This window comes from Leucobacter sp. BZR 635 (assembly GCF_048061935.2).
Classification (GTDB): domain Bacteria; phylum Actinomycetota; class Actinomycetes; order Actinomycetales; family Microbacteriaceae; genus Leucobacter.
On record NZ_JBLUNZ020000068.1, the window covers coordinates 1 to 51,114 of the forward strand.

Sequence of the window (51,114 nt, forward strand, 5' to 3'; positions counted from 1 at the left end):
GCTTCAGCCTGGCATCAGTGCTGGCACCGCTCGGCCACGATGCGACGGCGATCGTGGTCGGAGTGCTGTTCATCGGACTGTTTCTGCTCGCCGAGGCGCGGGGGCGGCACACCGTGCTGCCGCGCATGACGTTCGAGCGCGGAAACCCACTCAAGTGGGTCTACCTCCTGCTCGCAACGCTGTGCGCCGGCGTCATGATCGAGACCTACGTCCCCCTGTTCGGGCAACAGCTTGGTGGCCTCTCCCCGGTGTGGGCCGGGTTTCTCGGGGCAGCGCTGTCGCTCGGCTGGACCGCGTCGCAGATCGTCAGCGTGAGATTTGGTCCGAAGACGTCGCGGGCGGTGATGGTGGTGTCGCCGATCCTCCTTGCCGCGGCGCTGGCCGCGTATGGGATCCTGCAGCACGAGGACGCAGGCGCGGGGCGCATCGTGCTGTGGATCGTGGCGCTGGCGCTTGCCGGCACGGCGATTGGTGCCGCCTTCCCGCACCTGAGCGTGCGCGCGATGGGCGCGACCGAGGAACAAGCCGAGGGGGAGAAGGCGGCCGCGGCGCTGAGCACGACGCAGCTTATCGCCTACGCGCTGGTGTCGGCGCTCCTCGGGGTCTTCAGTACGAGTGGGAGCGGAGACCCCGCGGGAATGGCCCAGGGTGTCGCCTTCGGGATCGCCGCAATCACCGGCGTGGGCCTGCTTCCGGGCCTCATGCTGCTCGTCTCGTCTCGCCGTAGTGCGGCCGTGAGCGCGAGTTCCACCTTGCCTGAGAGTTGAAGCCACCGGCGCGTCGCCGCCTACCCACGCGGTAGGGTGGACAAGGCGGGCATTCCGGGATAGGATTGCTCGTTGGTGCTTTGTGCCTGCTTTTGCGTTCGCGAAAACAGGGGGGAAGCATTCGCAAGACCGGTGAATCAACACGAGCGACAGTGAGGCTATGGCGAAGAAAGACGGCGTCATCGAGATCGAGGGCCAAGTAGCTGAAGCACTCCCGAACGCACAGTTCAGGGTAGAGCTTACGAACGGCCACAAGGTGCTCGCGCATATCTCGGGGAAAATGCGTCAGCACTACATCCGCATCCTTCCAGGGGACCGCGTGATCGTGGAACTGACCCCGTACGATCTGACCCGCGGTCGCATCGTCTACCGTTACAAGTAGACCTGCGTTCACGTCCACCGGAAAGTAACGGCTCACGGCATCCCGTGGGTACGAGGACAGCGAACCCGCTAAAGGAAAAACAATGAAGGTCAACCCCAGCGTTAAGCCCATCTGCGATCACTGCAAGGTGATCCGCCGCCACGGCCGCGTCATGGTGATCTGCAAGAGCAACCCGCGTCACAAGCAGCGCCAGGGCTAAACACCCTGACCTGCAGCTCGCAGATCAACGTTTTACAACTGAAATCGCGCATCGAAGAACCTTCCGCATCACGCTGGAAGGGGACACCTTGGGTCGGAGGCCTAATCCCACGATGCGCACCACACCTCCACTAATCCGCAAGGAGAGCCAGACATGGCACGTATTGCAGGCGTAGACATCCCGCGCGAAAAGCGCGTAGAGATCGCGCTCACCTACATCTATGGCGTTGGACGCACGAGCGCGCTGAAGACGCTCGAAGCGACCGGCATCGACGGGAACACCCGTGTTCGCGACCTGAGCGACGAGCAGCTCGTTCAGCTCCGTGACCACGTTGAGGGCAACTTCAAGGTAGAGGGTGACCTCCGCCGCGAGGTCCAGGCCGACATCCGCCGCAAGGTTGAGATCGGTAGCTACCAGGGAATTCGCCACCGCCGGGGCATGCCTGTGCATGGTCAGCGCACCAAGACGAACGCTCGTACCCGCAAGGGCCCGAAGCGCACCGTCGCCGGTAAGAAGAAGTAACACCGGTTCACACCGACCATTCACACATAGCTTTCAGGAGAATACTCAATGGCTGCACCCAAGTCGGCAGCGCGCAAGCCGCGTCGCAAAGACAAGAAGAACATCGCAGTGGGCCACGCCCACATCAAGTCGACCTTCAATAACACGATCATCTCTATCACCGACACCACCGGTGCTGTGCTCACCTGGGCATCGTCGGGTGGCGTTGGCTTCAAGGGCTCGCGTAAGTCGACCCCGTTCGCCGCGCAGCTCGCTGCCGAGTCTGTTGCCCGCAAGGCACAGGAGCACGGCATGAAGAAGGTTGACGTCTTCGTGAAGGGCCCCGGCTCGGGCCGCGAGACCGCGATCCGTTCGCTTCAGGCCGCTGGCCTCGAGGTTGGCTCGATCAACGACGTTACCCCGCAGACCCACAACGGCTGCCGCCCGCCCAAGCGCCGCCGCGTCTAAGCGCCTCTGTCGCGCCGGCTTCGGTCGGCGCGACACCGGCTCGCCCGCTAGGCGAGCTGGGTACGTTCCCATCACCCTCTTTACCGCAGAGTCATATAGCGGACTCCAGCGAAAGGAACTCATACAGTGCTCATTGCACAGCGCCCCACTCTGACCGAAGATTCAATCTCCGAGTACCGCTCACGTTTCACGATCGAGCCCCTCGAGCCTGGCTTTGGTTACACGCTTGGTAACTCACTTCGTCGTACGCTGCTCTCCTCGATTCCCGGAGCCGCTGTCACCAGCGTCCGCTTCGAGGGCGTGGCTCACGAGTTCACGACGATCCCCGGTGTCACAGAAGACGTCACCGAGATCATCCTGAACATCAAGGGCCTCGTTGTATCGAGCGAGCACGACGAGCCGATCACCGCGTACCTTCGCAAGACCGGGGCAGGCGAAGTCACCGCCGCCGACATCTCAGCGCCTGCTGGCGTCGAGGTGCACAACCCCGAGCTGGTCATCGCGACCCTTGGCGACGACGCACAGTTCGAGCTTGAGCTCACCATTGAGCGCGGCCGTGGCTACGTTTCTGCAGCGCAGAACCGTAACGACGACGCAGAGGTTGGCCGTATCCCGGTCGACTCGATCTACTCACCCGTGCTCAAGGTGACCTACCGTGTCGAGGCAACTCGTGCCGGTGAGCGCACTGACTTCGACCGCCTCGTGGTCGACGTCGAGTCGAAGCCCGCAATCAGCCCCCGCGACGCAATCGCGTCGGCTGGCTCGACCCTGGTCGAGCTGTTCGGGCTGGCACGCGAGCTGAACACTGCCGCTGAGGGCGTCGAGATCGGCCCCGCGCCGGTTGAGGTTGTTGCCGAGGGCGAGCTTTCGATCCCGATCGAAGATCTCGACCTTTCGGTGCGCAGCTACAACTGCCTCAAGCGCGAGGGCATCAACTCCGTGAGCGAACTTGTTGCGCTCTCGGAGGCACAGCTCATGAACATTCGTAACTTCGGTCAGAAGTCCGTCTTCGAGGTGCGCGACAAGCTTGCCGAGATGGGCCTCTCGCTCAAGGACGCGGTTCCCGGTTTTGACGGGGCCAACTTCTACAGCTACGAAGACGACGTTAACTAACGATCCGGCTCTTTAGCTGATCGAACACACACAGGAGTACACACATGCCTAAGCCCACCAAGGGCGCCCGCCTCGGAGGCGGTCCCGCTCACGAGCGCCTGATGCTCAACCAGCTGGCTTCGCAGCTCTTCGAGCACAAGCGCATCCAGACCACAGAGACCAAGGCCAAGCGCCTGCAGCCGCTCGCAGAGCGCCTCGTCACCTTCGCGAAGCGCGGTGACCTGCACTCGCGTCGCCGCGTCATGCGTCGTGTCCTCGACAAGTCGGTTGTGCACGAGCTCTTCACCGAGATCGCACCCCTCGTCGAGAACCGCGATGGCGGCTACACCCGCATCGTGAAGACCGGCTACCGCAAGGGCGACCGCGCCCCGATGGCAGTCATCGAGCTCGTTCTCGAGCCCGTACAGCCCAAGGCAAAGAAGGCCGCTGAGAAGCCGGCTGAGCCCAAGGCTGAGGTCGTCGAAGAGACCGTGGCAGTCGAGGAGACCGCAGCAGTTGAGGAGACCGTAGAGGTCGCCGAGACCGAGGCTCCCGCGGAGGAGAAGGCCGAATAGGTTTTCCCCTCTTCCGAGAGTACGCACAGCGCCCCGTGGCTTCGGCCCGGGGCGCTTTTGCGTGCTCTTGGCGTTGCGCGTGTCCGCTTGGCGCTGCGCTTTTCCGCTCGGCGCTGCGCTCTGCCGTTCGGCGCTGCAGCCGTACTGTCGGCGCTGCAGCCGTGCTCGCGCGCGACTCCCCGATGCACCCCGCCGCATCCTGAAGTCCCCGATTAAACCATTCCGCCCCGTTTTCGCCCCTCGCAAGGGTCGGTCTGAATTAATGGGGGCGGGGAGGATGCCAGGGGCAGGGGCAGGGGCAGGGGCAGGTGCGCGCGAGAGAACGGGCGCACGCCGGTGGTGATGGTGGCGGGCCGAGGAGCCCGGCGGGCGCTTAGCGGCGGCCTACCGCCCAGCCAGTGGCCTCGCCGGGGGTGAGGAGCTCATCAAGCGCCTTCCGGACCGCACCCGCGTACACCATGCCGCCCTCGGGGCCGGGGTGGATGCCGTCCTCTGCAAGGTACTCAGGGGTGTCGCCGACAGCCTCATCCCACTTCGCAAGCGTGACGCTGCGATGCGTGCTCGCGAAGCCGGTGAGCGTCTCGTTGACCTCGGGGATCCAATCCCGCTCAGCGTGCGCATCGACGAGCACCAGCGCGCGCGCGCCAACGGCCTCCTGCAGCGCCGAGAGCGCCTCTGGCTCCACCGGGCCGTTGGTGCCAAGGCCAACGACGACGACCTCGCGCAGCGTGCCCTGTGCAGCCATGTCAGAGAGAATGTCGACGCCTGCCCACAGTCCGCGAGACACCGCAGCATCTACCTCGATGCCCGGAAACGCCTCGGTGAGTTCTGGGTAGCTCGCGAGCATGACCGAGTCGCCTACGGCAGTGATGTCGCGGCCCTCGATCTTCACCGGGGCAGGCGCGGGTTTCTTCCCGGTCGCGGTGCCCTTTCCGGCATCGGTTCCCTTCGCATCACTACCCTTGGCATCGCCGCCCTGAGCATCAGTGCCCTTCGAGTCGCCGCTCTTCCCGGCGTCAGCATCCTTGGCGTCGCCGCTCTTGGGCGCGGCGCCCTTTCCAGCATCGCTGGCCTTGTCGTCGTTGCCCTTGTCGTCGCTGCCCTTGTCGTCGTTGCCCTTGTCTACGCCGCTCGGAACGTCGGTGCTCTTTGGGTCGCTGCCCGATCCCAATCCCGATCCTGAATCTGCGCCGCCACCACCCTCGCCGTCAGCGGCAGGCTTCGCGCGGTCTGCCTCAAGCATCTTTTGCCCGCGCAAGATCGACTCTGCAGATGACGTCTGCTGCGGGGCAATCGCGACGGCGACGCCGGTGAGCGGGAACGTGACCGCAATCACCGCTGCGAGCCCGATCGAGATCTTCTTCCGGCGCGGAGTGTAGCTGCGCGGGCTAAACCAGCGAATGAGCGCGCCTCGCAGGCCAACCCTGCGCACGGGCTGCTCGACGAAGCGGTAGGAGAGCGCCGAGAAGAGGATCGTGAGGGTCAGAGTGATTACTGGAACGAGCCAGCTCTTCCCGAACCCGGCTGCGGTCGCGATGCTTGTGACGATGACGAGCAGCGGCCAGTGCCAGAGATAGATGCCGTAGGAGCGCTCACCGATCCAGCGCAGTGGCGTGACGTCGAGTGCCCGTCCCACGATCGCGCCCTCGCGCGTGATCGCCCAGACCACGGCGAGTGCCGCGATGGTGGCCAGCTGGAAACCTCCGATGAAGCTCTCCTGGCTGGCCTCCTTCAAGAAGATCGCCAGCGCGCCGAGCACGGCGAAACCGAGCAGCGCGACCACGAGCGACGCGGCTTGGCCAGCCTTGCCGAGTGCGCGCTGGCTTGCCCGCGAGAGCACGACGGCCATCGCTGCTCCGAGGAACAGCCCAAAGCTGTGCGAATCAGAGCCAAAGTAGATGCGGGTTGGATCTGCACCGGTGTGCGCCAGCTGCGCCATCAAGAATGCTGATCCAAGGCCGAGCGCCGCCAGCGGGATCGCCCAGGTCAACCGTGACCTGAGCCTGAAGACGAGAATCGCGATGATCGGCAAAACAATATAGAACTGCTCTTCAAGCGCGAGCGACCAGAAGTTTCTGAAGAGCTCGGGGGCGTCCCGCGCGAAGTAATCCGAGCCGTTCGCGATGAACACCCAGTTGCTGACGAAGAAGACAGCGCCCGCAATCTGCTGGGCGACTCCGACGAGCAGGTCGCGGCTGGCCGCAAGCGCAAGCGACGTGCTCACCAGCACCACGAGGGCGACGGCGGGCAGCAGCCTGCGTGCGCGGCGACGCCAGAACGCGAGCAGATCGATCCTGCCCGTCGACTCAAGTTCGCGCAGCAGCAGCGAGGTGATGAGGAATCCGCTCATCACAAAGAACACGTCGACGCCGAGGAATCCGCCGGGGAGTGCCTTCGGGAACAGGTGGTAGACGAGAACCATTCCGACCGCGATTGCCCGCAGCCCGTCGAGTCCACCGAACCGGCCGCCCCGCGAGTTCACGGGCTGGCCAGTTGGGCGAAACGGACGAACAGACACCCGAAGATGGTACCCCGGATCCGCTCCCGGGGTGGCCACGCCGAATGCCTGAGGCGCTGCGGCGCGCTCCGTTGGCTCCCATCCTTCTCTCTTCTCTATGACCCGCGCGCGTTGGCGCGGAGAGTTCTGGCACACTGGTGTGCGTGGAAACCACCCGGCTGCGACTCGACATCGCCTACGACGGCACAGACTTCTCAGGCTGGGCCGTGCAGCCAGGCCTGCGCACCGTGCAGGGCGAGATCGAGGCCGCCATTGCGGTGCTGCTGCGCACCGCGCCCAACGAGGTGCGGCTCACCGTCGGCGGGCGCACCGACGCCGGCGTGCACGCGCGCGGTCAGGTCGCGCACGTCGACCTCACTCCAGAGCAGTTCGCGAGGTGGAGCGCTTCGCAGCGGCGCGGCCCCGGCAAGACCAGTGCGCAGAACCACGCGCCAACCGACGCGCAGACCGTCGCGCAGACCGATGTAACATGCGACCACGACCACGACCACGACGGCGACCGGGACCTCGACGCGGCGCGGAACGACGAGGTTTCACGCATCATGACCCGCAGGCTGAACGGCGTACTGCAGCGATCCGCGGGCGACATCGCGATCCATCGCGTTGCGATCGCGCCGGCCGGCTTCGACGCCCGCTTCTCGGCGGTCAAGCGCCGCTACGAGTACCGCCTGCGGCCCGAGAATGCGCCGCGAGATCCGCTCACCGCGCGATTCACCGCCGATGTGCCGCGTATTTTGCACCTCGAAACCATGCAGCAGGTGTCGGCAGACCTGCTCGGGCTGCAGGACTTCACGACCTTCTGTAAAGCGCGCGAGGGGGCAACTGCGGTACGCGAGCTGCTCGCCTTCGAGTGGCGCGAGGCCGCCGACGGCGCATACGCGGCGCGGATCGAAGCCGACGCGTTCTGTCACTCGATGGTGCGAGCGCTCGTAGGATCGGTCGTTGCCGTCGGGCATGGCCGTCTGAGCGCGGGGGAGCTGCTCGAGCTGCGCGACGCCAGGGAACGCACCAGCCGCTTCACCGTGATGCCCGCGCATGGGCTCTCGCTCGAGGAAATTGGCTACCCGCCGGCCGAGGGTCTCGCCGCGCGCGCGGAGCAGACGCGGGCTCGCCGCGATCCGCTCGACGACTGAGCAGCCGCGCGGGAGAGCGCGGCGCTGTTCTGTGCTAAAGTTGATCGTTGGTGCGCAAGCACCCGAATTGTTGAGCCCTCCACCGCACAGGAACTCGCGCAGCGCAGCTGCCTGGGACCTCGCACGGAGTGGGATTCAAGAACTCCTCCATTTCGACAGAAAGCAGCACGACAGTGACTCGCACATATTCGCCGAAGGCAGCTGACCAGAAGCACGACTGGATCGTCATCGACGCAGCAGACGTGGTTCTCGGCCGCCTCGCATCGCACGCAGCAGCCCTGCTCCGTGGCAAGCACAAGACCACCTTCGCACCGCACATGGACATGGGCGACTACGTCGTCATTGTCAACGCGGACAAGGTTGTGCTGACCGGCAACAAGGCAGCTCAGAAGAAAGCTTACCGCCACTCAGGTTACCCGGGCGGCCTCCGTTCGGTCACCTACACCGAGCTCCTCACGAAGAACCCGGAGCGCGCTGTTGAGAAGGCGATCCGCGGCATGCTTCCGAAGAACTCGCTCGGTGCAGACCTGTTCCGCAAGCTCAAGGTGTACGCAGGCCCGGAGCACCCCCACGCTGCCCAGCAGCCGACCCCTTACACCTTTGGCCAGGTTGCGCAGTAACGCGCTAGAGACACCAGAAGAGAGACTTTAACGTGACTGAAGAGCAGACCGTGGCCACTGAGAGCTACACCACCGAGACCCCTGCATCGCAGGCAACCGCAGCGGCTCCGCGCCCCGCGCTCACCGTTCCCGGTGCAGCAGTGGGCCGTCGCAAGCAGGCTGTCGCCCGCGTGCGTCTCATCCCCGGCGAGGGCAAGATGACCGTTAACGGTCGTGAGTTCGCCGAGTACTTCCCGAACAAGCTGCACCAGCAGCTCATCACCGATCCGTTCACCGTTCTTGAGCTCGGTGGCGCATACGACCTCATCGCGACGATCGACGGCGGTGGCCCCTCGGGTCAGGCCGGCGCACTCCGCCTCGCTGTTGCTCGCGCGCTCAACGAGATCGACGCAGAGCACAACCGTGCAACGCTGAAGAAGGCTGGCTTCCTGAGCCGCGACGCTCGCATCAAGGAGCGCAAGAAGGCTGGACTCAAGAAGGCCCGTAAGGCGCCTCAGTACTCGAAGCGCTAAACAGGAGCGAATTCCCTATGGGACGCCTGTTTGGCACCGATGGGGTGCGAGGCTTGGCCGGCGTGGATATCACTGCCGACCTCGCCCTCGCCCTCGCGCACGCAGCGGCTCTCGTACTCGGGCGTAATGCCCGAGGCGAGAGCCGTCGCGCTACCGCGATCGTCGCACGCGATCCGCGAGTTTCTGGCGAGTTCATCTCGGCTGCTGTGTCAGCCGGGCTCGCCGCAGCCGGCGTCGACGTGCTCGACGCGGGCGTCATCCCGACCCCGGCAGCCGCGTATCTGGTCGCCGACACCGGAGCCGATTTCGGCGTCATGGTGTCCGCCTCCCACAACCCGGCCCCCGACAACGGGATCAAGTTCTTTGCAGAGGGCGGCCGCAAGCTTCCCGACGACGTCGAAGACGCTATTGCGGCGGCTATGAGCCTGCCGCCGATCGCGGTCACCGGCAAAGAGGTCGGTCGCATCCGACGCTTCGCTGATGCAGAGGATCGGTACCTCGTGCACCTGCTCGGCACGCTCGAGGGAACGAGCCTCGCGGGCCTCACCGTGGTGCTCGACTGCGCCCACGGCGCTGCTTCCGGCATCTCGCCTGACGCGTTTACCGCGGCCGGGGCAAAGATTGTCGTGATCGGTAATGACCCCGACGGCATGAATATCAACGACGGAGTGGGCTCGACCTACCTTGACCCGCTGAAGGCTGCCGTGCTTGAGCACGGGGCCGACCTCGGTATCGCCCACGACGGTGACGCTGACCGCTGCCTCGCGGTCGACAACGCTGGCGCCGAGATCGACGGCGACCAGATCATGGCGATCCTCGCGCTCTCCATGGAGAGCCGCGGCAAGCTTGATAAGAACACGCTCGTTGCGACGGTCATGTCGAACCTCGGTCTCATGCTCGCGATGTCAGACAACGGCATCGACGTCATTCAGACCGGCGTCGGCGACCGGTACGTGCTCGAGGAGATCAACGCGCACGGCTACTCGCTGGGCGGCGAGCAGTCCGGACACGTCATCATGAGCGAGTTCGCTACGACTGGCGACGGGATCCTCACGGGTCTCCACATTGCTGCCGAGGTTGTGCGCACTGGTAAGCCGCTGTCGGAGCTGTCGAAGTGTATGAAGGTGTACCCGCAGGTACTCGTGAACGTGCGCGGTGTGGATCGCACCCGCGCCAACAGCGACGAGGTCGTGCAGCAGGCCGTGCGCCAGGTCGAGGAACTCCTCGCAGGTGAGGGCCGTGTACTGCTTCGCCCGTCGGGCACCGAGCCCGTCGTGCGCGTCATGGTCGAGGCCGGCGAGGTCGAGCAGGCGCAACAGCTTGCCGATGATCTTGCAGCAGTAGTGAAGGAACGGCTGGCGGTCTAGTACTGCGTGCCTGCTGCGTTCCTGCACCAGCCCGGGTCCCACCTAGTGGGGCCCGGGTTTTTCGCTTTCCCCCGCGCCGCGCCCGCTCTGCCCACCCTCACCTCGCTGAGATCATGCCCTTGAGGGCTCGTCTGGCTGATGGGATGCACCCGAGCGATCAGCTCGGGCGCGCGTCAGCTTGCTGTTTCCGATGAGGTCTGGCTCGCTGAAGGCCTTGCAGTTCTCATCGATGTAGCTTTTGCAGCTTCGCGATTCGTAAGCCGCCGCAAGAGTTACTCCGGGTAGACGAAAGTGCTGCACCTCAGCCGCAGGAATCACCTTGTCATCAGTGTTTCAATGCTTCGGTGGAATGGCATTCGTTGCCTGCACGGTCTATAGCCGGCCTGACGCATGTGAGCGACATAGACGTGTATTGCTGAGAACGAGGCTCTTCGCTCGATCCCCGGCCATCGACCAATGCCGTGTATGGCTCCATAGTGCATGGGCGCTGTGTCGGTCGGCTACTCAAGAGGTTGCGGGAAAGCTTGTGAGCAGGTCAGCCTCGGTCGCCCAGCAGAGTGCGGCCGAGTTGTGAGCGCTCGCTGCTGGCAGCTAACTGCGGCACCGACCGAGTCTTGGACGTAACGCCTAGCAAACTCCGAACCGGATACTTCCTAAGGAAGCTATATCCGGCTTCCTGCTTTCCTTGAAAGTGCGAAGCGATCACCGGAGCTTCAGCGACCATCGCAGGTGGGAAGTTGGTTTGTTCTTGTGAATTGAGGTGACAATTCATTGCGGAGATTTCGTTGAAGTAAAGCGATTGCGCGCCAGTTAACTTCGTCAACCTGCAAATGTCTCTTGACTTGATCATAGATACTCTGCAAGATATACATCAAGGAATATCTCAAAGTCGACTTTCCTGCGATCTGATTGGAGATCAAGTGAACAGCTCAATGAGGAGCACAGCAGCACCGAAAATTGAACTCATCGACGTGGACGTCCGCTTCGAAGTTGGAGCAAGCGTCGTCACGGCCCTTGAGGGATACACACTAGACATCGCAGAAGGCGAGTTCGTCGCCGTTCTGGGGCCGAGCGGGTGTGGCAAGTCAACGTCGCTCAACCTGCTGGCGGGGTTCGATCGCGCGACGGGCGGGCGGGTGCTGCTCAACGGCAAGACCGTCGCAAAACCGGGGCCCGATCGCGGAGTTGTGTTCCAGAACGCCAACCTGCTGCCCTGGCTAAACGTGTGGGAGAACGTTGTGTTTGGCCCGAAAGTCAAAGGCGTTGCGGAGCGCGACTACAGCGAACGCGCGCGAGAGATGCTCTCGCTTGTGAAACTCGACGGGTTCGAGAAGCATCTTCCAGGCCAGCTTTCCGGTGGGATGCAGCAGCGAGCTTCCATTGCTCGCGCGCTCATCAACGACCCGGATGTTCTCCTGATGGACGAGCCGTTCGGTGCACTTGATGCCCAAACCAGGATCAGTATGCAGGAACTCCTGCTCCAGATTTGGGAGCAGGACAAGCGCACTGTCATGTTCATCACCCACGACATCGACGAGGCTCTTCTACTCGCTGACCGGGTAGTGATCATGACGGGCAGGCCAGGGAAGATTCGTGAACAGATCACCGTCGACTTTCCGCGGCCACGCAATTATCAGGTCACGGCGCTACCAGCGTTCCAAGAACTCAAGCAGCGGTTACTCACGCTACTCCAGCACTAATCCACCTCAACACACGAAGAAGTGTGCAACACAGGGAGAAAAATGAAAATTCGAAACGGCGCAACGATTGCGGCGGCAGCAATTGCAGTACTGGCATTCACATCCTGCAGCTCGGGTACCGAAGCTGAGAGCGGTGGGGGCTCGAGCGACAAAGTCGTGATCAAGGCCGCTTGGGTTCCAACCGTGCACTCTACACACTGGGCAGTCACGAACCAGTTCATCGAGGACGAGAACGTGCAGATCAAGCTCAGTCCGTTCAAGACCAACAACGAAATGATGGTTGCGATGCAGGGCAATTCCATTGACATGATGCCGATGGGATACAACAACACGATCTCCGCACTCGACCGTGGCGATGTGAACTATAAGTACGTGGCTGGGATATCTGAAGGAGGCACGAGGATCCTCGTGCGAAACGGTGTCGACATCGATTCCTGGGAAGATGTGAGGGGCAAAACTGTAGGAACGGCGCAGGGATCAACTCAGTACCAGCAGTTGGTCCTTGCAGCCCAGAGCCACGGAATTGACATCGAGCAGGATACTGACTTCGTAAATATCGGCAGTGCGCCGGACATGGTGCTCGCGCTCATGAACGGGGACGTAGACGTGGTGAGTATCTGGGAGCCGTCCGCGTCCGAAGCTATTGCCCGCGAATTTGGACACGAAGTCCCCGCAATTTCCGACACGTTCTATGATGACGCGTGGCGCGTCAACAGTGGGCTTGCGGTCTCAAACAAGTTCATTGAAGAGCACCCGAAAGCCGTTGAATCCGTCCTTGCGGCGTTTGAAAAGGCGAAAGACAAGGTGAACTCTGACAAGGAATTTTGGGTGGATGAGTTTATGAAGCTTTCGAGCTCAGACCCCGATATCCTCAAGCGCGCTATCGAAAACGTTAGCGCTGTCTCAGCAGTGGATCCCGGCGACGTCAAAGCGATCGCGAAGTCGCTGCACGGTATCGGAATTGTAAGCGAGGACTACTCTGACCGCCTCGATGACTACTTTGTCGGTGGGGGTAATCAGTAGCGATGGGGAGTGCAGTAACAACAGGTACACGAGCCAACGTCGTCGTCGGACCTGGCCAGACGCAGGATCCCAACGCCGCTACATCGCGGCCTAGGCCACGACTCACCCAGAGTGATTCACTTTACGTGCTCGGCCCTGTCATCTTCTTGAGTGTTTGGGAGATTGTCGGCCGGCTGCGCGTGCTCGGCAACGGAATGTTCCCATCTTTCACCGAGACCATCGCGGCGCTCATGAACTGGATGTTTGGTGTTGGTCAGATTTCCAACGTTTACGCGAACACATGGCTGCAGCACGTTGGAGTGAGTAGCTTCCGAATTCTCGTGGGGTTCACTATCGGAGCGTTTCTCGGTGTAGTCCTCGGGGCTCTCGTCGGACGCTTTATGCCGGTATCGAAGTTGCTTGACCCGCTGATCAACGCGCTGCGCCCGATATCGGTAACCGCCTGGGTGCCGATCGCACTCCTGCTTTTCGGCACGGGGGACCAGCCAGCATTCTTCCTGACTGCTCTGGCAACATTCTTCCCGGTGTACGTCAATACAGTAGACGGCGTTCACTACGCAGATGAGTCGTATATGCGTGCTGCACGGATGCTTGGAGCTTCGGAACGCCAGGTTCTCTTCAGAGTTGTCTTGCCAGCCGCGATGCCAAGCATCTTCACCGGGCTCAAGGTTGCCATGGCCATCTCATGGACAACCGTGGTAATCGTAGAAGCGCTTGGAGCCAAGTCCGGTGTCGGATATGTCCTTATGGACACCTACAACCAGTTCCTATTCTCCTACGTAATAGCCGCGATGATCACAATCGGCCTGCTCGGAGCGGGATGTAACTACCTCATTGGCCTGGCCGGCAAACCAGTGCTCAAATGGGTCAACTTGAAGGGGAAGAAGAAGTGACAACGCCGAATTCCGAACGCTACATCCAGAGGGGAAAACCCACGTACGGGGTTGACCTTGGGATCATGCTCCTCGACGCTGACTTTCCTCGGCCGGTCGGCGACATCGCCAATGGGAAAACCTTCTCGTTCCCCGTTCACTACGAGGTCACGCGAGGTGCCTCTGTTCCGCACGTTGTCGAGAAATCTGCGGAGGGGCTTCTGGCCAAGTTCGTCGAGTCGGGCAAGGCCCTCATCCACCGCGGAGTGCGGGGGCTGGCTACCTCCTGTGGGTTCCTTTCGATTTTCCAGCGTGAGCTCAGCGAAGAACTCCAGGTTCCCGTGCTGACATCAAGCCTTCTCCAGATTCCGCTGGCGCTTCGCGTGATCCCTCCGTCGAGTTCCCTGTGTGTTCTGACTGTGAACGGCAGTACTCTCACGGCCGCGCATCTCGAAGGGGCTGGCATCTCCGTGGCTGACCAGGAACGCATTGTCGTCGTTGGGCTCGAAAAGGGCCACCACTTCTATCCGGTCGTGGTTGGTGATGAGGGCCCGTTGGACCCTGAGCGTGCCGAGGAAGAGATCCTCGCAGCGTGTTTGGCGGCTCTCAGGGGCGAGCGCAAGATTGGGGGATTTGTATTCGAATGCACAAACCTTCCACCGTATTCCGAACGAGTCCGGCTTGAAACAAAGCTTCCTGTGTGGGATGCAATTACCGCAGCCAATTGGCTCCAGGGGGCACTGTCGCACCCGTTCCAAAAGTGGGTTTGAGTAGAAATGAACGAAAAGATGGGTACAGCATTGTCCGAAAAGATGCGCACAGGCGCCGAATTGATTGTTGAGACGCTTGCAGGGTTCGGGGTTGATACGATTTTTGGGCTTCCGGGTGACACTGGCGTCGGGCTCTACAACGCAATGTATGACAACCCAGATACCCTGAAACATATTCTGGTCCGGGACGAACGTCACGCCGTTGCGATGGCAGATAGCTATGCCCGGCTGACGGGCACAGTGGGGGTTGCAGAGGTATCGAGCGGCGGGGGAACGACGTACGCTGTCGGGGGCCTCGGAGAAGCGATGGCCTCGGGCATCCCCCTCCTGCTCATTACGTCGGACATCCACTCGAGCAGCCGGGGGACAGGCGCCCTGACGGAGATCGACCAGGTTGCTCTCTTCACTGCGGTGACAAAGTGGCGAGCTGTCGTGGAAAACGTGGACCAGATCCCGAACATGCTGCGCACTGCGATGCGCGAGGCCACGACAGGCAGGCCAGGGCCGGTTGCAATCATTGTTCCCGAGGGGATATTGGATGAGGTGTCGTCGCTGTCTTCTGTCGTGCCCGACCCAGAGATCATCCGCCTACCAGGGGAACGACCAGCCGCTCGTCAATCGCTTATTGAATCGGCAGCCGACCGGCTACAGGCCGCGCAGCAGCCAGTCCTGGTCCTTGGCTCAGGGGTATTTACCTCGCGGGCCGAAGCAGCAGTCGTTGAGCTGGCAGAGCAGCTTGGAGCCGGTATCGCGACGAGCATCCATGGCAGAGGTACGGTCGCCGATCACGACCCCCATCTCCTAGGTATCTCGGGAAACAACGGCGGGCAGCCAGGTACAAATAGGTACCTCGAGGAGGCTGATGTTGTGCTCTTCATTGGCACCCGGGCGAACGCCACGAACACGAATGGATTCACCTGCCCGCAGCGTGGACGGGTGTTCCCGATCCACATCGATATGGACAGCGCTATCGCAGGCGTGAACTATCCCGACGGGATCGCGCTGATCGGAGACGCGCTGACCGTCGTCAGACAGCTCATTGCGGCGCTCGACGAGGTCGCTCCGCAGGAGAAGCGCTCGCGGCTCGAACGCATAGCCGCGGCCCGCGCCGATGTTACGGACCCGCACGACACTCCTGGACAGGAGGAGAACGGGCCGGCGGCCGGACTGCTTCCCGCGGACTGCGTGAAACTCATTGCGTCGCTGGTTCCCGAGGCAGGTTCAGTGTTCGCGGATCCCGGTACTCCAACGCCGAACGTGGCGAACTACTGGCCAGTCTCTAAGCCCGGCCGCACCGTCATCATTCCGCGCGGCCATGGCCCAATGGGCTACGCGATTCCGGCAGCGGTTGGCGGCTATTTTGCAACGAAGGCACCCGTGGTGTCTTTCACAGCGGACGGTAGCTTTGGAATGGCGAGTGGAGAGCTTGAGACAGTCTCTCGGTTTAAGCTGCCGATTCTCTACGTGCAGTTCACGAACCACAGTTACGGCTGGATTAAGATGCTGCAGCACCTCTACTACGACAAGAAGTATTTTGGGGTTGACCCGGGAACAATCGACCCGCTCCCGGTTGCCATGGCATCGGGTTTCGCGAAGACTGCGCGGCCGACAACCCTCGCAGAACTCGAGACAGTAGTGCGCGAGTTTGCGCAGAACCCACAGCCTACTTATGTAGATATTGAAGTTCCCCATATGATCGCAGTTACGCCTCCGGTGCCGGCTTGGTACGCAGCATTGGGCGGCAACAGTGAACGTCCTGTGTACTAGATCGGGTGTGTGGTCAGCATGACAAAAAATGCAGAGGTGACTAAGGCCGCGGCGGCCGAACGCATCTCAGATGTCGTCTACTCGTTTGTGCGCACCAATATTGACGAGGGCCGAATCCGGCCAAACGAGATGCTGATCGAGTTTGAGATTGCCGACGAACTGGGGGTGTCTCGATCCCCAGTTCGGGAGGCGCTTCAGCGCCTCGTGGCTGACGGCCTCGTGGATCTCGTGCGGCGCCGGTGGATCGTCCACGAGTTTACTGAAGCCGAGGTCGTCGGCATCTACGAGGCACGATCTGTGTTGGAATCCGGTGCAGCCAAGATGGCTGCGACGGCCATTACGACCGAGCAGCGCCAGGAACTCGAGCGTTTCCGAGCGAGCTTTGAACTGCACATGCAGGGTGATCTCGAACAGCGGGTGTACCGAAACAACGAGTTTCACAGCTTCGTGGTGCAGTGTGCAAACAGCTCCCGCCTGGAGCGCTTCTGCACGATGAATAACACGTATCACTTCAATTTCGATCTTGCGCGGCTCTACAGCAGGGAGGATCTGATCGCCTCTGCAACGCAGCACATTGAACTCATTGATGCGGTACTTGGGGGCGACGGAGAGCGCGCCCGCCAGATTGCAGAGACTCACGTGCTGGAGTCACTCGCGATGATCCGGCAGAAGGTGTTTCGCGAGGATTTCCCGCGAAACAGGTAGCCAACCGCACCACCACAGACGATTCATCGTGGAATCAGCTAGAAAGGCCAGGGCAGGTGCCCTGCGGCGTGCAAAAAATGACGGCGAAACAGAGTGATGTTCTGGTGCTCGGAAACGGCATCATGGGCGCGATTATCGCCCGAAAACTCAGCGATGCGGGGCTCGACGTCTCGATCATCGAGGCAAGCGGACCGTGCGCAGGAAGCAGTGGCCGGTGCGACGGAGATGTTCTCTCGCAGACGAAGATGAGCAAATTCTCGATTGAGCTCACCGGTTGGTGTGTGGCTGCGTACAAAGAAATGGAGTCGGAACTCGAGACAGACCTAAAGTTCGATCAAAATGGCTCGTTGATGTTCGTTACTGACCCAGAACACGTCGCTCCGAATGCAGCACGCGTCACCGAACTCGCTACCGTTGGCATCCACGCTGAAGCGCTGGACGGCGATGAATGCCGTGAACTTGAACCAGCCCTCGGATCTGCGGTGCAGGGAGGAGTGTTCTGTCCAACGGATGGGGCGATCTACCCTCCAGCGGTCGTTTCTGCGAACACCAAGCGAGCTCGAAGCAACGGCGTGCGGTTCGTGTTCGGTGAGCAAGCAACCTCCGTCATCTTTGAGCGCGGCAGGGTCGCGGGAGTGCGCACTGATCGGGGAATCCACCGGGCACCCGTGGTGGTCAACGCACTTGGTGTCTGGGCACCCCAACTCGAAGTGGCTGGCTTCCCACACCTTCCGATTAGACCCCGGCAAGGAATCCTCGTTGTAACCGAGCGATTTTCCCCGGGCGTCTCTGTCAACTTGCTCGAAGCTGCCTACGTGACGAACAAGAAGAGTGATGACTTTACTGACGTGCCGAGCTTTGCCTTTTTAGCGGAGCCCACCATGGATGGCAACATGTTGCTCGGGAGCATGCGGAGATTCGCTGGATTCGATCTGCAGGTTGAGGTGAGCTGGGTCGCCGAGATCATTCGCAGGGCGAACATGATTCTCCCGGGAGTGCAAGACGTCAGTATCATCCGGAGCTTTGCCGGGCTTCGGCCGTGGACGCCAGACCATAAGCCTTTCGTCGGAGAAAGCCCAGAGCAAGCGGGCTACTATGTCGCCGCAGGGCACGAGGGAGATGGAATAGCACTCGCTCCGGCAACCGCGGAGATCATCACCTCGCAGATACTCGGTCGCTCAAGTGACACAGTAATTGCTCAGGCCGCACGTGAGTTTGGGCTGGAGAGACTGTTTACCCAGGAAGGAGAGGACCGTGAGTGAAGCCGAGAGCGCAAGGGTGCGCATCCAAGGTCAAGAACACGAGGTGCCGAGTGGGCAGTCAGTGCTCGCCGCGAGCCTCACACTGGGAACGGATTCCGCACCGGAAGCGCTGTGCGGCATGGGGAGTTGCTATGCCTGCGTTGTGACACGAAACGGTAGCGAGCAGGTGCGTGCGTGCGTCACGCAGGTCCGGGAGGGAGATAGCTATGACTGGTGAAGCTCTAGCTAGGAAGTCCGTTCTCGTGATCGGAGCTGGTCCGGCGGGGATAGCTGCTGCTCAGACGCTGTCGGAGCACGGGGTTCCCGTGGACCTCATTGATGAAAACGCGCGCCCTGGCGGGGCGATCACTCGACGTCCGTTCGACCGATCTGCCGCTGCCACAGCCACCGACCGCGCCGCTCTCGGACCGGGTGTTGAGTTCTTTCCAGGCTCTATCTGCCACGGCTTTGACGGTGGCCGCGCGGTAGTTTCTCGTGAGGGAGGGCTCCGCGGCTTTGCGCCCGAGGCAACGATTGTCTCCGTGGGGGCTCGCGAGCGGATCCGCCCGATTCCTGGCTATCTGCTCCGCGGGGTTCTCGCGTGTGGTGGTGCTCAAACTCTCCTCAAAGGGAGCGGGGCGTTTCCGCACCGCACGGTCGTCGTTGCGGGGAGTGGGCCTTTGCTACTCGCGACCGCGAGTCAGCTCATTGACGCCGGTGTTCGTGTCCGTGCCGTCGTGGAGGAAGCCGACCTGTTGCACGCTGGCGTACCAACGGTGTTGGGCGTTGCGCGTTCCATGCCGGTGAACATCATGCGCGACGGGGCGAAGTACCTGAGCAACATTCTCCGACACGGAACGCGGTTGCTGATTGGGCACAGGGTGACCGAGGTACACGGGGCCGGCCAGGTCGAAGGGGTCACCATTACCTCGAAGAGCGGCCGACGCAGGAAGTTCGGTGTCGACGGTGTTGTGCTCGGGCACGGATTTGTCTCTGCGAACGAACTTGTGCACCAGGCCGGAGCTCACTCAGTATTTGACGCTGCGACGAGGTTTTGGACCCCGACTCGAAAGGAAAACTTCGAGACGACGGTTCCCGGGCTATACGCGGTGGGCGATTGCGCGGGCGTGCACGGGCAAGAAGCAGCGGAGCTTGAGGGGAAGCTCGCTGCCTACGACATCCTTGGCAACGTGTTCGGGGTAGAGATTGATTCAGCGATTGAGCAAAAGTTGCGACGCAAGCACGAACGCATTCTTCGCTTCCAACAAGGAATGTCGCGGCTCTTCCCACAGGCTCCGCTCACAGATCCGGATCCTGCATCTGTCGTGTGCAGGTGTGAGGGCGTGACCCGGGCAGAAGTATCTGAAGCGATCGATCACGGCGCGACTGATTTTCGGACGGTCAAGCTCTGGACGCGCGCGGGTATGGGGATCTGCCAGGGGCGCACGTGCCAGCCGGTGCTCCGCGACTATCTCGCAGGTGAGCCTGGCACCGAGCCACCAACGGTACAGTTCCCTGTTCGGCCGTTGCCGTTTGTGGTCGCTGAGAAGCTATAGCCTACAGCTTCCGGAGCAGCACCTTCTCGACCCGGTGGTCCGCCTCCTTGCGGAGCACGAGCGTGGCGCGGGCACGCGTCGGCTTGATGTTCTCGATGAGGTTCGGCTCGTTGATGGTCTTCCAGATCGTGTGCGCATGCTCGCGCGTCTCGGCGTCGCTCAGCGTCGCGAAGGTGCGGAAGAACGAACTCGGGTCGGAGAACGCGCCGTCGCGCAGCCGGAAGAATCGCTGGGTGAACCATTCCTCGATGTGGTCGGTTCGCGCGTCGACATACACCGAGAAGTCAAAGAGGTCGGAGACCGCGAGCGGGTGCTCCGCAGTTGGTGGCTGCAGCACGTTGAGCCCCTCGAGGATGAGGATGTCGGGCTGGCGCACCGTCGTGAACTCGTCGGGCACGATGTCGTAGATGAGGTGGCTGTAGTGGGGGGCGCGTACCTCAGGCACGCCTGACTTCACCTGCGAGACGAAGCGGAGTAGCGCACGCCTGTCGTAGGACTCGGGAAACCCCTTGCGGTGTGCGATCCCGCGGCGCTCGAGCTCTGCGTTCGGGTAGAGGAAGCCGTCGGTGGTGACGAGGGTGACGTTCGGAGTCTCGGGCCAGCGGGCGAGTAGATCGCGCAGCACCCTGGCAACGGTGGACTTGCCGACAGCCACAGAGCCTGCAACGCCGATGACAAAGGTGCTCTGCTTTTCGCCCTCGCGTTTGAGGAAGCTGCGGGTGCGCTGGTGCATCTCGCGCGCGGCGATCGCGTACTGATTGATGAGGCGGCTGAGCGGCCGGTACACCTCGGAGACCTCTTCGACGTCGAGCGAGACCCCCAGTCCGCGGAAGGACTCAACCTCTGACTCGGTGAGCGGCATGGGCGTTTCGCCCGCGAGGCGTGCCCACTCAGCACGACCAATCTCTGTGAAGGGCGAGGTGGATTCGGGTCGCACGAGCGTCTGCGTTGAGGGGCCGAGCACTGGGTTCGCCGAGGCTTCCCGGGCTGCGTCGTTGCTGGGAACAAGCTCGGTGACTGCGGCTTCGCTGTATTTATTGCTCATCGCCCTCCATCGTGCCACTAAAATCGAGTGTATGTGTGGAATCGTAGGATATGCAGGACCAAATGACACGGTCGAAGCGCTGCTGAATGGCCTTCGCCGGCTCGAATACCGGGGCTATGACTCGGCGGGCGTCGCGGTGATCGATGACACCGGTGGCATCTCCGTACGGAAGAAGTCGGGCAAGCTTGTGAACCTCGAGAACCTCCTCGAGGCAAGCCCCCTTGCGGCGAAGGGCACTGGCATCGGCCACACCCGCTGGGCGACCCACGGCGGGCCCACCGACGTGAACGCGCACCCGCACCTGGGGGAGGACGGCAAGCTCGCTGTCATCCACAACGGCATCGTCGAGAACTTTGCCGAGCTGCGTGAAGAGGTCACTACCCGGGGTGCCGTGCTCGAGAGCGAAACCGACACCGAGGTGGTTGCGGCGTTGCTCGGGCTCGAAACCGGCGCGGGGAAGGATCTCGAGACCGCGTTCCGTGAGGTCGTGCAGCGCCTACACGGTACGTTCACGCTGCTCGCGATGCACGAGAGCGAGCCGGGCAAGATCGTGGCTGCGCGCCACCACTCGCCGCTCGTGGTCGGTCTGGGTGACGGCGAGAACTTCCTCGGCTCAGACGTGGCCGCGTTCGTGTCGTCCACGCGTCGCGCGGTCGTCGTGAACGAGGACAACATCGCGGTGATCACTCCCGAGAGCGTCCGCATCACCGATTTTTCGGGCACGGAGGTCGACTTCGAAGAGTACGAGGTCGAGTGGGACGCGGGCGCTGCCGATAAGGGCGGCTGGTCGTCGTTCATGGCAAAGGAGATCAACGAGCAGCCCGAGGCGATCGCGAACACGATTCGCGGACGCATCGTCGACGGCCACGTCGAGATCCCTGAGCTCACCGCGCTCGGCGAGGATCGTCTGAAGCAGATCGACCGGATCATCATCGTCGCCTGCGGCACCGCCTCGTATGCGGGCATGGTCGGTTCGTATGCGATCGAGCAGTGGGCGAGGATCCCAGTCGAGGTGCAGCTCAGCCACGAGTTCCGCTACCGCGATCCCGTGCTCTCCGACCGCACGATGGTGATCTCGGTGAGCCAGTCGGGCGAGACGATGGACACGCTCATGGCCGTGAAGTATGCGATTGAGCGCGGCGTCACGACCGTGTCGGTGTGCAATACGCAGAGCGCGACGATCCCGCGCGAGTCCGATGCGGCCGTCTACACCCACGCGGGCCCCGAGGTCGCTGTGGCTTCGACGAAGGCGTTTGTGGCGCAGATCACCGCCCTCTACCTGCTCGGCCTGCACCTGGGTCGCGTGCGTGGCGTGCTCTCGGCTGAGGCCGAGGCGGCGGCGGTCGAGCAGTTCGAGACGCTCCCGGAGAAGATGGCTGAGGCCGTCGCGACCCACGAGCAGATCGCGCAGCTCGCGCACTGGATGGCCGACACCCGCTCGGTGTTGTTCCTGGGGCGCCACGTCGGCTACCCGGCGGCGCTTGAGGGTGCGCTAAAGCTCAAGGAGATCGCTTACATCCATGCTGAGGGCTTCGCCGCCGGCGAGCTGAAGCACGGCCCCATCGCGCTCATTGACCACGGCCAGCCCGTGTTCGTGCTCGTGCCGAGCCCGCGCACATCGCCGCTCATGCACTCGAAGGTGGTCTCGAACATTCAGGAGATCCGCGCGCGCGGTGCCCGGGTGATCGCGATCGTGGAGAAGGGCGACACCGCGGTGCTGCCGTTCGCTGACGATGTGGTGCGGATCCCGCTCACGGACGCCCTGTTTGATCCGATCCTGCAGGTGGTTCCGCTGCAGTGGTTCGCGCTCGAGCTGTCGACCGCGAAGGGTCTTGATGTGGATCAGCCGCGCAACCTTGCGAAATCGGTGACCGTCGAGTGATTATCGGCATCGGCGTTGACACAGTCGATATCGAGCGCTTCGAGCGGCAGCTTGAGCGCACGCCAAAGCTGCGCGAACGCCTGTTCAGCGCTGCTGAGGGACAGCTGTCGACGCCGTCGCTCGCGGCACGGTTTGCCGCGAAGGAAGCCCTGATCAAGGCGCTCGGCGACTCGGGGGAACTCACCTGGGCCGACATGGAGGTGCGCCGCAACGAGCTGCGCGCCCCCGAGTTCGTCGAGACGGCTGGATTGCGCGCCGCGCTCACGCTGCGCGGGGCCGACCGGATCCACCTCTCGATGACGCACGACACGGGCGTTGCAACCGCGTTCGTTATTGTGGAGCACGGAGGTGCAACGGCATGAGAACAGGGTCGATGCGCGTCGCTGAGATCTCGGCTGGCGCGATCCGCAAGAATGTGCGCAGGATCCGGGAGCTCACGGGCGACGCAAACGTGATCGTTGTCGTGAAAGCTGGTGGCTACGGGCACGGGGCCGAGATCGCCGCGCGGGCAGCGATGGCTGGCGGTGCGGCGATGATCGCGACGGCTGACCTCGAGGAGGCGCTGACGCTCCGCGAGGCCGGTGTCGACGCACCGCTGCTGTGTTGGCTGCACGGCCCCCGCGTCGACTTCGTGCCCGCGATCGAGCAGTCGATCGATGTCGGGATCGCGCACCTCAGACAGCTTGACGCGCTCGCCGAGGCTGCCCGTGTGACGGGACAGCAGGCGACCCTGCAGTTCAAGATTGACACCGGCCTGAGCCGGAACGGGGCTGCCCGCGACGAGTGGGACGCGCTGTTCGCTCGGGGCGCTGAGCTTGAACGCGAGGGCCTCGTGCGGGTGCGCGGAATCTTCAGCCACCTCGCTAACGCGGGGGAGGAGGCCGATCTCGCGCAGGGCGTCGTGTTTGACGAGGCCGTGTCTCTGCTGCGCGCGGCGGGCTCTGACCCGGAGATGATCCACCTTTCGGCGAGCGCGGCACTGTTCACGCGGCCGGAGCTGCACTACAACACGGTGCGCGTCGGGGTCGCCGCCTACGGGCTGAGCCCGGTGGCGGGTAAGAACTCGGCGCAGCTCGGGCTCACTCCCGCGATGACGCTGCGCTCCGAGGTTGTTGCGCTGCGCGGCGTGCCCGCCGGCACCGGGGTCTCCTACGGCTTCAACCATGTCTGCGAGGTCGCGACGACGCTGGCGCTCGTGCCCGTCGGATACGCAGACGGCATGCCGCGCGCCCTCAACGGTGCGGGGGCCTGGGTGACGATCGCGGGGGAGCCGTGCCCGATCGTCGGGCGCATCGGGATGGATCAGTTCATCGTCGATGTCGGCCCGCTGGGCGGGCGGATCGACCTCGGTGCACCCGTCGTGTTGTTCGGTGACCCTGAACGGGGCTACCCCTCAATCGATATTTGGGCTGCGCTCATGCGCACGATCCACTACGAAATCTTGGTCGGTATCGGCCCCCGCGTGCTGCGGCTCGCGGTGGACACGCAGGAGCAGCGCGCATGAGCGTCGTCGAACGGCTGAAGGCCGCGGATCCCGAGGCGATGCACGAGTTCGGTGTCGCCCTCGGTGGTGTGCTCGCTGCGGGTGATCTCGTGATTCTTACGGGCCCGCTCGGGGCGGGCAAGACCACCCTCACGCGGGGGATCGGCGAGGGCCTCGGGGTCCGCGGCCCCGTGCAGAGCCCGACGTTCGTGATCGCGCGCACGCACCCGTCGCTCGTCGGCGGAGCCCCGCTCGTGCACGTCGACGCCTACCGGCTCGCCGACGCGACTGAGGTGGAAGATCTCGACCTCGATTTCGAGGGCGCGGTCGTCGTTGCCGAGTGGGGTGCGGGGCTCGTCGACGCTCGCGAGTCGTGGATCGAGGTCGTCATCGACCGGCCCGTCGGCGGCGCGGGATCGGACGACAGCGACAGCGACAGCGATACCGACACCGACACCGACGACTCAGAGGAATTTGCGGAGGCCCCCATCGAGCCCCGCACGATCACCGTCACCGGGCACGGCCCGCGCTGGCAGAACGGGGTACTCGCGTGACCGGCATGAACGTGCGCGAGGTGGCGGCACCTGAGTTGGGCGACCGCGTGATCCTCGCGATTGACACCTCGCTCGGCACGAGCGTGGCGCTCGGCGCAGCAGGGACGGTCACCGAGGCATCGAGCGACGACCCGCGCGGCCATGCAGAACTCATCGGCACGCTGATCGCGCGCGTGTTCGCGGAGCGGGGGATCCCTGCCGCGAGCGTCACCCACGTCACGGCCGGAATGGGGCCCGGCCCCTTCACCGGCCTGCGCGTCGGGATCGCCGCGGCGCAGGCCTTCGCGCTCGGGCGCGGTCTGCGCATGCTCCCGCTCGTGAGCCACGACGCCGCGGCGCTCGACGCGCTCGAGACGGGGGCGGCTGCTGGCGTGCGGATCGTGCAGGACGCGAAGCGCCGGGAACTCTTCGTGAGTGATTACACCTCGCTCGACTGGGCGGGGATCCCGGAGCCGGCAGGAGATCCGCGCCTCGAAGCCCGCGAGGGCTACGAGGGCATCACCAACGAACTCTGGCCCGAGCGGCTGCCCGCCGCGGCCCTCGTGCGGCTCGCCGCGCGGCACCTCGCCGCTGGGCGCGACTTCGCTGCCGAGCAGGCGCTGTATCTCAGGCTGCCAGACGTGATGCAGCCGCGCGCGCCGAAACCCGTGACGCCGTGACCGAACCTGACGCCGTGGCGATGCGCGATGCGACCCTCGCCGACCTCGACGCCGTCGCGGACCTCGAAGCAGCACTGTTCGGCAGTGACGCCTGGAGCCGCGAAATCGTGCGCGAGGAGCTCGCGGGCGAGCGCCGCCGCTACGTCGTGCTCGTTGACGAGGCCGGCACGATCCGCGGCTACGCCGGGCTCCTCGTTGTCGGCAGCGACGGTGACATTCAGACCATCGCAGTCGACCCAGCGCTGCGTGGGGCCGGACACGGTCGCGCCCTCATGGTCGAGCTCCTGGACGAGGCGGCCCGCCGCGGTGCCACCCAGGTGTTCCTCGAGTTGCGCGCGGACAACCCGGTTGCCCGCGGCCTCTACCTCTCCCTCGGGTTCGCCGAGATCGGCGTGCGCCCCCGCTACTACCAGCCAGAAGGCATCGACGCGATCGTCATGCAGTTGCAGCTAAAGGATCGACAGTGAGTGAGACAGTGAGCGCGGTACCCGCCGCGTCAGCAGCAGTACGTGAGCCCCTCGTGCTCGGCATCGAGACGAGCTGCGACGAGACCGGCATCGGAATCGTCCGCGGCCGCACCCTCCTCGCGAACGCGATCGCCTCGTCGATGGACGAACACTCGCGTTTCGGGGGAGTGATCCCCGAGATCGCGGCACGCGCGCACCTCGAAGCGATGAACCCGACCATCGAGCGGGCCCTCAGCGACGCCGGGGTGACGCTCGACGAGATCGACGCGATCGCCGTGACCGGTGGGCCGGGGCTCGCCGGAGCCCTCATGGTCGGCGTCTCTGCGGCCAAGGCGCTCGCCGTTTCACTCGACAAGCCGCTCTATGCGGTCAACCACCTCGTCGGACACGTCGGTGCCGACCTGCTGCACGGCGACGGGCTGCGGCCGGCTGTCGGCACGATCGGCGAGCTCGAGCTGCCGACTGTCGCGCTGCTCGTTTCCGGAGGCCACACCTCGCTGCTGCTCGTACGCGACCTCGTGAGCGACGTCGAACTGCTCGGCGAGACCATCGACGACGCCGCCGGAGAGGCGTTCGACAAGGTCGCTCGGCTGGTCGGGTTGCCCTATCCGGGCGGGCCGCACATTGACCGGGTCGCAGCCGACGGAGACCCGCAGGCGATCCGCTTCCCGCGCGGGCTGACGCTCCCGAAGGATATGGCGAAGCACCGCTACGACTTCTCCTTCTCCGGGCTGAAGACCTCGGTTGCGCGCTGGGTCGAGAAACGGATCGCCGCCGGTGAAGAGGTGCCAGTCGCTGATGTCGCCGCGAGCTTCCGCGAGGCCGTCGTTGACGTGCTCATGACGAAGGCGCTCGCCGCCTGCAAGGATCTCGGCGTGCCTCGGCTGCTGCTCGGCGGCGGAGTCGTCGCAAATGCGCGCCTCCGCGAGGTCGCGGCTCAGCGCGCCGCTGCCGCCGGAATCGAGCTGCGCGTGCCGCCGCTGTCGCTCTGCACCGACAACGGTGCGATGATCGCTTCGCTCGGCGCGCAGCTGGTGAGCTCCGGGCATGCGCCCTCCTCGCTCGACTTCGGGGCAGACTCGACGCTGCCCGTCACCCATATTCAGATGTAGACAGGCCCGCAGCGGCCTGTATCGTTATTGGTGGGGGCTGTGCCCTCGCTCATCAATACCGTTAGGAACGACATGTCCGACAACACGCCGAACACCGATCCCGGAACGACTCCGGAACCCACGCAGGTTCCGCCTGCCCCGCCGGTCGCACCCCCGGTCGCGCCGCCTGCGGCTCCTCCTGTCGCTCCGCCGGTCGCCCCGCCGCTCCCGACGACACCGCCCGCGGCTCCGCCGCTGCCACACGTGCCGCCGATGGGTGAGCCCGCAGCGCCCGGCCAGTCAGACGTGCCGGCAGCCCCCGGTGCGCCCTACGTTGCACCAGCAGCTCCCGAGCCCGGCTACGGCTACCCGCAAGGCCAGCCGCAGGGCTACCCGCAGGGTCAGCCGCAGGGCTACGCGCCCGGCTACGGCGGCCCGCAGCAGGCACCCTACGGTGCCGCGCCGATGGCAGTGCCGGGCAAGACGCTCGGCATCGTGGGCCTCATCGTCTCCTTCGTGCTCCCGATCTCGCTCGTGGGTCTGATTCTCAGCATCGTTGCGCTCGTTCAGTCGAAGCGCGCGAAGGCGAAGAACACGCCCGCCGTCGTCGGCATCATCGTCGGATCGCTCATGACGATCCTCGGCGTTGTCCTCGCCGTGCTGTTCTTTGGCGCGGCGATCGCCGGGGTCAGCATGGTCGAGGCGTGCATGAACGGCGCAGACTCCGTGCAGGTCTTCGGGCAGACTGTGTCGTGCGCCGAAGTTCTCGCTGAGGCCTACTAGCGGATACGCCTCAGCAGCGTTCGGCGAGCAGCGCCACGTGCCTGCTCGCCGTGCGGCTGAGGATGAGGGTGCCCGAATTCGGCCCCTTCAAGCGCAGACGTGTGCGGAGCGCGGCGGGGTCCACATCCACGCCGCGCTTCTTGATTTCTAGCCTGCCGATGCCGCGGGCCGCGAGCGCGCGCTTGAGTTCCTTTTCTTTCGCAGGAAGCTCCTCGACGATGCGAAACACCTGCGCAAACGGCGTCGCGACCGCACGATCGGCTGTGAGGTAGGCGATGCTCTCGTGCAGCATTCCGGCGTCGAGTTCAGCAGCCAGCAACCCGATGAGGCGCGCGCGAATGACCGCTCCGTCTGGCTCGATGAGGTACTCGCCGAGCTCGCGGACCTCCGCGTCAGGGGAGTCGGCGGCGGCCTGCAGCTCGTGGCGGCTCTCGTCGCCGCTGCCCGAGCGCAGCAGCATCGCCGAGCGGCGAACACCGGGGCGGGCGGCCTCCCCAAACCACAGCCCCATCTCGACGAGCTGACCGTCAACTGAGACCCACTGCGCCTCTGCGTCGTCTGGGATGAGCTCACGGTCGAGCCCGGGGCCCAACTTCACGCCGCCGGCGCGCGCCTCACGGGCCGCGGCGAACGCGAAGTCGAGCGACGGCGAGTAGTCGTCTGCAGACGCCAAGCGCTTGGTGTCGCGATGCCCGGAGGTGCGGCGGGCCGGGTCGAGGAACACCCCATCGGCCCCGGCGCTGCCGATCACGGTCGCGTCGCCCACGAGCACCTCCGTGCGCGGCGCGCTGCCGTGCGCGCGGGTGAGCGAGGTTGCCTCCACCGCGAGGTTGTGTGCGGCGAAGGAAGCGGTGAGCGGATCGAGCTCCACCGCGCGTACCCCGATCCCCGCCCGTAGAAACGCGAGGGACTCAGCGGCGAGCCCGCAGCCGAGATCCGCGACCTGTGCACACCCCGCAAAGCGTGCCGCGTGCAGCGTCGCGACGCTCAGGCGCGAGGCCTGTTCAAGCCCAGCCTGCGTGAAGAGCATCTCGCTCGCGCGCGGGCCGAATTTCCCCGACGCCCGCTCCCGGAGCCCCGTGACGGTGAGCACGGCGGCCAGCACATCCGGGTCAGCCCCCTCTCGCCGCAGCCGCAGTCCCACCTGATCCAGAGCGGCGCCATCCGCTCGGAGCTCGCCCGCGCGGGCGAGGAGCGTCGCCCCAGTATCTGAGGCGAGCGCCTCCCACCCGGGAAGGGTGGGAGGCGTCTGGGCTGGGGTGCTGCGACTGGCGGGCTGGGGCATCTCCCGGGGCCTAGTAGTCGTAGGAGTAGTAGCGGCCGCCATCCAAGCCGGAACTGATGGCGAAGCCGATGATGCCGATGTAGAACACGGTGAGGAGGATGCCCAGCACGATGACGCAGTAACCGTAGATGACCGCGGTCAACGCGAGACCGCGGCCCGCATCGCCGGTGCGCTTGATCTGGCTGAGGCCGAGGTGGCCGAAGATGATGCCGGCGATCGGCGCAATGAAGGCGAGGATCACGGCGACGAGCGCGTAGGTGTTCGTGTCCTTCAGCGTGGTTGCCTTGGGCGGCTGCGGCGGTGCCTGGTAGGGCGTCGCGACGTAGGGCTGGTTCGCGTAGTACGGAGCGGGCCCCTGCGGGGGTGCGAGGGGAGGCGTGGCAGCCGACATGTGAGGGAGCTGGGTTGTCTGCGCTGTCTGCCCCGTCTGCGCCGTCTGCCCCGAGTGCGGCGCTGGGAGCGCTGCGGTCGGTGCATCGGAGCCGGACTGCGGGTGCTCTTCAGGATTGACGGTGCTCATGGCGCTCCAAATCTATAGATAGGTGCTTCCAAGCTTACAGACGCAGTGTCGTGTTCGCTGTGCGCGATCCACACCCCGCAGCGTTGGCACTCACCTTGCATGAGTGCCAACTCGGGCCATAGAATCTCGTACAGAGGCATCCGTGAGGGTGCAAAACCAACAGCTTTGGAAAGAGGTCAACCGTGTCGGTCGCCATCAAGCCGCTCGAGGATCGTATCGTCATCCAGCAGGTCGAGGCGGAGCAGACTACTGCTTCCGGTCTCGTCATCCCTGACAGCGCGAAGGAAAAGCCCCAGGAGGGCAAGGTTGTTGCAGTGGGCCCCGGCCGTGTCTCGGACAACGGCACCCGGATCCCCGTCGACGTTGCCGTCGGCGACATCGTGATCTACTCGAAGTTCGGCGGCACCGAGATCAAGGCCGCCGGCGAGGAGTACCTCGTGCTCTCGAGCCGCGACATCCTCGCGGTCATCGAGCGCTAAGCATTCAAACGGCCGGGGTCACACCGAGAGGTGTGGCCCCGGCTTTTTGCTGCCCGGGCGCGGGCAAGTGGGCGCAGTCACCCGCCCCGCCCCAAACCGCGTAGACTGGGCCGGTGAATCAAACGCGTGCTGGTCTTGGGTATGGAATCGGCGCGTATCTCATTTGGGGTGCGTTTCCGCTCTTCTTCACCCTCATTGCTGTGGTCAACCCCTTCGAGGTCGTCTCCTGGCGGGTCATCACCACGCTGATCGTGTGCGCGATCATCGTGACGCTTACCCGCCGCTGGGATCGCGTGCGCGCGGTGCTGCGCCGGCCGAAGACCTTTGGGCTCTTCGCGCTGTCGTCGATCCTGCTGTACGCGAACTGGCAGATCTTCGTGCTCGGCGTGATTACCGGCCACGTGCTCGAGACGGCGCTTGGCTACTTCATTAACCCGCTGTTCACGATCCTCTTCGGCGTGATCTTCTGGCGCGAGAAGCTGTCGCGGCTGCAGTGGATTGCTGTGATCGTCGCGGGCACCGGCGTGCTCTTCTCGGCGATCTCCTACGGCAAGGTGCCCTGGATCTCACTCGGGCTTGCTGTTTCCTTCGGGCTCTACGGTGTCGTGCACCAGCGCATTGAAGACGTCGATGGGGTGACGGGCCTCACGGTCGAGACGCTCGTGTCCGTACCCATCGGCCTCGTGCAGCTCGCGATCGTCGCCTCGGTCACAGGTCTCAGCGCGTTCACGCACGGCGGCGGCATCACCGCGCTCGTGCTCGTGAGTGGTCTGCTCACGGCGATCCCATTGATTCTCTTCGGGGAGGCCGCGAGGCGGCTACCGCTCACCTATGTTGGATTCTTGCAGTTTCTCACGCCGATTCTTGGGTTCCTCTTCGGATTCTTCGTCATGGGCGAGGAACTTCCGCTCGCCCGCTGGATCGGTTTCATCGCCGTGTGGATCGCACTGCTCTTCCTGGTAACCGACATGATTTTACGCTTGCGGCGAGCACCGAGCCCAGAACTCGCACATCAGCCTCACACCGGCCCAATTCCCTTAGACTAGTAACTCTCTACGTCGACGCCACGAGCATTAAAGAGGTTGTATGGAACAGCGTGACCCCTTCGCGTTCACAGGACTCACCTACGACGACGTGCTGCTGCTACCCGCGCACACCGATGTCATTCCCAGCGAGGCGGATACCTCGACGCAGCTCACGAGGCGCGTGCGCCTTGCGATGCCGCTCATCTCCGCAGCGATGGATACGGTGACCGAGACCCGGATGGCGGTGGCCATGGCGCGCAACGGCGGCCTGGGCATCTTGCACCGCAATCTGTCGATTCAGGATCAGGCCGAGATGGTTGACCGCGTCAAGCGCTCGGAAGCCGGCATGATCACGAACCCGCTCACCACCTCGGTCGATGCGACCGTGGCTGAGGTTGACGCGATCTGCGGCGAGTACCGGGTCTCCGGCCTCCCCGTCGTCGACAACGCCGGGGTGCTCCTCGGTATCATCACGAACCGCGACATGCGCTTCATTGACCCCAAGGATCGCGCCAACGTGCGCGTGTCCGAGGCGATGACCCGGATGCCGCTCATCACCGCGCGCACCGGTATCTCGCGCGACGAGGCTGCTGAGCTGTTCAAGCAGCACAAGATCGAGAAGCTCCCACTCGTTGACGCAGACGGCCGCCTCACCGGGCTCATGACCGTCAAGGACTTCGACAAGGAAGAGCAGTACCCCTTCGCGACGAAGGACGACGCGGGGCGACTTCGCGTTGGCGCGGCCGTTGGCTTCTTCGGCGATGCCTGGCAGCGTGCGGGCCAGCTCGTCGATGCAGGCGTCGACGTGCTCGTGGTAGACACCGCGAATGGCGACAGCAAGGGCGTGCTCGACATCATCGCCAAGATCAAGGCAGACCCCGCCTTCGCGGCGGTCGACGTGATCGGCGGCAACGTCGCGACCTACAGTGGCGCGAAGGCGCTCGTTGACGCGGGCGCTGACGCTGTGAAGGTCGGCGTCGGGCCCGGTTCGATCTGCACCACCCGCGTCATCGCCGGTGTCGGTGTCCCGCAGGTGACCGCGGTCTACGAGGCAGCCAAAGCGGCAACTCCCGCGGGCGTTCCCGTGATTGCCGACGGCGGCCTGCAGTTCTCGGGCGACATCGCGAAGGCGCTCGTCGCTGGCGCTTCGTCGGTGATGATGGGTTCGCTGCTCGCCGGTACCGACGAGAGCCCCGGCGATCTCGTGTTCGTTGGCGGCAAACAGTACAAGTCGTACCGCGGCATGGGCTCGCTCGGCGCGCTGCAGACCCGCGGTGAGCGCACCTCGTACTCGAAGGATCGCTACTTCCAGGCGGACGTTCCGAGCGACGAGAAGCTTATCCCCGAGGGCATCGAGGGTCAGGTTCCGTACCGCGGCCCCGTCGGTGCGGTTGCGCATCAGATGACCGGCGGCCTGCGCCAGTCGATGTTCTACGTCGGCGCGCGCTCGATCACCGAGCTGAAGGAGCGCGGCCAGTTCGTGCGCATCACTTCGGCTGGGCTGAAGGAAAGCCACCCGCACGACATCCAGATGGTTGTCGAGGCTCCGAACTACCGCAAGTAGGTCGTGTGCACGAGGAGCCCATCGCCATTGGCGATGGGCCCCTCCTGTTTTTCGGCTCTACACCACTGCAGGTGTAGACCTCAGCGACCCGCGCGTTCAGAACCCATGACCTCAGCGAGGTCATGGCCTTTTTTGCCGCCAATTACTCCTGACTTCGCTGAGAGCATCCCTTTTGAGCATGATCCAGGGTCGGGGCTTGATTGCGGGCCGTTGGGGTGGAGGAGCCTTGGTGCTGGAGCAACAGGCTGCCGTCAACTACGTTGCCGCCGCGGCCGCTCGCGAGCTGCCAAGCCCCGAATAATCCTCACCGACCCTTCTACGGCCCGTGCAAGAGTCCGACTGAATTAATCGGGGCAGTGAGGGTATCCGGGCAGGGCCAGAACGCAGGGCCGGAACGCAGGGCCAGAACGCAGGGTCCGGAACGCAGGGCCAGAACGCAGGGTCCGGAAGGAAGCTCCGGAGCTGAAGGCTGGGAGCGGGGGAGCTAGGAGGCGGTCTTCGGGGAGCCGTGCACCGGGCAGAGCTGCACCGCATCACCGGTGAGGGCGAGCAGCTTCTCGGCCGCAGCGAGCAGCTCGGTGAGTGCCTCAGCGTGCAGCAGCGAGTACACGGATGCCCTGCCCTCGGGACGCGATGTCACCAGGCCCGCGTCTTTGAGCCTCGCCAAGTGTTTCGACACGGTGCTCTGTGAGAGCCCAAGGTGCTCGGTGAGGTCGACGACGCGGTGCTCGCCGAGCTGTAGGTGCTGCAGGATGACGAGCCTAGATGGGTCGCTGAAGCTGTGAAACAGGCACGTCGCGGGAACGAGCGCCTCAAGCTCAGCCGCCCGCGCTCCGTGTTCCGCTGCTTTTGCGTTCATCGTCATCTCCCGATGATACCGCGCCTCGTGCGGAGCATCCCAGAGGTCGCCGGGGGAGAGCGGTGCGGGATCCCGCTCAGCGGATGCACGCTGCTCGTTAATGGCTGTGCCCGACGTGCTGGCCGCCGCTGACTGAGGGTGCCGACGTGAGCCCCGCAAGGTCGCGGTGCATGAGCCCCTCGTGACCGAGGTGACTGGCCTCTTCGAACTGGAATGTGCAGTGCTCAATGCCGAAACGCTCCCGCATGATCATGGTGAGTTCGTCGAGGATGCGAGGGTGTTCGCCCGCGTCGGTTGCCGCAGCCGAGGGGACGATGTGCGCGGACATGACCGAGACGCCGCTCGTGAGGCCCCACACGTGCAGGCTGTGCACCTCGTCGACGCCTTCGGTGTCGACGATCGACTCGCGCACCTCTTCGAGGTCGATGCCGGCCGGCACACCCTGCATGATGAGGTTGATCGCCTGCTTGAGCAGCAGGAAGGCGCGGGGAAGGATGATGACGCCGATCGCCGCGGCTGCGAGGGCATCGCCCCGGTTCCAGCCGAGCGTGACGTTGAGGATGCCGGAGACGATGATCGCTGCGGCTCCGATCCCATCGCTCATCACTTCGAGGAACGCGGCCTTCACGTTCAAACTCTCCTTGGCCCCCCGGCTGAGGATCACGAGTGAGGTTGCTGCGCCTGCGAGGCCAACGACCGCGAATACGATGACGCCGCCTCCAGCGACGTCCGAGGGGTTAAACCAGCGATCGACTGCCTCGAAGAGGATGAACCCGCCGAGCGTGAACAGCAGCAGGCAGTTGATGAGTACAGCGACGATCTCCGCCCGCATGAGGCCGTAACTGCGCTTGGCAGACGCCGCCCGGGTGGCGAGGATCGTGGCGATGAGGGCGATGAGAATCCCGCTGGCATCGACGGCCATATGCATCGCCTCCGCCGCCAACGCGAGGCTATTCGTGACGAGCGAGCCGACGATCTGCGCTGCAATGATCGTCGCGTAGATCGCAAGCACCACCATCAGGCGCTTGCGGTGGCTGCCCGTCGCGGTCTGGATGCCTGCGTCTGGTGCGGGGGTGTGCTCAGTGGTGGTCATTCCTGCTCTCCTCGTCAATTATTCATCGTCCTCTAGCGATGATAGCTGAGGTTAGCGATATTGTCGCCCGGTGTCGTGGATTGCGCCGCGTCACAGGATGCGGCACGATCAGACCAGGTAGACTGTTCGGGTGAGCAACGAGATCGAGATTGGTCGCGGAAAGCGCGCCCGCCGTGTCTATACATTCGACGAAATTGGAATTGTGCCGACGCGGCGTACCCGCGACCCCGAGCTCGTCTCGACGTCGTGGACGATCGACGCGTTCCAGTTCGACATCCCCGTCATCGGCGCGCCGATGGACTCGGTCATGTCGCCTGCGACCGCGATCCAGCTGGGTCAGCTTGGCGGCCTCGGTGTCCTGAACCTTGAGGGTCTCTGGACCCGCCATGAGAACCCCGAGCCACTGCTCGAGGAGATCGCACGCGTCGACGACGAGGTCGCGGCCGTGAAGCGGATGCGCGAGCTCTACTCGGCACCCATCAAGCCAGAGCTGATCCGCGACCGCCTCGCAGAGATTCGCGACGCCGGCGTTACCGTTGCCGGTGCGCTCTCGCCGCACCGCACCGCAGAGTTCACCGACACCGTCGTCAAGGCTGGCGTCGACCTCTTCGTGATCCGCGGCAACACCGTTTCCGCCGAGCACGTCTCGGTCGAGGGGCGCGAGCCGCTGAACCTCAAACAGTTCATCTACGAGCTCGACGTGCCCGTCATCGTCGGCGGAGCAGCGACCTACCAGTCTGCGCTGCACCTCATGCGCACCGGTGCTGCCGGCGTGCTCGTCGGCTTCGGCGGGGGAGCGTCGTCGACGACCCGTGTCACGCTCGGGATCCGCGCACCAATGGCGAGCGCCATTGCCGACGTCGCCGGCGCCCGCACCGACTACCTCGACGAGTCGGGTGGCCGCTACGTGCACGTCATCGCCGACGGCGGCCTCGGCACCTCCGGCGATCTCGTCAAAGCGATCGCGTGCGGTGCTGACGCGGTCATGCTCGGCGCATCGCTCGCACGCGCCACCGACGCGCCCGGCCGCGGCTGGCACTGGGGGCAGGAAGCCCACCACGAGGATCTGCCGCGCGGACGCCGCGTGGCGGTCGAGCCGATCGCACCCCTCGCTGAGATCATGAACGGCCCGGCTCACATCGCCGACGGCAGCGCAAACCTGCTGGGTGCGCTCCGCCGCGCCATGGCGACGAGCGGATACTCCGACGTGAAGGAATTCCAGCGCGTCGACATCGTTCACGCTGAGCGGTAGCCGTGGCTAGTCGCAAGCTCGAATACCTCGGAGAGCCAACGCTCGGCCAGGTGATGCGTCGTCCGCAGTGGATCGCGGCACTCCTGCTCGCCATGGTGATTGCGGCGGTCTTCGCCTGGCTCGGCCAGTGGCAGATGGGCAACGCGATTCGCGACAACGTGGATGAGCTCAGCGCGACAGAGACGGTACGCCCGATCGACGACCTCACTGAGCCGATTGCCGGCATTCCGGAGATCGCCGCTGGTGCGGTCGTCTCGGTGTCTGGCACCTTCGTCTCCGAAGATTTCTCGGTCGTGAGTGAACGGATGAACCAGGGACCCGACGAGAGCGCCGAGCGCTCCAAGGGTGCCTGGGTCGTCGGCCACCTCGTCCGCACGGACCAAGATGAGGCCAGCCTCGCGGTCGCCGTGGGCTGGGCCCCGAGCGTCTCCGAAGCGAAGAAGGCAGCGCAGCACCTGAGCACCCTCCCCGAGGGCAAGCTCGCACTCGAGGGCCGCTACCTTCCAGCCGAGGCGCCCGAGATCCCTCGCCCCGATATTGATCCGCACTCTACGCGCACGATGGTTCCCGCGTACCTCGCGAACACCTGGAACGAAGCCCCCACGGGCCCGATCTACGGTGGCTATCTCGTGCTGCACGACGCGCTCGACGCGCCGGAGCTTGCAGACGCAAACCTCGTCGCGATCGACTCGGTCGCGCCGAGCGCGCCCGAAAAGGTGAGCTGGCTCAACGTGTTTTACGGCATCGAGTGGGCCGTCTTCGCGGCCGTCGCGCTGTTCCTCTGGTACCGGCTCGCCCGCGACGCCTGGGAGAAGGAACACGAGATCATGATCCTCACCGCTGAATCTGAAGCCGAGGCCGAAGCAGCCGCGGCCGCTGAAACTGAGCATCCCGCACAACCATAGAATGGAAGTCATGCAACTCCAGCCCAAGCCCGAGGACTACCCACGTATCCGACGGGCCGTGAAGGTCTACAAGGTGACCAGCGTGATCACCGGCGTCATGCTCCTGCTGCTGTGCGCAGTGATGGTCATGCGGTACGCCTTCAAGGTCGAGCTGTTCCTGTTCACCCCGAACGGCATCGCGGAGTTCCTCCCGACGATCCCGAAGGGCCAGGAAGCCGAATTCGTCCGTGAGGGCTTCGACCTGTTCAAGGCGATCCTCATCGCCCACGGTTGGTTCTACGTCGTATACCTCATCGCAAACTTCATGCTGTGGAGCCCGATGCGCTGGAACTTCGGCCGCTTCCTGCTGCTCGCACTCGGTGGCGTGATCCCATTCTTCTCATTCTTCCTCGAGGTGCGCATCGCCCGCGAGGTTAACCAGTTCCTCGACGAGAAGGAAGCGGCGATCGCCGCGACCGCCGTCGCGACTGACCCAGATCGCCAGGAAGGCACAGCATGACAGAAGTAGCGCCAGGCGGGCAGCGGCCCGTTCTCGTCGTCGATTTTGGTGCGCAGTACGCGCAGCTCATTGCGAGGCGGGTGCGCGAGGCCGGAGTTTACTCCGAGCTGGTTCCCCACACGATTACGGCCGCGGAGATCCAGGCCAAGAACCCGCGGGGCATCGTGCTCTCGGGAGGGCCCTCGTCGGTCTACGCCGACGAGGCACCCGCGTTCGAGGACTCGATCTTTGAGCTCGGCATCCCGATGCTCGGCATTTGCTACGGCTTCCAGGTGATGGCCCGCGCCCTCGGCGGCGTCGTGGGCAACACCGGCGAGCGCGAGTACGGCTCGACCGAGGCCACTGTTGTGGGCGGCGGTGGCGCGATCCTGAGCGGTCAGCCCGACACCCAGAACGTGTGGATGAGCCACGGTGACGCCGTGCAGCAGGCACCCGAGGGCTTCGAGGTGCTCGCGAGCACCGCCGACACTCCCGTCGCAGCCTTCGGCTCGGCAGCGCGCAAGATGTACGGCGTGCAGTGGCACCCCGAGGTCAAGCACTCGGAGTACGGGCAGCAGATCCTCGAGAACTTCCTCCACACCGTCGCAGAGATTCCCGCGGACTGGAACGCCGGCAACGTGATCGCTGACCAGATCGCGCTCATCCGCGCGCAGGTCGGGAACGCCCGCGTCATCTCCGCGCTGTCGGGCGGCGTCGACTCGGCAGTATCGACCGCGCTCGTGCACGAGGCGATCGGTGACCAGCTCACCGCGGTGTTCGTGGATCACGGGCTGCTCCGCAAGGGCGAGCGCGAGCAGGTCGAGCGCGACTACGTCGCATCGACCGGCGTGCGTCTCATCACCGTCGACGCGGCAGACATCTTCCTCGGCCACCTTGCCGGTGTCACCGACCCCGAAGAGAAGCGCAAGATTATTGGGCGCGAGTTCATCCGCTCGTTCGAGAAGGTACAGCTCGACCTCGTCGCTGAGGCGAAGGCCGAGGGCGAGCCCATCAAGTTCCTCGTGCAGGGCACGCTCTACCCCGACGTAGTTGAGTCGGGCGGCGGATCCGGCACCGCAAACATCAAGAGCCACCACAACGTCGGCGGCCTCCCGGAGGATCTCGACTTCGAGCTCATCGAGCCGCTGCGCGCCCTGTTCAAGGACGAGGTGCGTGCGATCGGCCGCGAGCTCGGACTCCCCGAAGCGATCGTCGGCCGTCAGCCGTTCCCCGGCCCCGGCCTGGGCATCCGCATCGTCGGTGAGGTCACGCGCGAGCGCCTCGACATTCTCCGCGAGGCAGACGCGATTGCGCGCGCCGAGCTCACCGCTGCAGGCCTCGACGAGTCGATCTGGCAGTGCCCGGTCGTGTTGCTCGCCGACGTCCGCTCGGTCGGCGTGCAGGGCGACGGCCGCACCTACGGTCACCCGATCGTGTTGCGCCCCGTCTCCTCGGAAGACGCGATGACCGCAGACTGGACGCGCGTGCCGTACGACGTGCTCGCGCGCATCTCGAACAAGATCACCAACCAGGTGCCCGACGTGAACCGCGTCGTGCTCGATGTCACGTCGAAGCCGCCCGGGACGATCGAGTGGGAGTAAGCGTCGGCGTCGCCTAGCGGCGCGTGCGCGATGCGAAGTGGGGGTGACCTGAGCCGTGTGCTCGGGTCACCCCCACTTTGCTGTTTGGGGCGGCTGCGCTGTGCTGCGCGATTCACCCGCCATCCCGTTGGACTCGTTGCTGTGCGGCCCCCACCCCCTCAGATCATGCGTGTTCAGCGAGGTCACGCCTCTGTTGCAGCCGAAACCCCCTGACTTCGCCGAAACGATACCGTTTGAGCGCAGTCGGGGACTGGGGGAGCGCCTCGCCGCCATACGCCAGTGCTGACAGACCGGCCGGGGACTGTCAGACTGGGGGCGTGGATATACAGAATGGCCGCGTAGCGGTCTACCTCGACTTCGATAACATCGTGCTCTCCTGGTATGACCGGGTGCACGGTCGCAACTCGTTTTCGCGTGACCGGCAGCGCATCGCCGAAGGGGAGCGCGATCCCGAGATCATCGAGCGCCTGGAAGCCGCCGTCGTCGATGTGGGCGCGATCATCGACTATGCCTCGTCGTTTGGCACGCTCGTGCTGACACGCGCCTACGCGGACTGGTCGGCCCCGATGAACGCCGAGTACCGTTCGCAGCTTGTGGCGCGTGCGGTGGATCTCGTGCAGCTCTTCCCGGCCGCGGCCTACGCGAAGAACGGGGCAGACATCCGCCTCGCGGTCGATACCGTCGAAGACATGTTCCGGCTGGAAGACCTCACGCATGTCGTGATCGTCGCTGGCGACTCCGACTACGTGCCGCTCGCGCAGCGCTGCAAGCGGCTCGGTCGCTACGTCGTGGGTATCGGCGTCGCAGGATCCACCGCGAAGTCGCTCGCCGCGGCCTGCGACGAGTTCGCAACCTACGACTCGCTCCCCGGCGTCGCCCCGCTCCAGCCCCGGGCGGAGGAGCAGAAGCCGAAGCGGGGGCGCGGTGGCTCACGCAGGGGATCAGGCGGCAAGAGCAGCGGCGAGGCTGCCGCGGTCGATTCCTCGGTCGATTCCGCGGGGGAGACCTCGAGTGATGCCTCGGCTGAAACCTCTGGCGAGGCGAAGACTGGCAAGGCGACCTCTGGAGGCTCGCGTGACGCGGGCGGCCGTGAGGCTGATCCGCTCGAGAAGGTGACGGCGGCGCTCGACAGCGCTGCGGAGCTGCACGAGGCGGAGTTGCACGATGCCGATCTCGACGACGATTCCCTGGACTCGGAGAGCCCGGAGGAAGCGGCGATCGCCGTCACCGGTTTGCTCATCCGTGCGCTGTGGCTGAGCCAAGACACCGACGACTCGGGCTGGCTCTACAGCTCGGCGGTGAAGCAGCAGATGCGCCGGATGGATCCGTCGTTCAACGAGAAGGCGCTTGGCTTCCGATCCTTCTCTGACTTCTTGAAGTCGCGCTCTGACGTGGTCGAGCTCGAGGAGAGCGGCCACGAACGCCTCGTGCGCCTAGCCGACCAGTCGGGCTAGCGCGTCGGGCGAGCTCAGATTCTGCCCGAGTTCGCCATCCTCTCCGCCCCCGTTTAATCTATTGAGCCCCCTCCGCAGCCTGCGGAAGGGGCTCAATAGATTAAACGGGGCAGTGAGGGCGGGGCAGTGAGGGGGCGTCAGCGAGCCTGTCAGCTGAGGTCGGGGAGGGCAGCCTCGCTGAGCAGGCCCGCCGCGACGAGGTCCGTCCACAGCGCCGCCGGGATCTCCGCGGTGTAGCGCGCCACGGCGTCCGGCACATGCGCGGGTCGTGAGGCCCCGATGACGACGGAGGCGACGCTCGGTTGCTGCAGCGGGAACTGCACCGCGGCCTCCGGCAGCGTCACCCCGTGGCGCTCGCAGACATCCGCGATCGCATTTGTGCGAGCAATGAGCTCCGCGGGCGCGTCCGCGTAGTTGTACTGGGCGTCTGCCGCGGGGCGCGTTCGCGCGAGCAGCCCGGAGTTGTACACCCCGGCGATCACGATCGAGGCTCCGTTCTCGCCGGCAGCGGGGATGAGATCCGCGAGTGCGCCCTGTTCGAGGAGGGTGTAGCGCCCGGCGACCATCGCGATGTCGGCGTCGCCCTCGCGGATGAATCGGGCGAGCATGGCCGACTGGTTCATCCCGGCGCCAAACTCCGAGATCACGCCCTCCGAGCGCAGCCGCTGTAGCGCGGGGACGGCGCCCGCCATGGCCTCATCCCAGTAGTCGTCGGAGTCGTGCATGTAGACGACGTCGATGCGGTCGAGGCCCAAACGCTCAAGGCTCTCCTCGATTGAGGTGAGCACGCCGTGCTCGCTGTAGTCGCGCACCCGGCGGGTAGTGTTCGGCACGACGAAGCCCTCAGCGTCGAGGCCGACACCCTCGGGGTTCGGCCTCAGGAGTCGCCCGACCTTGGTCGAGAGCACATACTCGTCGCGCGGATACCTGCGCAGCGCCCGCCCCAGGCGCTCCTCTGAGAGCCCCAGCCCATAGTGCGGGGCGGTATCGAACATGCGGATCCCGGCCGCCCACGCGGCATCCACGATCTCGTCAGCGGTCGCGTCTGGCATCTCGCGGTAGAGGTTGCCAAACTGTGCGCAGCCGAGGCCGAGCTCGGTGAGCTGCAGGCCTGTTCGGGTTGTGCGGCGCGGGAGGGCGTTGGTCATGGTGGGTTCCTTCGTTGGAATGGATCGGTGCGGTGCGGTGCGGCGAGGTGCGGTGCGCGCAGTCGCGAGTGCGCGCTTCGCGGGCTGCTAGTTGTCGTTGCCGTGGCTCGAGACTACGGCCTCGAGCGCCGGGTACCAGCGCAGCGCGGTCCCGGCCCAGATGCGCTCACGCTCGGTGACGCTGAGCGCGCTCACCGTCTGCTCAGCGACCTCAACCGCCGCCGCGTAGCCGCCGCCGAGTACGCTGACGGGCCAGTCGCTGCCGAACATCATCCGTGCGGGGCCAAAGGTGTCAAGGGCTGTCTGCGCGTAGGGCGCGAGGCGCGAGGCAGTCATGGGGGATTCGTCGAACGTGAGGAATCCCGAGAACTTGCAAGCGACCTGTTCGAGCGCGGTGAATGTGCTCATTTCGGCGGCCCACGACGCGAAGTCTTCTTCGCGCATCGTCGGCTTCGCGAGATGGTCGATGATGATGCGTGTCTCGGGCTGAGCCTGCGCGAGACGCGCCGCCGCACCGAGGCTCTCGGGGTGCATGAGCAAGTCGAGGGAGAGGTTGCGTTCTGCAAGCGCGACGGCAACGGCAGCGACCTCCGCCGAGTCGAGCCAGTCAGCGGTCGGGCTGGTGTGCTGCGCCGCCACCCTGACGCCTGCGAGCCGGTCGCCCCCGGGGCCTGCCAGCAGCGCGTCGAGCTGCTCGCCGGGAGAGCGGGGATCCTGAGCGATGTCGAGCCAGCCGACGACCGCGGAGAGCTCAGGGCGGTCCTCCGCGAGTGCGAGCACCTCTGGGGTCTCTGCTGTGTCTGGCACAGTCTGAACGAAGACGCCATGGCGAATGCCGGCTGGGGTCGCGGCCGCCGACCAGTCCTCGAGCGAGTAGGGGCCGCCGATGACGGAACGGGTGGCCTCGTCCATCCAGCTCTGTGGCCGCACGGATTGGTCCCACAGGTGGTGGTGGGAGTCGATACGCAACATTGGGTCCTCCGCTGTCCTGGCTCCGGTTCCGTGCTTCAGTGGCGCAACCGACATGACCATTTCATGTAGGCATTCAGCGTATCGTGCACGATTGCCGCTGGCGAATCGGATGCTCCGCGAGCCCCTGGGCAGTCCGCCCCACTCGCATCCCCAAACCCCCGTGTGATCTATTCCGCCCCATTCTCGGCCCTCGCAAGAGTCGGTCCGAATTAATGGGGTCAGAGAGGAATCCAGGGGGAGCCCGCGTGAGACTCCCGCGAGGTATCGCGGCGCTCGCTCCCATCGCGAATCACCAGGTACCTAGCCCATAAAACAAAAGAGGAGGCCCGGAGCAGTGCTCCGGGCCTCCTCGTGCAGCGGGATCGGTCGAACCAGCCCCGCGAAGCCGCTAATCGCGGAAGATCGCGATGATGCGCAGGATCTCGAGGTACAGCCACACGAGTGTGACGGTGAGGCCGAACGCTGCCGACCAGCCCCACTTCTCGGGGACGCGGTTCTGCACGCCGTTCTGCACGAGCTCGAAGTCCATCACGAGCGAGTATGCCGCGAGGAGTACCGCGAGGCCGCCGATGATGAGGCCGAGGGTGCCACCGCGCATGCCCCACGGGTCGGAGTTCAGCCCGGTGAGCATCATCACCATGTTGATGAGCGAGAAGACGAGGTAGCCCGCCATCGCGATGAGCACGATCTTCGTCATGCGGGGGCTGGTGCGCACCTTGCCGCTGCGGAAGAGCAGCAGGGTCACGCCGAACACGGCGAGGGTGCCGATGACAGCCTGCGACACGATCCCGGGCCACTGGCCCTCGAAGACACCTGAGATGCCGCCGAGGAAGATGCCCTGTGCCGCCGCGTACGCAACGATCAGCGGAACGCTCGGCTCTTTCTTGAACGAGTTCACGAGGCCGAGCGCGAGACCCGCGATCGCGCCGACGAATGCGAGGCCCGGCATGTACCAGCCGATCGCGCCGAAGGCGAGTACGACGACGAAGAGCAAGACGGTCTTCGAGATCGTGTTCTCGTAGGTCATCGGGCGGTCGGACGGGGTGATGACAGGCGGCTGGCCCGCATCAACGCCGGTCTCGTGCGGTGCGTCAACGCCGGGGCGGTTGGTCGCCGCCGCGGGCTGATCGTAGATACGGTGCAGTTCCTCCGCAGTGAGGGTCTTGCCGTTCAATGCGGGGTTGTTGCTGAGGGCAGGATTGCTCATGCGCAAGGGCCTTTCAAAGCGTAATCGGGCAATACTTCCAGTGTATAGAGGCCCGGGGAAATCATGCTGTGACTGTGCAGGGTGTTCGCTCACGGCGGTGAGCTACAAGGCTCTAGGCTGGTACTCATGTCTGAGATTGCCGCGCACCCGATGGTCATCGGTCACAGGGGAGCACCCGGCTATCGCCCCGAGCACACGGAGTCGGCATACCGGCTTGCCTGCGACCTCGGCGTCGACGCGGTCGAACCCGATGTCGTCGTCACGCGCGACGGCGTGTTGGTCGTGCGCCACGAGAACGAGATCTCCGGCACCACCGACGTCGCCGCGCGCAAGGAATTCGCGAAGCGGCGCACCACCAAGGTCGTCGACGGCAAGCGCCTGACCGGATGGTTCACGGAGGATTTCACCTGGGCGGAGCTTTCGACGCTGCGCTGTGTCGAACGGCTCAAGCGGGTGCGTGCCGACAACCGGGCGTACGACGGCAAAGAACCGATGCTCAGGCTGCGCGATGTGCTGCGCATCATTGACGAGGAGAGCGCGCGGGGCGGCCGCGACCTCAGCGTCGTGCTGGAGGTGAAGCACGCCGACTATTTCCGCTCGATCGGGATCGACATCGCGGCCCTCATCCAAGACGAGCTCGGCAAGACAGGCTGGGCGGATCGCCCGGCGCGCCTCATCATCGAATGCTTCGAGCTTGACGTCTTGACGCGGCTGCGCCAAGCAGGGGTTCGCGCGAGCTACGTCTTCCTCGCGGAGCGGCTCGGGGCACCGGCCGATGAGGTCGCGCGTGCTGACGCCGGCGGGCCCAAGGCGCGCAGCTTCGAGTGGTATCGCAGCGACGAGGGGCTCGACTACCTTCGCACCCGTGTTGACGGGATCAGCGTGGATAAGGGCAGTCTGATCCGCACGAACGCGATTGGGCTCGCGGCGGGGCCGACCGACCTCGCGAAGCGGGCGCAGGCGCGCGGACTCCGCGTGTTCACCTGGACGCTGCGGCCAGAGAACCGCTATCTCAATCTTCGTTTCCACTCGTCGCTGAGTGGCAGCGATTGGGGGGATTGGCAGGCCGAGTTCGCGCTCGTGCTCGCGTCGGGGGTCGATGGGATCTTTGTGGATCACCCAGACCTCGGCGTCGCCGCCCGTGAGGCCCTGCGCGACTGAGTAACCCTGGCCGCGGCTGCGCAATGCTGGCCGCGGCTGCGCAATGCTGGCCGCGGCTGCGCAATGCTGGCCGCGACTGCGCAATGCTGGCCGCGACTGCGCAGACCTAGCCGCGGGCCGTGCCCACGCACTCGCCGATGAGGTTCATCGGCATGAGCGCGGTGATGTCGGCGGTGGAGAATCCGCGATCGAGCAGGTAGCCAAGCTTCGCGATCGCAGCTTCGATCGTGAGGTCGGATCCTGCGGTCACGCCCGCGGCCGCAAGCTCGCGTCCGACTGCGTATCGGTCAGTGTCGACACTGCCGAGCGCGCACTGTGTGATGGCGACGACGGGCATCCGCTCGCTGATGCTCCGCAGCGCGTCCTTCATCCCGGGCTTCGACATGGGGGCGTTGCCCGAGCCGTAGCACTCGAGCACGAGTGCCTCGGGCCCCGCTGAGGCGAGCGCGAGCAGGTCGGCGGCTGCGATCCCCGGCGTGAAGCGGAGCGACAACACGCGAGCGTGTGACGGTCGTACGAGTGCCTCGTCGGTCGCCGCCCCCGGAAGGCCCGCTGGCCGTGCTCCCAGCGGGCGCTCCGCCCGGAACGCGGTGAGGCCTTCAGCATCGGACTTCGTCGAGCGGACCGCGGGGAGGATCGCGCCGCCGAAGGCGACTGAGACGGGCGCAGTCGGGCTCGCCTGTGTCACCGCGCGGATAGCGAGCTGAAGATTGTCGAAGGCGTCGGTGGGCCGCACGCCGTGCGCAAACTGGCTGCCGGTGACGACGACTGGTACACCGAGGCCCGAGAGTTCGAAGGCGAGTCGCGACGCCGTGAACGCGAGGGTGTCGGTGCCGTGCGTGACGACGACGGCGCTCGCTCGCATCGCGCCGACGCGAGCTCGGAGCGCCCGGGCGATCTTCGGCGCGGTCTCCTCGTCAGCGTTTGCGCTATCGATTGCGGGCTGCAGCTGATTCACGCGGGCCCGGTAGCCATAGCGCGAGGCGATCCGGTCGGCGCGCTTTTCGAGGATCTCGAGGAACGCAGGATCGGGCTCAAAACCCTTGCCCACATCGTGCATTCCGATGGTGCCGCCCGTGGCGAAGATGAGGATCGTCGGAAGCTCCGGCTGTGAACGCTGCATGCACCCATTCTCTCCCACTTGCGGGGTGCCGGGGGCCACGGCCGCGGCGTCCGCGCCCCGGCTGCCGCCGCCCAAGCCCGGGTGTCAGAGGCGCGGCCTAGACTGGAACCACGATGAGTGACTTCGAACTTCTTGACCCAGGCGCTCCCTTTGGTGGCGCGCAGCCGGCAGACGGCACCGATCCGCTTCTTGACGGGCTGAACCCCGAGCAGCGGCGCGCGGTCGTCGCCCGCGGGCCTGCGCTGCTCATTGTCGCTGGCGCTGGATCAGGGAAGACACGCGTGCTCACGCACCGCATCGCGCACCTCATCCGCGAGAAGGAGGCGTGGCCGAGCCAGATCCTCGCGATCACGTTCACGAACAAGGCCGCGGCCGAGATGCGCGAGCGGCTCGGAGCGCTGCTCGGCTCGGGCGTCGAAGGCATGTGGGTATCAACGTTCCACTCGGCGTGCGTGCGGATTCTGCGGCGTGAGGCCGAGCGCTTCGGCTATGTCTCGGGCTTTACGATCTACGACTCGGCTGACTCGCGTGCGCTGCTCAAGCGGATCATCAAGGAGCTCGACGCCGACACGTACGGCTTCACCCCGGCAAACTCGAGCGCGAAGATCTCGAAGCTCAAGAACGAGCTCACCGACGCGAAGGACTACGCGTCGACGGCGAACGTGAGTGACCCGCGTGAGCGCATCTTTGCCGAGATCTTCACGATGTATGAGCAGGAACTCAAGCGCGCCAACGCGTTCGACTTCGACGACCTCATCGGGCAGACGGTGCAGCTGTTTCGCGCGCACCCAGACGTCGCCGCGATCTACCAGCGTCGTTTCCGGCACATCCTCGTCGACGAGTACCAAGACACGAACCACGCCCAGTACTCGCTCATTCGCGAGCTCACCAAGAACGTTGAGCCAGCAGAGGTCTCGCGCCTGGTGCCGCCCGTGCGCGAGCGCGAGCTCGACGGGCTCGGACGCATCCCGGGCGCGAGCCTCACCGTTGTCGGCGACTCCGATCAGTCGATCTACGCGTTCCGCGGCGCAGACATTCGCAACATCGTCGAGTTCGACCGTGACTTTGGCGGTGCCGAGGTCGTGAAGCTTGAACAGAACTACCGGTCGACGCAGAACATCTTGAGCGCCGCGAACGCGGTCATCGGTAACAACTTCGACCGCCAAGACAAGAAGCTGTGGACGAGCGAGGGCGACGGCGAGAAGATCGTCGGTTTCACCGGGTACTCGCAGCACGACGAGGCGCGCTTCGTCGCGGAGGAGATCGAGGATCTGCACCGCGACGGCATGGCGTACGGCGACATCGCGGTCTTCTACCGCACGAACTCGCAGACGCGTGCGCTTGAAGAGCTGCTGATTCGCTCCGCGATCCCGTATCGCGTGCTCGGCGGCACAAAGTTCTACGATCGCGCCGAGATCAAGGACGCGATGGCGTACCTCACGACGATCGCGAACCCTTTCGACCCGATCGCTTGGTCGCGCATGCTCGGCACGCCGAAGCGCGGAGTCGGCCCCATGGCGGAGGCGCACCTCGCGAACTTCCAGGAGGCCGAGGGCGTGACCTTCCACGAGGCCATGCAGCGTGCGCAGGAGATCCCGGCGCTCGGCCCGAAGATCCGCACCACGGTCGTCGATCTGGCCGACATGCTCAGCCGAGCGACCCAGATGGCGCTCGGCGGCGGGGCGACCGACGTCCTACCTCCTGCGGAGCCGTCCGCCGACGAGGCGGGGGATCCGGAGTCCGCCGACGCGGCCGCCTCACAGAAGCGGCCAGCTCCCGTCGCCGACGTACTCAAGCTCGTGCTCGACTCGACCGAGATGATCGAGAAGCTCCGCGCGAAGCGCGACCCGCAAGACGACGCCCGCGCCGAGAACCTTGAGGAGCTCGTCGCGGTAGCCCGCGAGTTCGACGCGCAGCAGCCCGGCGCCGGCCTGCTCGCGTTCCTCACCGAGGTGAGTCTCGTCGCCGCAGCCGATGACCTTGACGACCAGAGCGGCACCGTCTCACTCATGACGCTGCACACCGCGAAGGGCCTCGAATACCCTGCCGTGTTCATCACCGGTGTCGAAGAGGGCTTGATCCCGCACCAGATGTCGATCGACGAGCTCGGCGGCATCAACGAGGAGCGCAGGCTGATGTACGTCGGGATCACGCGTGCCCGCGAGCGGCTGTACATCACGCTCGCCTCGACACGAGCGACCTTTGGTGACATCGCCGTGGCGATGCCGTCCCGCTTCCTCCAGGAGATCCCCGAGGCGCTCATCGAATGGCGGCAGTCCCCGGGCGAGGTCACCGGCCGCGGCGGCACCGCGTCGCGCGCGCTCAACGCGAGCCGGGCACCGGGCGCTGGCGGATCCTCTCAGGCCTCCTGGTCGCGAAACCGCGACTCGCAGGTGTCCTTCGGCGCGGGCGGCGGCAGCTCGGCAGCGGTCTCCGAGCCGGCGAGCGGCAATATGCAGTCCGCGCTCGATAAGTGGCGTGAGCGCAAGCGGCTCGCGAAGGAGACGCAGGCGGCCGGCGGCGGCTTCCCCAACACGATCGTCGGCAGCATCCGCGACAACGGCGACCTCGAGCTTGCTCTTGGAGACCGGATCCGGCACGACGAGTACGGCGAGGGCCGCGTCAACGCTGTCACCGGCGCAGGCTCGAAGCGCGTCGCTCACGTGACATTCGACACGGTGGGGGAGCGCAAGCTCCTCGTGAAGCTCGCGCCGATCGAGAAGCTCGGCGAGTAGCCCCGGCACGCCCGCCGGTGGGGATCCTCGGCCCGGTCGCGAACGCATCTCTCAGGTGCGCAAAGGGGCGTATTCGGAGGGAACGGACCGGCTGTGTGGGGATCCGCTGCGGGATCAGTTGTGGTGAGCGTTCGAATCTGCTGAAACGCTGGATGGTGTGTCTTTTGGCACTTGAGAACCGATCAAGTTTCTGTGACATGGCGGTGTTAGACTGACAAACGGTCAACATTTCTCTCGACATCGAGACATTCTTGCCTCGGGTCACACCAAAAATCCCAAGCAGAAGGACAGTACGTGGATCTGTACGAGTACCAGGCACGCGATCTTTTCGAACGATACGGGGTGCCCGTGCTCCCCGGCATCGTCGCCGACACTCCTGAGGAGGTGCGCGCGGCCGCTGAGAAGCTTGGCGGCGTCGTCGTCGTTAAGGCTCAGGTCAAGGTTGGAGGCCGCGGCAAGGCCGGCGGCGTCAAGGTAGCGAAGAACCCCGACGAGGCATTTGAGGCAGCTCAGGCTATCCTCGGCCTCGACATCAAGGGCCACACAGTCAACCGCGTCATGGTTGCTGCGGGAGCGGACATCAAGGAGGAGTACTACTTCTCCGTACTGCTCGACCGTGCAAACCGCTCCTACCTCTCGCTGTGCAGCGTTGAGGGCGGCATGGACATCGAAGAGCTTGCGGTCGAGAAGCCCGAGGCGCTCGCGCGCATCGAGATCGATCCGATCGGGGGCATCGACGCAGCGAAGGCTGAGGAGATCGCCCGCGCAGCCCGCTTCCCCGAGGAGCTCGTGGCGAAGGTCGTTCCCGTCTTCCAGAAGCTGTACGAGGTCTACATCGGCGAGGACGCAACCCTCGTCGAGGTGAACCCGCTCGTGCTCACCGGCGCAGGCGACATCGTCGCACTCGACGGCAAGGTCTCGCTCGACGAGAACGCTGACTTCCGCCAGCCCGGCCACGCAGAGCTCGAGGACAAGGCAGCTGAGGATCCGCTCGAGGCAAAGGCCAAGGCGCAGGATCTCAACTACGTGAAGCTCGACGGTGAGGTCGGTGTCATCGGTAACGGTGCAGGCCTCGTCATGTCGACGCTCGACGTCGTTGCATACGCTGGTGAGAACCACGGCAACGTCAAGCCCGCGAACTTCCTCGACATCGGCGGCGGCGCATCGGCTGAGGTTATGGCCGCAGGCCTCGACGTCATCCTCGGTGACCCGCAGGTCAAGTCGGTGTTCGTCAACGTCTTCGGTGGCATCACCGCGTGTGACGCGGTCGCAAACGGCATCGTTGGTGCGCTCGAGAAGCTCGGCGACACCGCGAACAAGCCGCTCGTTGTGCGCCTCGACGGCAACAACGTCGAAGAGGGTCGCCGCATTCTCAACGAGGCAAACCACCCGCTTGTTACCCAGGCCGCCACGATGGACGAGGGTGCCGACAAGGCAGCCGAGCTCGCCAACGCACGCTAACCCGATCTGCGGAACTTAAAGGAAATATAGAACTATGTCGATCTTCCTGAACAAGGATTCAAAGGTCATCGTCCAGGGCATCACCGGTGGCGAGGGTACCAAGCACACCGCGCGCATGCTCGCGGCTGGCACCCAGGTTGTTGGCGGCGTGAACGCTCGCAAGGCCGGCACCACGGTGTCGCACGTTGACGCCAACGGCGCGACCGTCGAGCTCCCTGTCTTCGCAACTGTCGCTGAGGCGATGGCTGAGACCGGCGCTGACGTTTCGGTTGCCTTCGTGCCGCCCGCATTCACCAAGGATGCGGCGATCGAGGCTATCGATGCGAGCATCGGCCTCCTCGTCATCATCACCGAGGGCGTGCCCGTCAAGGACTCGGCTGAGCTCTGGGCACACGCCAAGGCAACCGGCGGAAACACCCGCATCATCGGCCCGAACTGCCCCGGCATCATCACTCCGGGCGAGGCACTCGCGGGCATCACCCCCGCAACGATCACCGGGAAGGGACCGATCGGCCTCGTGTCGAAGTCGGGCACCCTCACCTACCAGATGATGTACGAGCTCCGCGATCTCGGTTTCTCGACCGCAATCGGCATCGGCGGCGACCCTGTCATCGGCACCACCCACATCGACGCACTCGAGGCGTTCGAGAACGACCCCGAGACCAAGGCGATCGTCATGATCGGCGAGATCGGTGGCGACGCTGAGGAGCGTGCGGCTGAGTACATCAAGGCCAACGTAACGAAGCCCGTTGTCGGCTACGTCGCTGGTTTCACCGCTCCCGAGGGCAAGACCATGGGCCACGCTGGTGCCATCGTGTCGGGCTCTGCTGGTACGGCACAGGCGAAGAAGGAAGCTCTCGAGGCTGCCGGCGTAAAGGTTGGCAAGACGCCGACCGAGACCGCTGAGCTGTTGCGCGCTGCGTTCGCACAGCTGTAACCACGAAGTGGTTACAGGCGAACCAGCGCCGACGCCACTGCGTCGGGCGTTCGCACAGCTGTAACCACGAAGTGGTTACAGGCGAACCAGCGCCGACGCCACTGCGTCGGGCGTTCGCACAGC

At 64.9% G+C, this 51,114-nt stretch carries 50 protein-coding genes; 40 read left to right on the plus strand and 10 right to left on the minus strand.

Features of this window, described 5'->3' with window-relative positions; translation table 11 throughout:
- The 7 genes from ACI1US_RS13395 to rplQ form a co-directional block, all read left to right on the plus strand.
- Positions 1 to 767 (plus strand): MFS transporter (locus ACI1US_RS13395; protein WP_461640900.1); only part of this gene is annotated, 767 nt, incomplete at its 5' end.
- Positions 768 to 927: 160 nt separating this feature from the next.
- On the plus strand, positions 928 to 1,149 hold the full coding sequence (infA, locus tag ACI1US_RS13400) for a translation initiation factor IF-1 (protein WP_059063343.1): 222 nt from the start codon (positions 928 to 930) through the stop codon (positions 1,147 to 1,149).
- A gap of 82 nt (positions 1,150 to 1,231) precedes the next feature.
- A complete protein-coding gene (gene rpmJ / locus ACI1US_RS13405; protein WP_005050492.1) occupies positions 1,232 to 1,348 on the plus strand; it encodes a 50S ribosomal protein L36 in 117 nt (38 codons plus the stop codon).
- 153 nt (positions 1,349 to 1,501) lie between these two features.
- Positions 1,502 to 1,870 carry a 30S ribosomal protein S13 gene (gene rpsM, locus ACI1US_RS13410; RefSeq protein WP_416550225.1) on the plus strand — a complete coding sequence of 123 codons (369 nt, stop codon included), beginning with the start codon at positions 1,502 to 1,504 and terminating at the stop codon, positions 1,868 to 1,870.
- Between the two features lie 48 nt (positions 1,871 to 1,918).
- The gene (rpsK, locus tag ACI1US_RS13415) at positions 1,919 to 2,317 is read left to right on the plus strand and encodes a 30S ribosomal protein S11 (protein ID WP_042544393.1); all 399 of its coding nucleotides are present in this window, start codon (positions 1,919 to 1,921) and stop codon (positions 2,315 to 2,317) included.
- Positions 2,318 to 2,443: 126 nt separating this feature from the next.
- Positions 2,444 to 3,430 (plus strand): DNA-directed RNA polymerase subunit alpha, encoded by a 987-nt coding sequence (locus ACI1US_RS13420; protein ID WP_042544392.1) that lies wholly within the window; start codon positions 2,444 to 2,446, stop codon positions 3,428 to 3,430.
- Positions 3,431 to 3,474: 44 nt separating this feature from the next.
- The gene (gene rplQ / locus ACI1US_RS13425) at positions 3,475 to 3,984 is read left to right on the plus strand and encodes a 50S ribosomal protein L17 (RefSeq protein ID WP_416550224.1); all 510 of its coding nucleotides are present in this window, start codon (positions 3,475 to 3,477) and stop codon (positions 3,982 to 3,984) included.
- Positions 3,985 to 4,357: 373 nt separating this feature from the next.
- Here rplQ and ACI1US_RS13430 read toward each other — a convergent pair whose 3' ends face one another.
- On the minus strand, positions 4,358 to 6,502 hold the full coding sequence (locus tag ACI1US_RS13430; protein WP_461640901.1) for an acyltransferase family protein: 2,145 nt from the start codon (positions 6,500 to 6,502) through the stop codon (positions 4,358 to 4,360).
- Between the two features lie 134 nt (positions 6,503 to 6,636).
- On the opposite strand from ACI1US_RS13430, the gene ACI1US_RS13435 reads away from it, so the two are divergent.
- The 13 genes from ACI1US_RS13435 (at position 6,637) to ACI1US_RS13495 (ending at position 19,768) form a co-directional block, all read left to right on the plus strand.
- Positions 6,637 to 7,635 (plus strand): tRNA pseudouridine synthase A, encoded by a 999-nt coding sequence (locus tag ACI1US_RS13435; RefSeq protein ID WP_461640925.1) that lies wholly within the window; start codon positions 6,637 to 6,639, stop codon positions 7,633 to 7,635.
- A 173-nt stretch (positions 7,636 to 7,808) separates the two neighbouring features.
- Positions 7,809 to 8,255, plus strand: a complete 447-nt coding sequence (gene rplM / locus ACI1US_RS13440; RefSeq protein WP_416550222.1) for a 50S ribosomal protein L13 — start codon at positions 7,809 to 7,811, stop codon at positions 8,253 to 8,255.
- Positions 8,256 to 8,287: 32 nt separating this feature from the next.
- The gene (gene rpsI / locus ACI1US_RS13445) at positions 8,288 to 8,767 is read left to right on the plus strand and encodes a 30S ribosomal protein S9 (protein WP_416550221.1); all 480 of its coding nucleotides are present in this window, start codon (positions 8,288 to 8,290) and stop codon (positions 8,765 to 8,767) included.
- Between the two features lie 17 nt (positions 8,768 to 8,784).
- Positions 8,785 to 10,134, plus strand: a complete 1,350-nt coding sequence (gene glmM, locus ACI1US_RS13450; protein WP_416550219.1) for a phosphoglucosamine mutase — start codon at positions 8,785 to 8,787, stop codon at positions 10,132 to 10,134.
- A 971-nt stretch (positions 10,135 to 11,105) separates the two neighbouring features.
- Positions 11,106 to 11,834 (plus strand): ABC transporter ATP-binding protein, encoded by a 729-nt coding sequence (locus ACI1US_RS13455; protein ID WP_461640902.1) that lies wholly within the window; start codon positions 11,106 to 11,108, stop codon positions 11,832 to 11,834.
- Positions 11,835 to 11,876: 42 nt separating this feature from the next.
- Positions 11,877 to 12,857, plus strand: coding sequence for an ABC transporter substrate-binding protein (locus tag ACI1US_RS13460; RefSeq protein ID WP_461640903.1), 981 nt, complete (start codon positions 11,877 to 11,879; stop codon positions 12,855 to 12,857).
- Positions 12,858 to 12,859: 2 nt separating this feature from the next.
- Positions 12,860 to 13,750 (plus strand): ABC transporter permease, encoded by an 891-nt coding sequence (locus ACI1US_RS13465; RefSeq protein ID WP_461640904.1) that lies wholly within the window; start codon positions 12,860 to 12,862, stop codon positions 13,748 to 13,750.
- Complete coding sequence (locus ACI1US_RS13470; RefSeq protein WP_461640905.1) at positions 13,747 to 14,499, plus strand: aspartate/glutamate racemase family protein; 753 nt, start codon at positions 13,747 to 13,749, stop codon at positions 14,497 to 14,499. Before ACI1US_RS13465 ends, ACI1US_RS13470 begins: the two co-directional genes overlap by 4 nt.
- Positions 14,500 to 14,517: 18 nt before the next feature.
- A complete protein-coding gene (locus ACI1US_RS13475) occupies positions 14,518 to 16,266 on the plus strand; it encodes a thiamine pyrophosphate-binding protein (RefSeq protein ID WP_461640906.1) in 1,749 nt (582 codons plus the stop codon).
- 18 nt (positions 16,267 to 16,284) lie between these two features.
- On the plus strand, positions 16,285 to 16,971 hold the full coding sequence (locus ACI1US_RS13480; protein WP_461640926.1) for a GntR family transcriptional regulator: 687 nt from the start codon (positions 16,285 to 16,287) through the stop codon (positions 16,969 to 16,971).
- 77 nt (positions 16,972 to 17,048) lie between these two features.
- Positions 17,049 to 18,233 carry an NAD(P)/FAD-dependent oxidoreductase gene (locus tag ACI1US_RS13485; protein ID WP_461640907.1) on the plus strand — a complete coding sequence of 395 codons (1,185 nt, stop codon included), beginning with the start codon at positions 17,049 to 17,051 and terminating at the stop codon, positions 18,231 to 18,233.
- A gap of 16 nt (positions 18,234 to 18,249) precedes the next feature.
- The gene (locus ACI1US_RS13490) at positions 18,250 to 18,450 is read left to right on the plus strand and encodes a 2Fe-2S iron-sulfur cluster-binding protein (RefSeq protein ID WP_461640927.1); all 201 of its coding nucleotides are present in this window, start codon (positions 18,250 to 18,252) and stop codon (positions 18,448 to 18,450) included.
- Positions 18,440 to 19,768 (plus strand): FAD-dependent oxidoreductase, encoded by a 1,329-nt coding sequence (locus tag ACI1US_RS13495; RefSeq protein ID WP_461640908.1) that lies wholly within the window; start codon positions 18,440 to 18,442, stop codon positions 19,766 to 19,768. Before ACI1US_RS13490 ends, ACI1US_RS13495 begins: the two co-directional genes overlap by 11 nt.
- A 1-nt stretch (position 19,769) precedes the next feature.
- On the opposite strand, the gene coaA is transcribed toward ACI1US_RS13495, so the two are convergent.
- The gene (coaA, locus tag ACI1US_RS13500) at positions 19,770 to 20,813 is read right to left on the minus strand and encodes a type I pantothenate kinase (protein WP_461640909.1); all 1,044 of its coding nucleotides are present in this window, start codon (positions 20,811 to 20,813) and stop codon (positions 19,770 to 19,772) included.
- A 31-nt stretch (positions 20,814 to 20,844) separates the two neighbouring features.
- Here coaA and glmS point away from each other — a divergent pair, with 31 nt between their 5' ends.
- From glmS to ACI1US_RS13540, 8 genes are all read left to right on the plus strand, one after another.
- Entirely contained in the window at positions 20,845 to 22,695 is a 1,851-nt protein-coding gene (glmS, locus tag ACI1US_RS13505) for a glutamine--fructose-6-phosphate transaminase (isomerizing) (protein ID WP_461640910.1), read from the plus strand.
- On the plus strand, positions 22,692 to 23,057 hold the full coding sequence (locus ACI1US_RS13510) for a holo-ACP synthase (protein ID WP_461640911.1): 366 nt from the start codon (positions 22,692 to 22,694) through the stop codon (positions 23,055 to 23,057). The genes glmS and ACI1US_RS13510 overlap by 4 nt, the downstream gene beginning before the upstream one ends.
- Positions 23,054 to 24,199: an alanine racemase gene (gene alr / locus ACI1US_RS13515; protein ID WP_461640912.1), complete on the plus strand. Its 1,146-nt coding sequence runs from the start codon at positions 23,054 to 23,056 to the stop codon at positions 24,197 to 24,199. Before ACI1US_RS13510 ends, alr begins: the two co-directional genes overlap by 4 nt.
- A complete protein-coding gene (tsaE, locus tag ACI1US_RS13520; protein ID WP_461640913.1) occupies positions 24,196 to 24,732 on the plus strand; it encodes a tRNA (adenosine(37)-N6)-threonylcarbamoyltransferase complex ATPase subunit type 1 TsaE in 537 nt (178 codons plus the stop codon). The genes alr and tsaE overlap by 4 nt, the downstream gene beginning before the upstream one ends.
- Positions 24,733 to 24,737: 5 nt before the next feature.
- Complete coding sequence (gene tsaB / locus ACI1US_RS13525) at positions 24,738 to 25,391, plus strand: tRNA (adenosine(37)-N6)-threonylcarbamoyltransferase complex dimerization subunit type 1 TsaB (protein WP_461640928.1); 654 nt, start codon at positions 24,738 to 24,740, stop codon at positions 25,389 to 25,391.
- A complete protein-coding gene (rimI, locus tag ACI1US_RS13530; protein ID WP_461640914.1) occupies positions 25,388 to 25,858 on the plus strand; it encodes a ribosomal protein S18-alanine N-acetyltransferase in 471 nt (156 codons plus the stop codon). Before tsaB ends, rimI begins: the two co-directional genes overlap by 4 nt.
- Entirely contained in the window at positions 25,855 to 26,970 is a 1,116-nt protein-coding gene (gene tsaD, locus ACI1US_RS13535; protein ID WP_461640915.1) for a tRNA (adenosine(37)-N6)-threonylcarbamoyltransferase complex transferase subunit TsaD, read from the plus strand. The genes rimI and tsaD overlap by 4 nt, the downstream gene beginning before the upstream one ends.
- 72 nt (positions 26,971 to 27,042) lie before the next feature.
- On the plus strand, positions 27,043 to 27,732 hold the full coding sequence (locus tag ACI1US_RS13540; RefSeq protein WP_461640916.1) for a DUF4190 domain-containing protein: 690 nt from the start codon (positions 27,043 to 27,045) through the stop codon (positions 27,730 to 27,732).
- 10 nt (positions 27,733 to 27,742) lie between these two features.
- Here ACI1US_RS13540 and ACI1US_RS13545 read toward each other — a convergent pair whose 3' ends face one another.
- Positions 27,743 to 29,017 (minus strand): THUMP-like domain-containing protein, encoded by a 1,275-nt coding sequence (locus ACI1US_RS13545; protein ID WP_461640917.1) that lies wholly within the window; start codon positions 29,015 to 29,017, stop codon positions 27,743 to 27,745.
- Between the two features lie 10 nt (positions 29,018 to 29,027).
- Positions 29,028 to 29,537: a DUF4190 domain-containing protein gene (locus tag ACI1US_RS13550; protein ID WP_416550218.1), complete on the minus strand. Its 510-nt coding sequence runs from the start codon at positions 29,535 to 29,537 to the stop codon at positions 29,028 to 29,030.
- Positions 29,538 to 29,719: 182 nt separating this feature from the next.
- On the opposite strand from ACI1US_RS13550, the gene groES reads away from it, so the two are divergent.
- From groES to guaB, 3 genes are all read left to right on the plus strand, one after another.
- Positions 29,720 to 30,016: a co-chaperone GroES gene (groES, locus tag ACI1US_RS13555; protein ID WP_416550217.1), complete on the plus strand. Its 297-nt coding sequence runs from the start codon at positions 29,720 to 29,722 to the stop codon at positions 30,014 to 30,016.
- 113 nt (positions 30,017 to 30,129) lie between these two features.
- On the plus strand, positions 30,130 to 31,062 hold the full coding sequence (rarD, locus tag ACI1US_RS13560; protein WP_416550216.1) for an EamA family transporter RarD: 933 nt from the start codon (positions 30,130 to 30,132) through the stop codon (positions 31,060 to 31,062).
- 40 nt (positions 31,063 to 31,102) lie between these two features.
- Positions 31,103 to 32,605: an IMP dehydrogenase gene (gene guaB, locus ACI1US_RS13565; protein ID WP_416550215.1), complete on the plus strand. Its 1,503-nt coding sequence runs from the start codon at positions 31,103 to 31,105 to the stop codon at positions 32,603 to 32,605.
- Positions 32,606 to 33,089: 484 nt separating this feature from the next.
- Here guaB and ACI1US_RS13570 read toward each other — a convergent pair whose 3' ends face one another.
- Positions 33,090 to 33,470: an ArsR/SmtB family transcription factor gene (locus tag ACI1US_RS13570; RefSeq protein ID WP_461640918.1), complete on the minus strand. Its 381-nt coding sequence runs from the start codon at positions 33,468 to 33,470 to the stop codon at positions 33,090 to 33,092.
- Between the two features lie 91 nt (positions 33,471 to 33,561).
- Positions 33,562 to 34,557, minus strand: coding sequence for a cation diffusion facilitator family transporter (locus ACI1US_RS13575; protein WP_461640919.1), 996 nt, complete (start codon positions 34,555 to 34,557; stop codon positions 33,562 to 33,564).
- 130 nt (positions 34,558 to 34,687) lie between these two features.
- Here ACI1US_RS13575 and ACI1US_RS13580 point away from each other — a divergent pair, with 130 nt between their 5' ends.
- The 5 genes from ACI1US_RS13580 to ACI1US_RS13600 all read left to right on the plus strand — a co-directional run bounded on the left by ACI1US_RS13580 (position 34,688) and on the right by ACI1US_RS13600 (position 40,247).
- Positions 34,688 to 35,809, plus strand: coding sequence for a GuaB3 family IMP dehydrogenase-related protein (locus tag ACI1US_RS13580; RefSeq protein WP_416550214.1), 1,122 nt, complete (start codon positions 34,688 to 34,690; stop codon positions 35,807 to 35,809).
- A 2-nt stretch (positions 35,810 to 35,811) separates the two neighbouring features.
- Entirely contained in the window at positions 35,812 to 36,714 is a 903-nt protein-coding gene (locus ACI1US_RS13585) for an SURF1 family cytochrome oxidase biogenesis protein (RefSeq protein ID WP_416550213.1), read from the plus strand.
- A gap of 10 nt (positions 36,715 to 36,724) precedes the next feature.
- Positions 36,725 to 37,213, plus strand: coding sequence for a DUF3817 domain-containing protein (locus ACI1US_RS13590; RefSeq protein ID WP_416550212.1), 489 nt, complete (start codon positions 36,725 to 36,727; stop codon positions 37,211 to 37,213).
- The gene (gene guaA, locus ACI1US_RS13595) at positions 37,210 to 38,793 is read left to right on the plus strand and encodes a glutamine-hydrolyzing GMP synthase (protein ID WP_416550211.1); all 1,584 of its coding nucleotides are present in this window, start codon (positions 37,210 to 37,212) and stop codon (positions 38,791 to 38,793) included. The genes ACI1US_RS13590 and guaA overlap by 4 nt, the downstream gene beginning before the upstream one ends.
- Positions 38,794 to 39,110: 317 nt before the next feature.
- A complete protein-coding gene (locus ACI1US_RS13600; RefSeq protein ID WP_461640920.1) occupies positions 39,111 to 40,247 on the plus strand; it encodes an NYN domain-containing protein in 1,137 nt (378 codons plus the stop codon).
- Positions 40,248 to 40,396: 149 nt separating this feature from the next.
- Here ACI1US_RS13600 and ACI1US_RS13605 read toward each other — a convergent pair whose 3' ends face one another.
- From ACI1US_RS13605 to ACI1US_RS13615, 3 genes are all read right to left on the minus strand, one after another.
- Entirely contained in the window at positions 40,397 to 41,395 is a 999-nt protein-coding gene (locus ACI1US_RS13605) for an aldo/keto reductase (protein ID WP_461640921.1), read from the minus strand.
- A gap of 87 nt (positions 41,396 to 41,482) precedes the next feature.
- Positions 41,483 to 42,367 (minus strand): amidohydrolase family protein, encoded by an 885-nt coding sequence (locus tag ACI1US_RS13610; protein WP_461640922.1) that lies wholly within the window; start codon positions 42,365 to 42,367, stop codon positions 41,483 to 41,485.
- Between the two features lie 388 nt (positions 42,368 to 42,755).
- Positions 42,756 to 43,574 (minus strand): Bax inhibitor-1/YccA family protein, encoded by an 819-nt coding sequence (locus ACI1US_RS13615; protein ID WP_416550210.1) that lies wholly within the window; start codon positions 43,572 to 43,574, stop codon positions 42,756 to 42,758.
- 126 nt (positions 43,575 to 43,700) lie between these two features.
- Between ACI1US_RS13615 and ACI1US_RS13620 the strand changes: the two genes are divergently transcribed.
- Entirely contained in the window at positions 43,701 to 44,735 is a 1,035-nt protein-coding gene (locus tag ACI1US_RS13620) for a glycerophosphodiester phosphodiesterase family protein (RefSeq protein WP_461640923.1), read from the plus strand.
- A 106-nt stretch (positions 44,736 to 44,841) separates the two neighbouring features.
- Here the strand turns inward: ACI1US_RS13620 and ACI1US_RS13625 are convergent, their stop codons facing one another.
- A complete protein-coding gene (locus ACI1US_RS13625; protein WP_461640924.1) occupies positions 44,842 to 45,858 on the minus strand; it encodes an asparaginase domain-containing protein in 1,017 nt (338 codons plus the stop codon).
- A 113-nt stretch (positions 45,859 to 45,971) separates the two neighbouring features.
- Here ACI1US_RS13625 and ACI1US_RS13630 point away from each other — a divergent pair, with 113 nt between their 5' ends.
- From ACI1US_RS13630 to sucD, 3 genes are all read left to right on the plus strand, one after another.
- A complete protein-coding gene (locus ACI1US_RS13630) occupies positions 45,972 to 48,593 on the plus strand; it encodes an ATP-dependent helicase (RefSeq protein ID WP_416550205.1) in 2,622 nt (873 codons plus the stop codon).
- A gap of 294 nt (positions 48,594 to 48,887) precedes the next feature.
- Entirely contained in the window at positions 48,888 to 50,054 is a 1,167-nt protein-coding gene (gene sucC / locus ACI1US_RS13635; RefSeq protein WP_416550203.1) for an ADP-forming succinate--CoA ligase subunit beta, read from the plus strand.
- Positions 50,055 to 50,088: 34 nt separating this feature from the next.
- Positions 50,089 to 50,991 (plus strand): succinate--CoA ligase subunit alpha, encoded by a 903-nt coding sequence (gene sucD, locus ACI1US_RS13640; protein WP_416550202.1) that lies wholly within the window; start codon positions 50,089 to 50,091, stop codon positions 50,989 to 50,991.
- Positions 50,992 to 51,114 lie beyond the last annotated feature (123 nt).

What these genes read in the sequence shown, in the direction of transcription:
- ACI1US_RS13540 (WP_461640916.1), top strand. Translation starts at nt 27,043, where the DNA reads ATGTCCGACAACACGCCGAACACCGATCCCGGAACGACTCCGGAACCC.
- ACI1US_RS13625 (WP_461640924.1), bottom strand. Translation starts at nt 45,858, where the DNA reads ATGCAGCGTTCACAGCCGGAGCTTCCGACGATCCTCATCTTCGCCACG.
- ACI1US_RS13605 (WP_461640921.1), bottom strand. Translation starts at nt 41,395, where the DNA reads ATGACCAACGCCCTCCCGCGCCGCACAACCCGAACAGGCCTGCAGCTC.
- tsaE (WP_461640913.1), top strand. Translation starts at nt 24,196, where the DNA reads ATGAGCGTCGTCGAACGGCTGAAGGCCGCGGATCCCGAGGCGATGCAC.
- sucD (WP_416550202.1), top strand. Translation starts at nt 50,089, where the DNA reads ATGTCGATCTTCCTGAACAAGGATTCAAAGGTCATCGTCCAGGGCATC.
- ACI1US_RS13610 (WP_461640922.1), bottom strand. Translation starts at nt 42,367, where the DNA reads ATGTTGCGTATCGACTCCCACCACCACCTGTGGGACCAATCCGTGCGG.
- rpsM (WP_416550225.1), top strand. Translation starts at nt 1,502, where the DNA reads ATGGCACGTATTGCAGGCGTAGACATCCCGCGCGAAAAGCGCGTAGAG.
- ACI1US_RS13550 (WP_416550218.1), bottom strand. Translation starts at nt 29,537, where the DNA reads ATGAGCACCGTCAATCCTGAAGAGCACCCGCAGTCCGGCTCCGATGCA.
- guaB (WP_416550215.1), top strand. Translation starts at nt 31,103, where the DNA reads ATGGAACAGCGTGACCCCTTCGCGTTCACAGGACTCACCTACGACGAC.
- ACI1US_RS13590 (WP_416550212.1), top strand. Translation starts at nt 36,725, where the DNA reads ATGCAACTCCAGCCCAAGCCCGAGGACTACCCACGTATCCGACGGGCC.
- ACI1US_RS13615 (WP_416550210.1), bottom strand. Translation starts at nt 43,574, where the DNA reads ATGAGCAATCCTGCCCTCAGCAACAACCCCGCATTGAACGGCAAGACC.
- ACI1US_RS13630 (WP_416550205.1), top strand. Translation starts at nt 45,972, where the DNA reads ATGAGTGACTTCGAACTTCTTGACCCAGGCGCTCCCTTTGGTGGCGCG.
- glmM (WP_416550219.1), top strand. Translation starts at nt 8,785, where the DNA reads ATGGGACGCCTGTTTGGCACCGATGGGGTGCGAGGCTTGGCCGGCGTG.
- ACI1US_RS13485 (WP_461640907.1), top strand. Translation starts at nt 17,049, where the DNA reads ATGACGGCGAAACAGAGTGATGTTCTGGTGCTCGGAAACGGCATCATG.
- ACI1US_RS13460 (WP_461640903.1), top strand. Translation starts at nt 11,877, where the DNA reads ATGAAAATTCGAAACGGCGCAACGATTGCGGCGGCAGCAATTGCAGTA.
- ACI1US_RS13570 (WP_461640918.1), bottom strand. Translation starts at nt 33,470, where the DNA reads ATGACGATGAACGCAAAAGCAGCGGAACACGGAGCGCGGGCGGCTGAG.
- coaA (WP_461640909.1), bottom strand. Translation starts at nt 20,813, where the DNA reads ATGAGCAATAAATACAGCGAAGCCGCAGTCACCGAGCTTGTTCCCAGC.
- infA (WP_059063343.1), top strand. Translation starts at nt 928, where the DNA reads ATGGCGAAGAAAGACGGCGTCATCGAGATCGAGGGCCAAGTAGCTGAA.
- ACI1US_RS13495 (WP_461640908.1), top strand. Translation starts at nt 18,440, where the DNA reads ATGACTGGTGAAGCTCTAGCTAGGAAGTCCGTTCTCGTGATCGGAGCT.
- ACI1US_RS13465 (WP_461640904.1), top strand. Translation starts at nt 12,860, where the DNA reads ATGGGGAGTGCAGTAACAACAGGTACACGAGCCAACGTCGTCGTCGGA.
- glmS (WP_461640910.1), top strand. Translation starts at nt 20,845, where the DNA reads ATGTGTGGAATCGTAGGATATGCAGGACCAAATGACACGGTCGAAGCG.
- ACI1US_RS13545 (WP_461640917.1), bottom strand. Translation starts at nt 29,017, where the DNA reads ATGCCCCAGCCCGCCAGTCGCAGCACCCCAGCCCAGACGCCTCCCACC.
- guaA (WP_416550211.1), top strand. Translation starts at nt 37,210, where the DNA reads ATGACAGAAGTAGCGCCAGGCGGGCAGCGGCCCGTTCTCGTCGTCGAT.
- alr (WP_461640912.1), top strand. Translation starts at nt 23,054, where the DNA reads ATGAGAACAGGGTCGATGCGCGTCGCTGAGATCTCGGCTGGCGCGATC.
- ACI1US_RS13480 (WP_461640926.1), top strand. Translation starts at nt 16,285, where the DNA reads ATGACAAAAAATGCAGAGGTGACTAAGGCCGCGGCGGCCGAACGCATC.
- rpmJ (WP_005050492.1), top strand. Translation starts at nt 1,232, where the DNA reads ATGAAGGTCAACCCCAGCGTTAAGCCCATCTGCGATCACTGCAAGGTG.
- ACI1US_RS13475 (WP_461640906.1), top strand. Translation starts at nt 14,518, where the DNA reads ATGGGTACAGCATTGTCCGAAAAGATGCGCACAGGCGCCGAATTGATT.
- ACI1US_RS13620 (WP_461640923.1), top strand. Translation starts at nt 43,701, where the DNA reads ATGTCTGAGATTGCCGCGCACCCGATGGTCATCGGTCACAGGGGAGCA.
- tsaB (WP_461640928.1), top strand. Translation starts at nt 24,738, where the DNA reads ATGAACGTGCGCGAGGTGGCGGCACCTGAGTTGGGCGACCGCGTGATC.
- rpsK (WP_042544393.1), top strand. Translation starts at nt 1,919, where the DNA reads ATGGCTGCACCCAAGTCGGCAGCGCGCAAGCCGCGTCGCAAAGACAAG.
- ACI1US_RS13575 (WP_461640919.1), bottom strand. Translation starts at nt 34,557, where the DNA reads ATGACCACCACTGAGCACACCCCCGCACCAGACGCAGGCATCCAGACC.
- rplQ (WP_416550224.1), top strand. Translation starts at nt 3,475, where the DNA reads ATGCCTAAGCCCACCAAGGGCGCCCGCCTCGGAGGCGGTCCCGCTCAC.